This is a genomic window from Stenotrophomonas sp. 86428_Sma (assembly GCF_056481585.1).
In genome coordinates this window covers 1,676,250-1,730,596 of the sequence record NZ_CM151156.1, presented here as the reverse complement: position 1 = coordinate 1,730,596, position 54,347 = coordinate 1,676,250, and the positions used below count along the sequence as shown (strand labels likewise).

Annotated in this window: 54 protein-coding genes and 6 tRNA genes (1 of these 60 only partly in view); 13 read left to right on the top strand and 47 right to left on the bottom strand. The window is 65.8% G+C overall.

What is annotated here, in order from left to right; genetic code table 11:
• Window positions 1-130: 130 nt before the first annotated feature.
• Window positions 131-206: transfer RNA gene (locus ACZK3J_RS07895), tRNA-Gly, on the bottom strand.
• Between the two features lie 130 nt (window positions 207-336).
• Here ACZK3J_RS07895 and ACZK3J_RS07890 point away from each other — a divergent pair.
• The 3 genes from ACZK3J_RS07890 to ACZK3J_RS07880 all read left to right on the top strand — a co-directional run bounded on the left by ACZK3J_RS07890 (window position 337) and on the right by ACZK3J_RS07880 (window position 1,721).
• Window positions 337-738 carry a hypothetical protein gene (locus tag ACZK3J_RS07890; RefSeq protein ID WP_049463679.1) on the top strand — a complete coding sequence of 134 codons (402 nt, stop codon included), beginning with the start codon at window positions 337-339 and terminating at the stop codon, window positions 736-738.
• Entirely contained in the window at window positions 731-1,174 is a 444-nt protein-coding gene (locus ACZK3J_RS07885) for a hypothetical protein (RefSeq protein ID WP_049463680.1), read from the top strand. The genes ACZK3J_RS07890 and ACZK3J_RS07885 overlap by 8 nt, the downstream gene beginning before the upstream one ends.
• 64 nt (window positions 1,175-1,238) lie before the next feature.
• Window positions 1,239-1,721: a hypothetical protein gene (locus tag ACZK3J_RS07880; RefSeq protein WP_223224653.1), complete on the top strand. Its 483-nt coding sequence runs from the start codon at window positions 1,239-1,241 to the stop codon at window positions 1,719-1,721.
• A 9-nt stretch (window positions 1,722-1,730) separates the two neighbouring features.
• On the opposite strand, the gene ACZK3J_RS07875 is transcribed toward ACZK3J_RS07880, so the two are convergent.
• The 4 genes from ACZK3J_RS07875 to ACZK3J_RS07860 are packed head-to-tail and all read right to left on the bottom strand — an operon-like array spanning window position 1,731 to window position 5,980.
• Window positions 1,731-2,645 carry an RND family efflux transporter gene (locus tag ACZK3J_RS07875; protein ID WP_107433536.1) on the bottom strand — a complete coding sequence of 305 codons (915 nt, stop codon included), beginning with the start codon at window positions 2,643-2,645 and terminating at the stop codon, window positions 1,731-1,733.
• Window positions 2,642-3,370, bottom strand: coding sequence for an ABC transporter ATP-binding protein (locus ACZK3J_RS07870; RefSeq protein ID WP_032128913.1), 729 nt, complete (start codon window positions 3,368-3,370; stop codon window positions 2,642-2,644). The genes ACZK3J_RS07875 and ACZK3J_RS07870 overlap by 4 nt, the downstream gene beginning before the upstream one ends.
• Before the next feature lie 10 nt (window positions 3,371-3,380).
• Window positions 3,381-4,520, bottom strand: coding sequence for an ABC transporter permease (locus tag ACZK3J_RS07865; protein WP_197655528.1), 1,140 nt, complete (start codon window positions 4,518-4,520; stop codon window positions 3,381-3,383).
• A complete protein-coding gene (locus tag ACZK3J_RS07860) occupies window positions 4,517-5,980 on the bottom strand; it encodes an efflux transporter outer membrane subunit (RefSeq protein WP_134950606.1) in 1,464 nt (487 codons plus the stop codon). The genes ACZK3J_RS07865 and ACZK3J_RS07860 overlap by 4 nt, the downstream gene beginning before the upstream one ends.
• 190 nt (window positions 5,981-6,170) lie before the next feature.
• Here ACZK3J_RS07860 and ACZK3J_RS07855 point away from each other — a divergent pair, with 190 nt between their 5' ends.
• Window positions 6,171-6,518 carry a hypothetical protein gene (locus tag ACZK3J_RS07855; RefSeq protein WP_050509834.1) on the top strand — a complete coding sequence of 116 codons (348 nt, stop codon included), beginning with the start codon at window positions 6,171-6,173 and terminating at the stop codon, window positions 6,516-6,518.
• Between the two features lie 67 nt (window positions 6,519-6,585).
• On the opposite strand, the gene ACZK3J_RS07850 is transcribed toward ACZK3J_RS07855, so the two are convergent.
• From ACZK3J_RS07850 to ACZK3J_RS07770, 17 genes are all read right to left on the bottom strand, one after another.
• Window positions 6,586-6,661, bottom strand: a tRNA-Gly gene (locus tag ACZK3J_RS07850).
• Between the two features lie 114 nt (window positions 6,662-6,775).
• Window positions 6,776-8,059: a type II toxin-antitoxin system HipA family toxin gene (locus tag ACZK3J_RS07845; RefSeq protein WP_049399936.1), complete on the bottom strand. Its 1,284-nt coding sequence runs from the start codon at window positions 8,057-8,059 to the stop codon at window positions 6,776-6,778.
• Complete coding sequence (locus ACZK3J_RS07840; protein WP_134950605.1) at window positions 8,052-8,369, bottom strand: helix-turn-helix domain-containing protein; 318 nt, start codon at window positions 8,367-8,369, stop codon at window positions 8,052-8,054. Before ACZK3J_RS07840 ends, ACZK3J_RS07845 begins: the two co-directional genes overlap by 8 nt.
• Before the next feature lie 157 nt (window positions 8,370-8,526).
• A complete protein-coding gene (locus ACZK3J_RS07835) occupies window positions 8,527-9,633 on the bottom strand; it encodes an NAD(P)/FAD-dependent oxidoreductase (RefSeq protein ID WP_049463690.1) in 1,107 nt (368 codons plus the stop codon).
• Between the two features lie 137 nt (window positions 9,634-9,770).
• A tRNA-Gly gene (locus ACZK3J_RS07830) sits at window positions 9,771-9,846 on the bottom strand.
• A 291-nt stretch (window positions 9,847-10,137) separates the two neighbouring features.
• Window positions 10,138-10,764 (bottom strand): CDP-diacylglycerol--glycerol-3-phosphate 3-phosphatidyltransferase, encoded by a 627-nt coding sequence (gene pgsA / locus ACZK3J_RS07825; protein ID WP_012510614.1) that lies wholly within the window; start codon window positions 10,762-10,764, stop codon window positions 10,138-10,140.
• 18 nt (window positions 10,765-10,782) lie between these two features.
• Window positions 10,783-12,627 (bottom strand): excinuclease ABC subunit UvrC, encoded by a 1,845-nt coding sequence (uvrC, locus tag ACZK3J_RS07820; protein WP_049462671.1) that lies wholly within the window; start codon window positions 12,625-12,627, stop codon window positions 10,783-10,785.
• Window positions 12,624-14,036 (bottom strand): hypothetical protein, encoded by a 1,413-nt coding sequence (locus ACZK3J_RS07815; protein ID WP_164079901.1) that lies wholly within the window; start codon window positions 14,034-14,036, stop codon window positions 12,624-12,626. The genes uvrC and ACZK3J_RS07815 overlap by 4 nt, the downstream gene beginning before the upstream one ends.
• On the bottom strand, window positions 14,033-14,521 hold the full coding sequence (locus ACZK3J_RS07810) for a low molecular weight protein-tyrosine-phosphatase (RefSeq protein WP_032128907.1): 489 nt from the start codon (window positions 14,519-14,521) through the stop codon (window positions 14,033-14,035). The genes ACZK3J_RS07815 and ACZK3J_RS07810 overlap by 4 nt, the downstream gene beginning before the upstream one ends.
• The gene (kdsB, locus tag ACZK3J_RS07805) at window positions 14,518-15,291 is read right to left on the bottom strand and encodes a 3-deoxy-manno-octulosonate cytidylyltransferase (RefSeq protein WP_478476726.1); all 774 of its coding nucleotides are present in this window, start codon (window positions 15,289-15,291) and stop codon (window positions 14,518-14,520) included. The genes ACZK3J_RS07810 and kdsB overlap by 4 nt, the downstream gene beginning before the upstream one ends.
• Before the next feature lie 74 nt (window positions 15,292-15,365).
• The gene (gene lpxK / locus ACZK3J_RS07800; RefSeq protein WP_478476724.1) at window positions 15,366-16,385 is read right to left on the bottom strand and encodes a tetraacyldisaccharide 4'-kinase; all 1,020 of its coding nucleotides are present in this window, start codon (window positions 16,383-16,385) and stop codon (window positions 15,366-15,368) included.
• Entirely contained in the window at window positions 16,385-18,133 is a 1,749-nt protein-coding gene (msbA, locus tag ACZK3J_RS07795; RefSeq protein WP_032128904.1) for a lipid A export permease/ATP-binding protein MsbA, read from the bottom strand. Before msbA ends, lpxK begins: the two co-directional genes overlap by 1 nt.
• Window positions 18,130-18,552, bottom strand: a complete 423-nt coding sequence (locus tag ACZK3J_RS07790; RefSeq protein ID WP_032128903.1) for an ExbD/TolR family protein — start codon at window positions 18,550-18,552, stop codon at window positions 18,130-18,132. Before ACZK3J_RS07790 ends, msbA begins: the two co-directional genes overlap by 4 nt.
• Before the next feature lie 3 nt (window positions 18,553-18,555).
• A complete protein-coding gene (locus ACZK3J_RS07785; RefSeq protein ID WP_277779025.1) occupies window positions 18,556-19,218 on the bottom strand; it encodes a MotA/TolQ/ExbB proton channel family protein in 663 nt (220 codons plus the stop codon).
• A gap of 3 nt (window positions 19,219-19,221) precedes the next feature.
• Window positions 19,222-21,621 (bottom strand): DNA internalization-related competence protein ComEC/Rec2, encoded by a 2,400-nt coding sequence (locus ACZK3J_RS07780; RefSeq protein WP_414578350.1) that lies wholly within the window; start codon window positions 21,619-21,621, stop codon window positions 19,222-19,224.
• A 59-nt stretch (window positions 21,622-21,680) separates the two neighbouring features.
• Window positions 21,681-23,033, bottom strand: a complete 1,353-nt coding sequence (locus tag ACZK3J_RS07775; protein ID WP_049399928.1) for a sensor histidine kinase — start codon at window positions 23,031-23,033, stop codon at window positions 21,681-21,683.
• A gap of 1 nt (window position 23,034) precedes the next feature.
• Window positions 23,035-23,706, bottom strand: a complete 672-nt coding sequence (locus ACZK3J_RS07770) for a response regulator transcription factor (protein ID WP_478476723.1) — start codon at window positions 23,704-23,706, stop codon at window positions 23,035-23,037.
• Window positions 23,707-23,851: 145 nt separating this feature from the next.
• On the opposite strand from ACZK3J_RS07770, the gene ACZK3J_RS07765 reads away from it, so the two are divergent.
• Window positions 23,852-24,619, top strand: a complete 768-nt coding sequence (locus tag ACZK3J_RS07765; protein WP_049399926.1) for a MipA/OmpV family protein — start codon at window positions 23,852-23,854, stop codon at window positions 24,617-24,619.
• Between the two features lie 30 nt (window positions 24,620-24,649).
• Window positions 24,650-24,934, top strand: coding sequence for a hypothetical protein (locus ACZK3J_RS07760; RefSeq protein WP_032128898.1), 285 nt, complete (start codon window positions 24,650-24,652; stop codon window positions 24,932-24,934).
• Between the two features lie 44 nt (window positions 24,935-24,978).
• On the opposite strand, the gene ACZK3J_RS07755 is transcribed toward ACZK3J_RS07760, so the two are convergent.
• Window positions 24,979-25,119: a hypothetical protein gene (locus ACZK3J_RS07755; protein ID WP_165929929.1), complete on the bottom strand. Its 141-nt coding sequence runs from the start codon at window positions 25,117-25,119 to the stop codon at window positions 24,979-24,981.
• 182 nt (window positions 25,120-25,301) lie between these two features.
• Between ACZK3J_RS07755 and ACZK3J_RS07750 the strand changes: the two genes are divergently transcribed.
• Entirely contained in the window at window positions 25,302-25,634 is a 333-nt protein-coding gene (locus tag ACZK3J_RS07750; RefSeq protein WP_197655536.1) for a hypothetical protein, read from the top strand.
• A 98-nt stretch (window positions 25,635-25,732) separates the two neighbouring features.
• On the opposite strand, the gene ACZK3J_RS07745 is transcribed toward ACZK3J_RS07750, so the two are convergent.
• The 3 genes from ACZK3J_RS07745 to uvrB all read right to left on the bottom strand — a co-directional run bounded on the left by ACZK3J_RS07745 (window position 25,733) and on the right by uvrB (window position 28,112).
• A tRNA-Val gene (locus tag ACZK3J_RS07745) sits at window positions 25,733-25,807 on the bottom strand.
• A 98-nt stretch (window positions 25,808-25,905) separates the two neighbouring features.
• A tRNA-Val gene (locus tag ACZK3J_RS07740) sits at window positions 25,906-25,980 on the bottom strand.
• A 107-nt stretch (window positions 25,981-26,087) separates the two neighbouring features.
• Window positions 26,088-28,112: an excinuclease ABC subunit UvrB gene (gene uvrB / locus ACZK3J_RS07735; protein WP_121503792.1), complete on the bottom strand. Its 2,025-nt coding sequence runs from the start codon at window positions 28,110-28,112 to the stop codon at window positions 26,088-26,090.
• A gap of 128 nt (window positions 28,113-28,240) precedes the next feature.
• On the opposite strand from uvrB, the gene ACZK3J_RS07730 reads away from it, so the two are divergent.
• Window positions 28,241-28,765 (top strand): GspH/FimT family pseudopilin, encoded by a 525-nt coding sequence (locus ACZK3J_RS07730; RefSeq protein WP_478476720.1) that lies wholly within the window; start codon window positions 28,241-28,243, stop codon window positions 28,763-28,765.
• 60 nt (window positions 28,766-28,825) lie between these two features.
• Here the strand turns inward: ACZK3J_RS07730 and ACZK3J_RS07725 are convergent.
• The 11 genes from ACZK3J_RS07725 to grxD all read right to left on the bottom strand — a co-directional run bounded on the left by ACZK3J_RS07725 (window position 28,826) and on the right by grxD (window position 43,025).
• Window positions 28,826-28,902: transfer RNA gene (locus ACZK3J_RS07725), tRNA-Asn, on the bottom strand.
• A 68-nt stretch (window positions 28,903-28,970) separates the two neighbouring features.
• Window positions 28,971-29,384 carry a type IV pilin protein gene (locus tag ACZK3J_RS07720; protein WP_049423243.1) on the bottom strand — a complete coding sequence of 138 codons (414 nt, stop codon included), beginning with the start codon at window positions 29,382-29,384 and terminating at the stop codon, window positions 28,971-28,973.
• Window positions 29,385-29,407: 23 nt separating this feature from the next.
• Window positions 29,408-33,562, bottom strand: a complete 4,155-nt coding sequence (locus tag ACZK3J_RS07715; protein ID WP_478476718.1) for a pilus assembly protein — start codon at window positions 33,560-33,562, stop codon at window positions 29,408-29,410.
• Between the two features lie 416 nt (window positions 33,563-33,978).
• Window positions 33,979-34,470 carry a pilus assembly PilX family protein gene (locus ACZK3J_RS07710; RefSeq protein ID WP_029380064.1) on the bottom strand — a complete coding sequence of 164 codons (492 nt, stop codon included), beginning with the start codon at window positions 34,468-34,470 and terminating at the stop codon, window positions 33,979-33,981.
• Between the two features lie 7 nt (window positions 34,471-34,477).
• Window positions 34,478-35,611, bottom strand: coding sequence for a PilW family protein (locus ACZK3J_RS07705; RefSeq protein ID WP_049412604.1), 1,134 nt, complete (start codon window positions 35,609-35,611; stop codon window positions 34,478-34,480).
• Between the two features lie 56 nt (window positions 35,612-35,667).
• Window positions 35,668-36,135 carry a type IV pilus modification protein PilV gene (gene pilV / locus ACZK3J_RS07700; protein ID WP_010486096.1) on the bottom strand — a complete coding sequence of 156 codons (468 nt, stop codon included), beginning with the start codon at window positions 36,133-36,135 and terminating at the stop codon, window positions 35,668-35,670.
• Window positions 36,132-36,650 (bottom strand): GspH/FimT family pseudopilin, encoded by a 519-nt coding sequence (locus ACZK3J_RS07695; RefSeq protein ID WP_049412580.1) that lies wholly within the window; start codon window positions 36,648-36,650, stop codon window positions 36,132-36,134. Before ACZK3J_RS07695 ends, pilV begins: the two co-directional genes overlap by 4 nt.
• Window positions 36,651-36,809: 159 nt before the next feature.
• Window positions 36,810-38,198 (bottom strand): nucleotide 5'-monophosphate nucleosidase PpnN, encoded by a 1,389-nt coding sequence (gene ppnN, locus ACZK3J_RS07690; protein ID WP_010486098.1) that lies wholly within the window; start codon window positions 38,196-38,198, stop codon window positions 36,810-36,812.
• Window positions 38,199-38,450: 252 nt separating this feature from the next.
• Window positions 38,451-41,699, bottom strand: coding sequence for a TonB-dependent receptor (locus tag ACZK3J_RS07685; protein ID WP_080355163.1), 3,249 nt, complete (start codon window positions 41,697-41,699; stop codon window positions 38,451-38,453).
• A gap of 232 nt (window positions 41,700-41,931) precedes the next feature.
• A complete protein-coding gene (locus ACZK3J_RS07680) occupies window positions 41,932-42,708 on the bottom strand; it encodes an SDR family NAD(P)-dependent oxidoreductase (RefSeq protein WP_049399918.1) in 777 nt (258 codons plus the stop codon).
• On the bottom strand, window positions 42,705-43,025 hold the full coding sequence (gene grxD, locus ACZK3J_RS07675) for a Grx4 family monothiol glutaredoxin (protein ID WP_049463564.1): 321 nt from the start codon (window positions 43,023-43,025) through the stop codon (window positions 42,705-42,707). Before grxD ends, ACZK3J_RS07680 begins: the two co-directional genes overlap by 4 nt.
• Window positions 43,026-43,145: 120 nt before the next feature.
• Here grxD and ACZK3J_RS07670 point away from each other — a divergent pair, with 120 nt between their 5' ends.
• Window positions 43,146-43,724: a superoxide dismutase gene (locus ACZK3J_RS07670; protein WP_032128886.1), complete on the top strand. Its 579-nt coding sequence runs from the start codon at window positions 43,146-43,148 to the stop codon at window positions 43,722-43,724.
• Window positions 43,725-43,838: 114 nt separating this feature from the next.
• Here the strand turns inward: ACZK3J_RS07670 and ACZK3J_RS07665 are convergent, their stop codons facing one another.
• The 3 genes from ACZK3J_RS07665 to purE all read right to left on the bottom strand — a co-directional run bounded on the left by ACZK3J_RS07665 (window position 43,839) and on the right by purE (window position 45,941).
• Entirely contained in the window at window positions 43,839-44,180 is a 342-nt protein-coding gene (locus ACZK3J_RS07665) for a carboxymuconolactone decarboxylase family protein (RefSeq protein WP_004152082.1), read from the bottom strand.
• 112 nt (window positions 44,181-44,292) lie between these two features.
• Complete coding sequence (locus ACZK3J_RS07660) at window positions 44,293-45,441, bottom strand: 5-(carboxyamino)imidazole ribonucleotide synthase (protein WP_032128885.1); 1,149 nt, start codon at window positions 45,439-45,441, stop codon at window positions 44,293-44,295.
• Window positions 45,438-45,941 carry a 5-(carboxyamino)imidazole ribonucleotide mutase gene (gene purE / locus ACZK3J_RS07655; RefSeq protein ID WP_005412808.1) on the bottom strand — a complete coding sequence of 168 codons (504 nt, stop codon included), beginning with the start codon at window positions 45,939-45,941 and terminating at the stop codon, window positions 45,438-45,440. The genes ACZK3J_RS07660 and purE overlap by 4 nt, the downstream gene beginning before the upstream one ends.
• 58 nt (window positions 45,942-45,999) lie before the next feature.
• Between purE and ACZK3J_RS07650 the strand changes: the two genes are divergently transcribed.
• From ACZK3J_RS07650 to ACZK3J_RS07635, 4 genes are all read left to right on the top strand, one after another.
• The gene (locus ACZK3J_RS07650; protein ID WP_005408847.1) at window positions 46,000-46,269 is read left to right on the top strand and encodes a Trm112 family protein; all 270 of its coding nucleotides are present in this window, start codon (window positions 46,000-46,002) and stop codon (window positions 46,267-46,269) included.
• Window positions 46,266-47,117, top strand: coding sequence for a carboxylating nicotinate-nucleotide diphosphorylase (gene nadC, locus ACZK3J_RS07645; RefSeq protein WP_049463565.1), 852 nt, complete (start codon window positions 46,266-46,268; stop codon window positions 47,115-47,117). Before ACZK3J_RS07650 ends, nadC begins: the two co-directional genes overlap by 4 nt.
• Window positions 47,118-47,192: 75 nt before the next feature.
• On the top strand, window positions 47,193-48,194 hold the full coding sequence (locus tag ACZK3J_RS07640; protein WP_134951966.1) for a DUF2272 domain-containing protein: 1,002 nt from the start codon (window positions 47,193-47,195) through the stop codon (window positions 48,192-48,194).
• A 67-nt stretch (window positions 48,195-48,261) separates the two neighbouring features.
• Window positions 48,262-48,612, top strand: coding sequence for a DUF3301 domain-containing protein (locus tag ACZK3J_RS07635; RefSeq protein ID WP_049423257.1), 351 nt, complete (start codon window positions 48,262-48,264; stop codon window positions 48,610-48,612).
• 85 nt (window positions 48,613-48,697) lie between these two features.
• Here the strand turns inward: ACZK3J_RS07635 and ACZK3J_RS07630 are convergent, their stop codons facing one another.
• The 7 genes from ACZK3J_RS07630 to ACZK3J_RS07600 all read right to left on the bottom strand — a co-directional run.
• Window positions 48,698-49,150 carry a ClpXP protease specificity-enhancing factor gene (locus tag ACZK3J_RS07630; protein WP_019659028.1) on the bottom strand — a complete coding sequence of 151 codons (453 nt, stop codon included), beginning with the start codon at window positions 49,148-49,150 and terminating at the stop codon, window positions 48,698-48,700.
• Between the two features lie 84 nt (window positions 49,151-49,234).
• The gene (locus tag ACZK3J_RS07625) at window positions 49,235-49,870 is read right to left on the bottom strand and encodes a glutathione S-transferase N-terminal domain-containing protein (protein WP_005408842.1); all 636 of its coding nucleotides are present in this window, start codon (window positions 49,868-49,870) and stop codon (window positions 49,235-49,237) included.
• 134 nt (window positions 49,871-50,004) lie between these two features.
• A complete protein-coding gene (locus ACZK3J_RS07620) occupies window positions 50,005-50,754 on the bottom strand; it encodes a cytochrome c1 (protein ID WP_478476716.1) in 750 nt (249 codons plus the stop codon).
• Window positions 50,747-52,006, bottom strand: a complete 1,260-nt coding sequence (locus ACZK3J_RS07615; protein ID WP_032128877.1) for a cytochrome b — start codon at window positions 52,004-52,006, stop codon at window positions 50,747-50,749. The genes ACZK3J_RS07620 and ACZK3J_RS07615 overlap by 8 nt, the downstream gene beginning before the upstream one ends.
• A complete protein-coding gene (gene petA, locus ACZK3J_RS07610; RefSeq protein WP_010486121.1) occupies window positions 52,006-52,626 on the bottom strand; it encodes a ubiquinol-cytochrome c reductase iron-sulfur subunit in 621 nt (206 codons plus the stop codon). Before petA ends, ACZK3J_RS07615 begins: the two co-directional genes overlap by 1 nt.
• A 200-nt stretch (window positions 52,627-52,826) precedes the next feature.
• A complete protein-coding gene (locus ACZK3J_RS07605; protein ID WP_180847477.1) occupies window positions 52,827-53,753 on the bottom strand; it encodes a lytic transglycosylase domain-containing protein in 927 nt (308 codons plus the stop codon).
• A gap of 46 nt (window positions 53,754-53,799) precedes the next feature.
• On the bottom strand, window positions 53,800-54,347 hold the 3' portion of the coding sequence (locus ACZK3J_RS07600; protein ID WP_478476715.1) for a helix-turn-helix transcriptional regulator. It continues 421 nt past the right edge of the window; 548 of the gene's 969 nt are visible here — the last part of the coding sequence; its start codon lies off the right edge, out of view; its stop codon occupies window positions 53,800-53,802.

Below are 54,347 nucleotides of genomic sequence, written 5' to 3'. Positions count from 1 at the left end.
GGTACCGGAAATCCGGAACACACACCAGCGATTTCACTTTTCTGACTGCGCGTAAAGCCTTGTGGCCCAACGTGCCCCGCCTTGCCGTGGCGGGAGAAAAACAAGGCCCCTACCGGGGCCCTGTAGAATCTGGAGCGGGAAACGAGACTCGAACTCGCGACCTCAACCTTGGCAAGGTTGCGCTCTACCAACTGAGCTATTCCCGCAGATTCCGTTCGACCTGCGTCGAAGGAGCGCTATTGTGTCCAAATTCCTTCACGCCGTCAACAGTCTTCACACGATGCGGTCATGGGCGTCCGCACTGGGGTACGCTGCCCCGCCCAGCCCTGTGCGCCCATGTTCCTTCGCGGCAAGCCCCTGTTGATCGCCCTGCTGCTGCATCTGGTAGTAGCGCTGCTGTACTGGGCACTGATTCCGCTGGGAATGAACTGGTATCGCGACAATTTCGGCTTCACCTCGCATCGCGACATCGGCCTTGGCATCGCCCAGTTCTATCTGTTCCATATGTTCCTCGGCGCCCAGCCACTGATTGCGGTGCTGCGGCCGCTGTTCGCCAAACTGTTGGTGCTGGCGGTTCCGCTGACGTTCGCGACCTGGACGCTGATGCACAACCACCCGCTGCGCCTGCTGTACTTCACTGTCGGGCCTGGCCTGCTGGCGCTGGCCGCGATCGCCACATCGGTGTGCTATGCATCACGCAGCCGCCTGCCCGCTACCATGGACACCGCCGATGCCTAGACGTTACATCCGCCTGTTCTGGTTGCTGGTCGCGCTGACCTGGCTGGCGCTGATCGTCGCGCTGGTCAATGCCGGCTTCACCCCGGACTACTGGTTGCTGCACCGCCTGGAAGGCGCCGAGCTGCCCTACCCGACCAGCACTGTCATCGTGTTCGCGTTGCTGGGCACGGTTGAACTGGTCGTGGCCGCCTTGATCGTGCGACCGTGGAAATTGAAGCGGCTGTGGCTGCGCCTGTTGATTGCCTTCGTTCTGCTGTTGGCGTGGTCGGTACCGTGGATGCTGTCGGCCATGCATCAGCCGCCGGTGCACGGCATGCATCTGCTGTGGTTGCTGCTGCTGGACGTGGGACTGCTGCTGGCGCTGTGCGTGGTGTCGCTGGTCAGCGTCCTGGGACGCATTTCCGGCAGGAAGAAGACCCCGACTGCGGTTCCTTAAGGCGCTGGATCCGAGGGCTTCACCGCTTCATTTTCGGATCTCTTGCATGGATTGCGGCAGGCCGATGCAGGAAGTTGAGGATCCGCCAGCGACGAACGCCTGCATCGTGCCCCTGCCCATCGCATTCCGTGCTCCCCCTTCCTTCTGGCTGCTGGCATCACTCATCTGGCTGCTGCTGGTTGCCGCACTCATCCATGCCGGCTTCAAGCCAGACTACTGGCAACTGCGTCACACCGAGTCCGGGACACTGCCCTATCCCATCGGCTCGGTGATCACGTTCGCGCTGATCGTCCTCGTGGAAATGACAGCGCTGGGCCTGGCTGTGCAGCCATGGCGGTTCCGCCGCCTGTGGCTGCGGATCCTGATCAGCCTCATTCCATGGCTGGGGTGGAACGTCCTATGGGGCTTGGCTGCCATGCATCAATCCCCCGTGCGCGACGTCCATTCGAACTGGCTGCTCGGCATGAGCGCCATCCTGCTGCTGGCACTGCTCGTGGTTGTGCCGGCCTCGCTCTGGCCTCGCCTGCGACGCTGGCTCGGGAACTGAGGCCAGCGCCTACTTCCGGAACTCCACCCGCACATGCTGGCCGAAGCGCGCCTTGGCCTCGCCGTCGAACTCCAGCACACACTCCACCACCTTGGCCACGCCACGCCCCGCATCTTCGGGCAAGCGTGCCTGCGCGAACACCGGACTGATGCGCACCACGCGCGCGGGTGGCAGTGAGCCGGTGTTCTCGGCGCCATCGCTGTCCGGCACGACGGTGGCCTTCATGCCCACCTGCACGGCATCGGCATAGGCGGCGCTCAGTTCTGCACGCACCTGCAGCGGGCGGGCCGGCAGCAGCGAGATCGCAGGCTTGCCAGCTTGTACGAAGGCGCCGAGGCCCGGCACTTGGCCGACCACGGTGCCGGCCTCCGGTGCGCTCAGCGACATCTGCTGCAATTTCAGTCTGGCGTGCTCCAGCTTGTGCTGGGCCATGTCGACCTGCGCACCGGCCACATCGACATCGGCGCGCACACCGGCCAGCTGCTGCTTGGCCGCATCGGCCTGCTGGTTGGACGACACGCCTTCGCTGGCGCCGGTGGACAGGCGAGTCGCATTGCGCTCCAGTTCGCGCAGCTGCGCCTGGCTGCCCTTCAGACGGTCGTTGGCCAGGGCCAGATCGGCGGTGGCCATCGCCACTTCCTGCTGCAGCAGGGCGCCATCCAGCGACAGCAGCAACTGTCCCTTCTTCACCGTGGCACCCTCCTTCACCGGCGCGGCGGTGATCGAGCCATCCACTGGCGGCGCCAGCGCGATCAGGCCACCCTCGACGTCGATGATGCCGCGCGCCACCGCGACCTTGCCGGCGGTGGCAGTGCCGGCTTTACCTGCAGGTGCTTGGGCAGGCGCGTCCTTGGAACAGGCGCCGAGCAGCAGCGCCGCGGACAGTACCAGGCTGAAGGGAAGCAGGTGCAACGTCTTGGTCATGGGGCGGACTCTACAGTTTCGTTCTGGCGGCGGTCATCACGGACCATGCCGTCTTCCATGGCGATCACCCGATCGGCATGCCGGATCAGGCGCGGATCGTGGCTCACGCACAACACGGTGGCGCCGTGCGCACGTGCGTAGCGATGCAGGATGTCGATCACGCGCTGGCCGTTCTCGGCGTCCAGCGCGCTGGTGGGTTCGTCGGCGAAGATCAGCGTCGGCGACTTGGCGAAGGCGCGCGCAACGGCCACGCGCTGCTTCTCACCACCGGACAGCTGCGCCGGTCGCATGTGGCTGCGGTGGCTGAGACCCACCTCGTCCAATGCCTTGCGGGCCAGCGGTTCGCTTTCGCGATTGCTCATGCCGCGATAGCCCAGCGGCAGCTGCACCTGTTCCAGTGCGGTCAGTGCCGGGAACAGATTGAAGCCCTGGAACACGAAGCCGACATGGTGCAGGCGGAAGCGCTCCACTTCGCTGCGCGTCATGTGGCCCACATCCTGCCCGAGCGCGTGCACGCGGCCGCCATCGGGCGCAGACAACCCAGACAGCAACGACAGCAGCGTGCTCTTGCCGCAACCGGATGGGCCCGATACCAGGGTCAGTTCACCGGGATAGATGTCCAGTGACAGGCCACGCAGCACCGGCACCTGCACGTCGCCGGACATGAAACCCTTTTCCAGTGCGTCGGCCTGCAGGGTCGGGGCGACGGCGCGTATGGAAGTCATCGGCCGGTCCTCAACGCAGCAGCAACGATGGATCGGAGCGGACGACACTGCGTACCGCCATGATGCTCGACAGCATGGCCATCACCGCGACCAGCGCCACGCAACCGATGATCACCATCGGTGTCAGCTGCACCGGCACGCGCTGGGTCTGTGCGATCAACAACACCACGGTGCTGAACGCCGCCGCCAGCAACATGCCCACGCCGCCGATCAGCAGCGCCTGCTCGAACACCACCCGCGCCAGCGCATAGCGACCGGCACCAAGTGCATTGAGCGTGGCGTACTCGCGTACCGAACCGGCCACCACCGAAGCAAACGACTGGTTGGTGATCACCGCGCCGACGAAGCAGACGATGACCGCCATGAACAACACTGCGATGCCGGCACCGGTATCGAACAGCCAGTATTGCTGCGAGCGGCTGGCGAACTCCGGTGCCGTCCAGAACTCGACCGGCGTGGCCTGCCCCATCGACGTGGCCAGGCGGTCGCGCACACGGTCGGCCAGGTCCGGCGAACGCAGGCCCGCCACGAAATAGGTACTGCCCTCGTGCGGATCGGTACCCGCGATGGCGCGCGCGGTATCCAGCGAGGCCAGCACGTTGACGCCACCAAGGCCACGCAGGCCCGGTTGTGCCGCGACCACGCGCACCGCCTTGCCATTGATCCACGCACGGTTGTTCTGCAGGCCCACGCCCAGCGTATCCAGATCGGCGCTATCGACGATCACCGCACCGGGTTCGCGCAGCTGCGCGCGCAGGTCGGCGGGCAGGATACGCGCGAACATCATCGCGTCGCCTTGGGTGGAGATGCCGGACAGATACACAGACACGTTACCGGTACCCTGCGCGCTGGAGCGCCATTCGCCATCGACCCACTCGTAGGGTTCGACGCGGGTGACATCCGGGTCCATGCGCAGGTGGCTTTCCACATCCGCACTGATTGCATGGCCGTAGTTCACGCTCTGGGTGCCGGGGAAACCGGCCCAGATATCAGCCGACGATGCCTTCACGTAGATCGCGGCGGTACCGAAGATACCCAGCACCAGCGCCGCCTGCACGATCAGCAGCACGCCAGCGAAGCACATCGCCAGCACTACCGGCAGGAACCGGCGCCACTCATAGGCCAGGGTCTTGCGGGCCAGCGCGATCATTGCTGTTCGCCCTCACCCTCAGCCGGCAGCGGTGCACCGCCAAGCGCGCGGTACAGCGAAGCAAAAGCGAGCACGCGTGCGCCCTGCGCACCGATCAGATCAGCCTGCGAGGCAAGCGCGGCACGCTGCGTGTCCAGTCCATCGAACTCGCTGGACAAACCCAGCTGCACCTGCCGTGCCTGGCGCTTGAGCTGCTGGCCGGCGGCATCATTGGACGCACGCAGCGACTGGATGCTGCTGTCCTGGCGTGCAAGGCTGCCGAGTGCGCCTTCCACCTCACTCACGCCTTCCAGTACCGCTTTGCGATAACCGAGCAACGCGGCATCCAACTGCTTTTCATCGGCATTGAAGCGCGCACGACGCTGGCCCCAATCCCACAGCGGGATATCGACGTACGGGCCGATCGACGGACTGGAATCGGAGTTGGAGCGGGCGTTCTGGGTGAGGTTGTACGCGTACAGGATGGAGCCACCAAGACTGACCCGCGGATACATCGCGGCACGTGCGGAGCCCTTGCTGGCCGCGGCCTGCATCACTTCAGATTCGGCCAACAGAATCTGCGGACGGTGGCGCAGCAGATCGGCCGGTACCTGCTGCAGGGAGAACGTGCCCAGCTTCGGCGGCGCGCGATAGGTGCGCCAAGCTGGATCCGGGCCATCGCGGCCCAGCAGCAATGCCAGCGCGCGGGCCGCGTTGTCAGCGTTTTCCCGGGCCTGTGCGATGGCGGCGCGGGTCGCGGCCTGGCGTGCACGCAGGCGATCCAGTTCGCCGGGCTCATCCAGGCGCAGGCGCTGACGGACCAGGGCCAGTTGTTCGCCGCGGTCATCCACGGCCTGCTGCCGGGCCAGCAGGTCCTGCTGGGCCTGTGCCACGGTCAGGTCCAGATAGCTGCGCACCACGTCGGCAATCACCGCCACCTGCGCGGCATTGCGCAGCGCCTCGGCATTGCCGGCCGAAGCCTGCGCGCTCAACTGCGCGCTCTCGGCGGCACCGAACAGGCCCAGGTCCCAGATCGCTTCGATGCCGGCATGGAAGTAGGTATCGACGGCGGCGGCGTCCTGCACCTGCTTGGCGCTGGCCGAGATCTCCGGCAGGAAACGCGAGTCGGAAGTGCCGGCGACGATCCGAACGGCCTGCAGGCGCAGCGTAGCCTGCTGCAGGTCCAGATTGCCGGCGATGGCCTGGTCGACCAGGCCATCCAGTGCCGGGTCGGACAGCACTTTCCACCACTGTCTGGCATCCACTGCCACGCCCTGGCCCTGCGGCACCTGGGTCCAGGTGCTGGGCGTGCGGTCAGGCAGGTCCGGAACAGGCACCGACATGCAACCGGCCAGGGCCAGGGTTGCCAACAACGCACCAGGGCGCAGCACTGCATGCAGGGTGAGTCCGCGCCCGGTCCTGGGCACTGCCACTGAAGTGATACGCCTGACCACCAGCCCGCCAACGTGTAGAAGGAGCATGAAGGCTACCGTGCGATTGTGGAGCGAACATGGAGAAATCGTCCGAAAAAGGTCACAGCACGCGTGCGGTTCAGGCAACGCCGACCCAGTCTTTCACTACGCTTTCAATGCGTTCCCGGCACGGAACACTGGACGACTTTCACAGCGTATTGCACATTGCGGCATTGTCTTGCTTCGATGCTGCCCGACCGTGAAACGCCCCCGCCGCTGGCTGCTGATTGGCTCGATCACGACAGCAACTGTCGGCGTGATCGTGCTCGTCCTGACCACCCCACTGGTCTCGAACGCCACGCTGCTACTGATGGAGCGCAGCAACTTCATTCCCGCCGAATCCTCGATCTTCACGTTCGAGCCGTATGCCATCAACCAGGGCTCGTCGAACTACTGGTTGTACGGGAAGGACCGGACCTATTACTACCACTTCACCTACGAAGATGACGCTCCCTACGTCTACATCCCTCAGGACAACCGCTGCCCCGGTTTCCACCGGCAGGATGCCCGGACCTGGTGCAGCGCCCTGCCCGGCAAGGCACGCTAGCGCGGCGGTGGTGCAACCGGTGTGACAAACGAAAAACGCCCCCTTGCGGGAGCGTTTTTCTTGAATCTGGAGCGGGAAACGAGACTCGAACTCGCGACCTCAACCTTGGCAAGGTTGCGCTCTACCAACTGAGCTATTCCCGCAGATTCCGTTCGACCTGCGTCGAAGGAGCGCTATTGTGTCGATATTGCTGCACGGCGTCAACAGGAATTTTCGCGTGCATTGTGGGGCGGCGTTCAGGCCCCTGCGCCCGGGCCTCAGGTCCGCAGGCCAGGCCGGACTTGCCGCAGCAGAGCCACGTTCTCGTTGATACGCCCTTGGATCATGCTCAGGGTGTCTTGAGCAATAACGCTTGAATACATGCCGTTGGCGATTTCGGTGAATTGGCTGGCCACCTCGCAGATGCTGTCAATCGCCAGACTGGCGTCACCCTGCTGCACTTCTGCTTCCTCGGCAAGCCGAAGCATGTCAGCACGGGAAATCGCCAGTGCCTCCCCCATGACGTCCATCTGGTGATATCCGTTGGGTCCTTCGCAGAAGGTCACGTCGTAGGCCGGGGCCAAGCGCCATTGCCCATCCGGCGACATGATGTAGGCAAAATTCTTCGGATGGTCGTCCCGGTTGTTGAAGGCGACGTTGAAGACCGCACGCTCGAAGGCCACGGCCATTTGCCGCACGTCATTGGTACACAGCTGGGTCGCGCGCAGGAAGTTGACATAGTCCAAGGACCCCGCCGTCTGGTAGTTGGCGCCCGTGAATGCGGCAAGACTCTGCATGGGTACACGCAACCCATCGTGGCGATCAAAGCGCTTGCTGGCGAACGCGGCCAGCCCATTGGGCAGGCTGAAGTACTGCGTGTCCGGGGTCTCGATGCCGCACCTGCGCAAGCACTCGGCGTAGACCATTTCGATGGCGCACACCTCGGCATGCTCTTCTCTGGCCGGGAACTTGACCAGCCAGGCTTCGAACCCTGGCTCGGCGGCCGTGGTGAACCCACCGAACTGCGGATCGCGATAGACAAGTGCCTTGGGCCTTGCACCTTGGGGTGAGCCGCCCACCAGCAGCAAGGTCTGCAGAAATTCGCCACCTTCTCCCCGGAGCACCTCCTGCACTTCGGCGGCAAGCTGCTCCAGCGGGACGTGGACCTGCGGCGCCTCGCCCTCGGGTGCCACAGGTTCAAACGTCATGGCCCCCATCGCGTTGCCACCGATGCAGGCCAAACGCTGGAGCGGGCCGATGCGTGCTGTGCTGATCCTTCGGCGCCTGAACATGCGGTCCATCAGCAGCATGCCCCAGCCGTCTGGCAAGGCGTCATACACGGGCCCGGGCAGTTGCAGTTGATGGTCCGGAAAATCCCGCCGCAACGGAGGGCCGGCCAGCGGCAGCTTGTACGAAGACAGCTCCAGCCCCCTTTGCCTGGCCTCGTTGCTGTACTCGAACGCGATCAGCGGGCGACCGGTCAGGGCGGTGGTGGAGACCAGCGTTCCCCAGAGCCATCGCTCTCCCCACCCCTCGTAGAAGACATTCACTTGCTCAGGCATTGCGGGGCTTCCTCTTCGTCCGGAGGCGATTCGCGGCCTCTTCGTAGCGCCGAATGTCTTCGATGCTGTCCAGCTTTGGCTGGAACAGGCCTTCGAGCTCGTTGATCCGACCAAGGACCATCGCCACGCGGACCACCGCCTCGAAGCCAACATTGCGCCCGGCCTCCAGGTTGGACACGGTGTTGGTCCCAATGCCGGCACGCCCGGCCAGATCCGACTGTGTCATGCCCAACGCCATGCGCTGTGTGCGCAAGCGCTCGCAGAGTCGCTTGACGACCTCGCCGGGCTTGCTGAAGCCCAAATCCAACATAGCGCTCACCACCCTCTTCCCATGCCAGTTGTCACCCAAATTATAGGATCGGCACCACCCCTGTTCAATGAATTTAATTCCCTAATTTTGTGGCTTATATGCGTATTTACTTAAATAAATACAGAATCATGGAATTAGATAGCCATCGAATTGCGCATCACGTGCGTAGGCCACGGCGATGGAAGTAGACCTGCTCAGCGATGCGCCGCGTGGCCGCCGTATGCAGCAGCGCATCGAACGGCCAGTCGGCCTGCAGATGATCCATCGCCCAGCGCAGCAGGCGCTTGCCATGGAATGCCGGCGCCACCTGCCGCGCCACCCGTTCCGTTTCCGGCCCTTGCCCACGCAGATGGCGGGCAATCGCCTCGCCGACCGCCCAGCCGTGCCGCCACGAGGAGTGGACGCCCCCGGCGGAGAGCGGCGAGACGATGCCCGCCGCGTCGCCGGTCAGGATCACGCGTTGGCCGGTGAACGGCCCATCCGGCCGGCCGCAGGGCACCAGCCCTGCGCGGGTGGCCGAGGGACGCGCCGAAGGCGGAATGCCGACCACATCGCGCACGTGCTCAAGGAAGCCATCAATATCAGGCGGGCGTACCTGATTCGGGTCATGGCGCAGCGCCAATCCCACCTGCAGGCCGGTTGGATTCTGCGCGACCCAGCCGATGTAGCCCGGTGCAAAGCGCTTGCTGACGAAGCAATGGAGTGCGTCACCCTGCGGCAATTGCAGGCCGGCGAACTCACGTTCGACGCCGTAGAGATTGTCGCGCACCTGGCCTAGGCCAGTGCGCCGGGCCACGCGCGAACGTGCGCCATCGGCACCGACCAGGTAGGCGCAGCACCCTGCCCCTTCCACCTGCCAGCCGTCACCACTGCGATGGGCGTCGGTGAAGGACTGCTGCAGGCGAAGGTCGACGCCATTCGCGCGCAGCTCGCTGGCCAGCCAGCGCATCAGGTTCGGCGTATCGGTGGTGAGGAAGTAATAGCCCGGCGCGGCCAACAACACGCTGCGCAGGTTCGGTGCATACAGGCGCACATTGGCAACGCGTTGCACCAGATGTTCGGGCATGCGCCCCAGCCAGGTCTGCTCCATCGCTTCCTTCACCACGATGCCGGTGGTGTGCAGGCGTTCGCCGGGGTCGGCCTTGCGTTCGAGCACGCAGACGCGCAAGCCATACTGGGCGGCAGCCAACGCGCAGGCGGTACCGGCGAAACTGGCGCCGACGATGACCACGTCGTGGTCGTAGGCGGAGGATTGATGAGGCATCGCGGCGTCACCCTTGGAACGAAGGATGCAGCATCCAACCTTCATGTGGCGGGGCGATGGGGCGACGGTGAAGTGGCAATGAAGCGCGTTGGACGCAAACGAAAAACGCCCCCTTTCGGGAGCGTTTTTCTTGAATCTGGAGCGGGAAACGAGACTCGAACTCGCGACCTCAACCTTGGCAAGGTTGCGCTCTACCAACTGAGCTATTCCCGCTTGGGAGGCGAAATTTTACCTATTCCAAGGATGGCGTCAAGCGCTTTTTCAGGGTCTGCGAGGCACCTTGCATTGCGTATCCACGCATGGCGTGGATCTACTATGGCATCCCCGCAAACCGATGGATCCGCATCATCCGTGGATGCGGCATTTCCAGTAGATCCACGCCATGCGTGTATGGGGCATCACCGTAGATCCGTCCAGCGCGTCGAGTAGATCCACGCCATGCGTGGATAGGCGCATCGATGGGGTCAGAGCCCTTTCCTGCGGAAAGGGATCCGACCCCGGGGCTCAGTTGCCCAGCTTCTTCTGCCGTGCACGCTCGCGCGCAGCGCGCTCGTCATCGCGCAGGCTCGGCCAGGCGGCGTGCAGGTACTGCAGGCCCGACCACAGGGTCAGCACCGCGGCGATCGCCAGGGTCCAGTCGCCGATGTGGAACACCGGCCAGCCCATCCAGATGTCTTCCACCGGCACGTTCGGTGCCACCGAATACAGCAGGCAGAGCAGCGCGACCATCTGCGCGGTGGTCTTGACCTTGCCGATCATCGCCACGCGCACCTTGGCGCGCTGGCCCAGCTCGGCCATCCATTCGCGCAGCGCCGATACCGCAATTTCACGGCCGACGATGACTGCCGCCCAGAACGCCATCCACGGCGTCGGGTGACCCTGCACGATCAGGAACAGCGCCACCGCCACCATCAGCTTGTCCGCGACCGGGTCGAGGAAGGCGCCGAAGGCCGATTCCAGCTGGTAGCGGCGTGCGATCCAGCCATCGAGCCAGTCGGTGATCGCGGCCAGGCCGAAGATCGCCGCCGAAGCGAAGTTGGTCCAGGTGTAGGGCAGGTAGAACACCAGCACCAGCACCGGGATCATCACGATCCGCAACAACGTCAGCCAGGTGGGCAGGGTCAACTTCATGCTTGCGTGCTTCTCTCTCTACTCGGCCGCATCAGGCGTGGCCAACCCGTGCAGGTTAGCGTAGATACGTGCCGCGAGGGCGTCACTGATGCCTTCCACCTTGGCGATTTCCGCTTCACCAGCGGCTTTCAGGCCCACCAGGCCGCCGAAATGCTTGAGCAGGCTGGCGCGGCGGCGCGGCCCGATACCAGGGATGTCCTCCAGCTTGCTGGTCATCCGCGCCTTCTGGCGGCGGCCGCGGTGGCCGGTGATGGCGAAGCGGTGCGCCTCATCGCGCACCTGCTGGATGAACTGCAGCGCCGGATTGGCCGCGCCCGGGCGCAGCTCGCGGCCATCGGGCATCACCAGCGCTTCGTGGCCGGCGCGGCGTTCCACGCCCTTGGCCACGCCCACCAGCAACACGCCTTCCACGCCCAGGTCGGCCAGCGCGGCCTGGGCCTGGGCCAACTGGCCGGCGCCGCCGTCGATCAGCAGCACGTCCGGCAGCACGCCCTGCTCTTCCACTGCACGGCGGAAGCGGCGGTCGATGGCCTGGCGCATGGCGGCGTAGTCGTCGCCCGGCTCGATGCCGCTGATGTTGAAGCGGCGGTACTGCGCGCGCACCGGACCGGCGGCGTCGAACACCACGCATGAGGCCACGGTGGCCTCACCCATGGTATGGCTGATATCGAAACATTCAACACGCTTGACCGGCTCGGCCAGGCCCAGCATGTCGCGCAGCGCGTCGCTGCGCGCGTGCTGCGCGTTGCGGCTGTTGAGTTCGGTCGCCAGGGTCAGCTGCGCGTTGCGGCTGGCCAGTTCCACATAGCCGGCGCGCTCGCCGCGCACGTTCCACTTCAGCTGTACCTTGCGCTCGGCCGAGGCCGACAGCGCGGCGACCAGCAGGTCGGCATCGGGAATCTCGCGGTCCAACAGGATCTCGCGCGGCGGCTCGAATTCGATGTAGTACTGCGAGACGAACGCGGCCAGCACTTCCTCCGGGCTCTCCTCGCCATTGGTCCGCGGGAAGAACGGGCGGGTGCCGAGGTTGCGGCCATCGCGGAAAGCCAGCAGCAGCACGCAGGCCTGCGAACCCTGCATGGCCACCGCCAGCACGTCCAGATCCGCGGCACGGCCATCCACGTACTGGCGGGTCTGCATGCTGCGCAGCGAGGAGATCAGGTCGCGCAGGCGCGCGGCCTGCTCGAACTCCAGTGCCTCGCTGGCGGCCTGCATCTGCTCGCCCAGTTCGCGGGTCAGCTCGTCGCTCTTGCCTTCCAGAAATAGTGCGGCGCGACGCACCGATTCGGCGTAGTCCGGCGCCGGCACCAGCTCCACGCAGGGCGCGCTGCAGCGACCGATCTGGTACTGCAGGCACGGCCGCGAGCGGTTGCGGAACACGCTGTCCTCGCAGCTGCGCAGCTTGAACAGCTTGTGCATCAGGTTCAGCGTTTCGCGCACTGCGGTGACGCCTGGATACGGCCCGAAGTAGCGGCCGGGAATGGCGCGCGGACCGCGATGCAGCGCGATGCGCGGCCAGTCCTCTCGGGTCAGCAGCACGTGCGGATAGGTCTTGTCGTCGCGCAACGAGACGTTGTAACGCGGCGACAGTGATTTGATCAGCTGGTTTTCCAGCAGCAACGCCTCGGCTTCCGAGCGCGTCACGGTCACGTCCATGCGCGTGATCTGCGAGATCATCGACATGATCCGCGCGTTCTTCGGGCTGCCGTTGAAATAGCTGCCGACACGGTTGCGCAGCGCGCGCGCCTTGCCCACGTACAGCAACGTGTCGTCGGCGGCGTACATGCGGTACACGCCAGGGGCGGTACTGAGCTGGGCCGCGAAGGCCTTGCCGTCGAAGGCCGGGGCGGGAACGTCTGTCATTCGCTGATCGGGACTTCGCTGAGCACGCCGCTGTCCGGGTCGAATCGCAGCACGGCATGGGCGTCGGTCTCGGCGATCCACACCGCACCGGCGCCTACCGCCAACCCCGCCGGGCCATGCAGGCGTCGTGGCAACGGCTGGGTGGTCAGTTCGCCACCGCCCAGGCGCAGCGTGCGCAGGCGGCCGTTGCCGGTATCGGCAATCCACAACAGCGGCGCATCCGGGCTGAGCGCGATCGCCTGTGGGAACTGCAGGCTGGCGTCCGAACGCGGACCGTCTTCGCTGCCGAAGCGCCACGGCCCCTGCCCGACCAGGGTCTGCACCAGGTCGCCACGCAGCTGCAGTGCACGCACTGAAGATCCCAAGGCATCAGCCACGTACAGCACCTGCTGCACCACGGCCAGCGCAGTGGGTTGGGCGAAGGCGGCCAGATGCCCGCTGCCATCACGCTCGTCGATGGAACCACTGCCCGCGCGCCATTGCAGGCTGCGCTGGCCCAGGTGGTAGCTCCAGATGCGGTTGTCGCCGGCCATGGCGATGTGCAGCTGGTTGTCGGCAATGGCCAGGCCGACAGGATGGTCCAGCGCAACCTGCCGCGCCTGCGCGACCGGGCCTTCCATCGGTGCACCGGGACGGCCGTTGCCGCACAGGGTATCGACGATCCCGGTCAGCAGGTTGATGCGGCGCACCGCGTGGTTGCCGGTGTCGGCGACGTACAGCGAATCGCGCTCCAGCACCAGCGCCTGCGGGCGGTGGAACGCGGCTTCGGCGAGGTTGCCGTCCATGAAATCGGCGGTGCCCAGCCCGAACTGGCGCAGGATGCGGCCACCGTGGCTGCATTCGAGGATGCGGTGATGGCCGCTGTCGGCGATGTACAGGCGTTCGGTGCTGACCGCCAGGCCCAGCGGGAAGCGCAGCGCGTGGCGCGGCTCCGGATGCAGCTCGCTGCCACCGCGCGGCGGCGCCGATGGCGCGCCCTCGCACAGCGCGTTCAAGGCTCGCTCCAGTTCGCCGGGGGCGCCCTGCCCGACCAACCGTTGTTGCTCGCGCCCCTGCGCATCCAGCAGCACCAGTGTCGGCCAGGCGGTGATGCCGAAGCGGCGCCAGCCATCCCAGTCGGCATCGAGCAGGACCGGCATCGTCAGCCCCTGGCGACGCAGCAGCTTCAGTGCGGCACCGGCGTCGCGTTCGAAATCGAAGCGCGGCACCTGCAGCACCAGCGGCTGCAGCTTGCCGGGGTGGCGCGACAGCCATTGGCCGAACTCGGCCAGGCGTTGCGCGCTCCAGGCGGAGGCGGCGTTGACAAACAACAGCGCCACCGGCCGACCGCGCAGTTCGGTCAGGGTGCAGGGGGTGGCGTTGAGCCAGGTGGCGAACTCGGGCAGGTCCGGGACGGGCTGGACGTTCATGGCCCGATTATGCCGGAGTCGGCGTCATGCAACAGTCGTGCCACGGCACGTTTTGCAGCATCGTCGACCAATGTCCAGACCTGTTCGAAATGCTCACTGCCGCCGGTGTACGGGTCCGGGATCGCACCCCTGCCCTGCCCGCCGGACCACGGCAGGTACAGCGCCAGGCGTTCGCGCTGGGCGGGTGTGGCCAGGCGACCCGCATCGCGCAGATTGGCCTCATCGGCACACAGGATCCAGTCAAAACGGTCGAAATCCGCGACCTGCAGCTGGCGCGCGCGCAGGCCGCCGATGTCCACGCCATGCCCGGCCGCGCAGGCGATCGCTCGCCGGTCCGGTGGCTCGCCCACATGCCAGTCGCCGGTGCCGGCCGAATCGACCTGCACCCGACCAGCCAGCGGCGAGGCGTCCAGGCGGGCGCGCAGCGCACCTTCGGCCATCGGCGAACGGCAGATATTGCCGAGGCAGACGACCAGCAGCTTCATCGTGCAGCCATTGCCTGCAGCAGCGCTTCGGCGCGCTCCAGGTCCTCAGGGGTGTCGATGCCGGGCGGGAACGGTTCCGGCGAGATCGCCACGCTGATCGGATAGCCGGCTTCCAGCACGCGCAGCTGCTCCAGCGACTCGACCTGCTCCAGCTGGCCCGGCGGCATCGCCGCGAACTGCTGCAGGAAACCGGCGCGATAGCCGTAGATGCCGATGTGGCGCAGCCAATTGTGACCGGCCGGCAGCGCGTCACGGCTGCGTGCAAAGCCATCGCGGTGCCAGGCGATCGGGGCGCGGCTGAAGTACATCGCCTCGTTGCGCACGTTGCGCACCAGCTTCACCACGTTCGGGTCGAACAGGGTATGCGCGTCTTCGACGGTCGTGGCGAGGGTCGACATCGGCGCATTGCCTTCAACCAGTGCCTGGGCCACCGCGCGGATACCCGCCGCCGGCGCGAACGGCTCGTCGCCCTGCAGGTTGACCACGACAGTGTCATCGGCCCAGCCGGCGATGCGCGCGCACTCGGCCAGGCGGTCGGTACCGGAGGCATGCGAGGTGGCGGTCATCGCCACCTTCACTTCGGCCAGGCCGGACAGTGAGTCGGCAATGCGTTGATCGTCGGTGGCGACCCAGACCTCGCCGGCACCGGCCTGCAGCGCGCGACGCGCCACGTGCAGCACCAGCGGCTCACCGCCCAGCGGGCGCAGCGGCTTGCCCGGCAGCCGCGAGGCGGCATAGCGGGCCGGGATGGCGACGACGAATTCGGTCATGGGGCGGTACTCGGCAGGCTCGTTACAACGGGAATGCGGCCGGCGGCGCATGAATGCAAGCGCCGCCGCGCCACTCAGTTCGGTCGCAGCTTGTCCAGGCGGTCGGTCAGCGCCACCCAGAATGCGGCAGGCAGCTCGGCGCGCAGCGGAACCGCGTAGTGCCAGTCATTGCCGAACGCGCGGCATTTCACCGCGTCCTTTTCAGTCATCAGCACCGGCAGCTGGCTGCCAAAGGACAGGTCCTGCGGCTGATAGGCCTGATGGTCAGCGAAGGCGTGCGGCACGACACCGATGCCACGCGCGCGCAGCATGTCGAAGAAGCGCTGCGGATGCGCGATACCGGCCACGGCGTGCACGCGCTGGCCCTTGAAGTACGCCAGCGGGCGCGCACGGCCACCGGCCAGTGGCTGCGCGCTGTCGATGTGCAGGGCCATCGGCCATTGGCCGAAGCCACAGGCCTGCGTCGCGGTCTCTTCGTCGGCCTGACCCAGATTCACTACACGGAAGTCGCATTCGCTGGCACGGCTGACCGGTTCGCGCAGTGGCCCGGCCGGAATCATCCGGCCATTGCCGTAGCGGCGCTGCGCATCGACCACCTCGATCTCGATGTCGCGTGCCAGCCGGTAGTGCTGCAGGCCGTCGTCGCAGACGATCACGTCGCAGCCGGCCTCGATCAGCGCCTTGCCAGCTGCAACACGATCACTGTCCACGCGCACCGGCACGCCGGTCTTCCAGGCAATCAGCACCGGCTCGTCGCCACCCTTGGCGGTCGGCGTATCGGCCTTGACCCACAGCGGCTTGTCGGCATCTTCGCGGCCGTAGCCACGACTGGCCACGCCCGGCTTCCAACCGGCGGCACGCAGGCGCTCCACCAGCGCGATGGTCAGCGGCGTCTTGCCAGTTCCACCGGCGGTGATGTTGCCAACCACGATGACCGGCACCGGCAGCGTGTAGCGCTTGCGCCAGCCACGCCGATAGGCGCGCCGGCGCAGCGCGGTGACGCCGGCATACAGCGGCGCCAGCAGGCGCATCGCCCACGGAACCGGGGTGCCGTCGTACCAGTACGGCGGGGTCTGGGTACCCTTGCCGGCCATCAGTCCTGCCTTTCGCGGAACTGCATGCTGTGCAGATGCTGGTACAGGCCACCCATGGTGAGCAGCTCTTTGTGGGTACCGCGCTCGACGATGCGACCGTGGTCCATCACCAGCACCTGGTCTGCATGCTCGATGGTCGACAGGCGATGCGCGATGACCAGCGTGGTGCGCTCGGGCATCAATCGCTGCAGCGCGTCCTGCACCAGGCGCTCCGATTCGTTGTCCAGCGCTGCGGTGGCTTCATCGAGGATCAGGATCGGCGCGTCGCGCAGGATCGCACGGGCGATCGCCAGGCGCTGGCGCTGGCCACCGGACAGCAGCGCGCCGTTCTCGCCCACCGGGGTCTGCAGCTGCTGCGGCATGCGTGCGATGAACTCCCAGGCATTCGCGGCTTCAGCTGCCGCTCGGATCTGTTCATCCGTCGCGTCCATGCCATAGGCGATGTTGGCGCCGATGGTGTCGTCGAACAACATGACCTTCTGCCCGACCATCGCCACCTGGCGACGCAGGTCGGCCAGCGGATAGTCGTCCAGTGCCACCCCGTCGAGGGTGATACGCCCGCCGCTGGGTTCGTAGAAGCGCGGCACCAGCCGGATCAGGCTGGTCTTGCCGCTGCCGGATCGACCAACGATGGCGGTGACCGTACCCGGCTTGGCCACGAAGCTGATGTCGTCCAGGGCGATGCCACTGTCTTCGCGGTAACGCAGCATGACGTGCTCGAAGGCCAGTTCGCCACGCACGCGCTGCACCGTGTTGCGGCCTTCGTCGCGCTCGACCGGCATGTCGAGGATGTCGAACAGGCGCTCGGCGGCGGACACACCGCGGGAGATCGAGGACTGCACGCTGGTCAGGCGGCGCAGCGACGGGATGATCGCCGTCATCGAGATCATCAGGCCCATGAACTGGCCGGCATTGAGGCGCCCTGCCAGTGCTTCACGGGTCGACACCCAGACGATCACCGCCAGCGCCAGCGCGGCCAGGAACTGGACCACGCTGGAGGCACCGGCACGGGTGATTTCCACCTTCATGTTCAGCGCCAGCATGCGGTTGGCCAGGCGCGAGTAGCGCGACATCTCATGCTGCTGGGTGCCGTGCACCTTCACTTCCTGCTGGGCCGCCAGTGACTGCTCGGCGGTCTGCGCCATCGTGCCCATGCCGTCCTGGATACCGCGGCTGATGCGCCGGTAGCGCTTGCCCACGTAAGACACGATCACGCCGATCATCGGCACCACCACCAGCATGGCCACGGTCACCTTGACGCTCATCTGCAGCATCACCGCCAGCATGGCGATGATGGTCAGGGTGTCGGCAACCACGGTCTTGAGCGCATCGGCGCTGGCCTGGGTGACCTGCTCGGTATCGAAGTTGAGGCGGCTGACCATCACCGGCGTCGATTCGGTATCGAAATGCGAGGACGGCAGGTGCAGGTACTTGGCCAGCACCTGTTCACGCAGGTCGCGCACCACGCTGCGACCGGTCTTGGCCAGCGCGTAGTCGCTCACCCAGGTGGCGGCGCTGCGCATCAGGAACAGGCCAAGGATGGTCAGCGGCAGGATCACCGCCATTTTCGGTTCGGGATTGACGAAGCCACGGTTGACCAGCGGCTCCATCAGCTTGGTGAAGTGGTAGCCGGCTACCGACTCCACCGCCATGGCGATGACGGCGGCGACCATCATGCCCCAGTAGGCACGGGTGTATCCCAGCAGACGTTTGTAGATCGGCCACACCGGCGCGTGTTTGGAACTCATGGACGCACCTCGGGTGCTGTTGCAATGGCAATACGGCGGAAACCGAGCTGACCCAGCGCATCCTGCGCGGTCACCACGGCCTGATAGGGCGTGCGGGCATCGGCACGCAACAGCACCGGCTGGGTACGGTCGCTGCCGGCAACGGCCGCGATGGTCTGCTTGACCGACTCGACGTCGCTGCGCAGCACTTCCTGGTCATTGATGAAGTAGCGGCCCTCGGCGTTGATCAGCACGCTCAACGAGCGCGGCGGCTCATTGCTGGGCTGCTGGCTGGCCGTAGGCAGCTCCACCTGGAGTGTCGAGCGCGCATCGAAGGTGGTGGTGACCACGAAGAAGATGATCAGCACCAGGATGACGTCGATCAGTGGCACCAGGTCGATATGCGGCTCATCCTGGGATCGGTCGTTGCCGATACGCATCGATCAGGCCTTCGCCGTGGCCGCGCCGGCCGGGCGCGTGGCAACGGCAGGGTTCATCACGCCGGGGCGGCCATCCAGCGTATCCAGCAGCGCGCTGGCTTCCTGCTCCATCTCTACCACATAACCGTGGATGCGGCCCTTGAAGTAGCGGTGGAACATCAGTGCTGGAATGGCGACGATCATGCCGGTGGCGGTGCACACCAGCGCCTTGCCGATACCACCGGCCAGCTGGTTCACATCACCCACGCCATGGTCGAGGATGCCCAGGAACATCTGGATCATGCCGATCACCGTGCCCAGCAGGCCCAGCAGCGGCCCGGCCGATGCGATGGTGCCCAGCGCGTTGAGGAAACGCTCCATGCGGTGCACCAGGTGGCGGCCGGTGTCTTCGATGCGCTCGCGGATCTGGTCGCGCGGGCGGTTGCGTGCTTCCAGCGCGGCGGCCAGCAGCGCGCCCAGCGGCGAGTTCGCCCGCAGGGTCTGCAGGTGGGCCGGGTCGAGCTTGCCGCGTGCCGCCCAGTTGCGCACTTCCTGGCCGAGGCCGGGCGGCAGCACTTCAGTACGTCGCAGGGACCAGAAACGCTCCAGGATGATCGCCAAAGCCAGTACGCCCAACAGCAGCAGCGGCACCATCGGCCAGCCACCGGCCTTGACCAGTTCCCACACGTTTCAACCCTCCGGCCCAACGGCCGCTTGTTCGATCGGCGATAGGATAGCAGCCGACCGCGCCCGCCCAGCGGCATCCCACCACCGGGATGCGTGGATGCGCTGTTCACGCAGCTGCAGCCCTTGTGCGCCAAGCCATATGCGGATCGCCCCGGAATCGGCCGTGGCCAGCACCTCGGCCCCTTGCGCCTGCCAGCGCTGGACCACGTCCTGGCGGGGGTGCCCGAAGCGGTTGCGGTGCCCGGCCGAGACCACCGCCAGCCGTGGCGCCACGGCCTCGACCCACGGCGCGCTGGAACTGCCACCGCTGCCATGGTGCGGCACCAGCACCACATCCGCCTTCAGCGCTGCCGGGTATGCCTTCAGCAGCGCCTGCTCGGCCGGGCGGCCGATATCGCCAGGCAGCAGGACCACGCCGTGACGGCTGGCGACGCGCAGCACGCAGCTGTCCTCGTTCTCGGCCTGGCGGCTGCCCGGTGCCGGGTGCAGGACCTGGAAATCAACTCCGTCCCACTGCCACTGCATCCCTTGCTGGCAGGGCGCAGCGCCGGCGATGGTACTGCCCGGTGGCGCCAGCAGCTGCAGCCCGGGCAGCTGCCTTCGCAGGCTCGGCAGGCTGCCGGTGTGATCAAGATGGTCATGGCTGAGCATCGCCTGCTGGGGCGGCCCCTGTCCGAGCGCGCGCAGGGCCGGGACCAGAATGCGTTCGTTGCCGTCGCCGCCTGTCGGCGGCCCCACGTCGTACCAGAGCGCGTGCCGCGCCGTACGCACCAGCACCGCGGTGCCCTGCCCTACGTCGTGCACCAGCAGCTCCAGTTCGCCTTCAGCCGGTGCATGCCGGGCGGGCCACAGAAGCGGCAGGCACAGCAGCAGGCCTGCCAAGGTACCGCCAGCGCCGCGTGGCAGCAGCCACCAGAACACCCCCGCCACTGCCGCCGGCACCGCCCAGCGCGGCGCCTCAGCCAACCACCACATCGCCTGCGGGTGCAGCGCCAACGGCTGCAGGGCCTGCCAGCTGAGCTCGAACAGCCAGGCGGCGGCGCGCCATGCCCAGCGCCCGGCGCCATCATGCAACGCGTGCAGGCCGGTACCCAGCAGCGACAACGGCACCACCAGCAGGGTCCACCACGGAATGATCGGCAGATTGACCAGCGGCCCCAAGCGCGCGGTGCCGCCGAACAGGGCCACGCACAGCGGCAACAGGCCGAGGCTGGCCACGCCCTGGGCGGCCAGAAAGCCGCGCAGGCCCCCACCGACGCCGTCCGGCCCGGTTCGTGGCAGGCACCACAGCAGCCACAGCACGCCCCCGAAACTGAGCCAGAAGCCGGCCGACAGCACCGACAGCGGCGCCGGCAGCAGCATCACCATCGCGGCCAGGGCCAGTCCCTGCCCCGCACCCACCGGGCGACGCCCGGCACGGGCCAGTGCCACCAGCCCGATCATCAGCGCCGCACGCACTGTTGGAAGCGCGCCGCCGGCGGCCACGGCATAGACGGCTGCGGCCAGCGCCGCGCCCCATGCCGCCGCCTGCGGCCGAGGCCAGAACCGTCCCAGCACCGGGCACAGCCACCACGACACGCGGCACAGCAGTACGCCAAAGCCAGCCACCACGCCCACGTGGAAACCGGAGATGGCGACCAGATGGGTCAGGCCCAGCGCGCGCAGGTGCTCCCAGTCGGCATCGGACAGGCCGCGCGTGTCGCCCAGTGCCAGGGCCTGCACGAACCGCGCGGCAGGATGTGCCACCTGCGTTGCGATGGCGTCACTGCTGCGCTCGCGCCAGGCCGGCAGGCCCTGCGCAGGCGCGCGCTCACGCGCAGCGCCGGGGTCGCGCACCGTGCCATTGCCGGAAATACCGCGCAGCAATGCATGGCGTTCGCCGTCGAAGCCGCCAGGATTGATCCGCGAGCGTGGCGCGCGCACGCGCAACGACAACTGCCAATGTGATCCCGCACGAACCGCGTGGCGCCCGCCCTCCGCCTGATGCGCTGGCGATCCGCGCCACGGGTCGTTCCAGGTGACCTGCAGGCGCTTGCCACGCAGCACTGGCAGCGCATCGGTCTCATCCACGTGCAGTACGAAACGTGTGTAGCCGGCCCCTCTCTGTGGAAGATCGGCCACCCGCCCCCGCACCTGCACATCCTGCGGCGGCGCACCGGGTGGAAGCTGGCCGTGCAGGGCCCACTGCCCGTGCACTGTTGCCCATGCCAGGCCGAGCAGGACTGCAGCCCACGCGCGGCCGCGCCAGCGCAGCAGCCAGCCCGCGACGCCGGCAACGGCCATCGGCGCACTCAGCGACAACGGCAGCAGCGCCGGCATCTGCACGCAGACCAGCGCGCCCAGCACCAGGCCGGCGGCGCAGCCGGGGCCAAACAGTGCCGGAGCGGAACGTTCGGGGACCATTCCGGCAGCCTGCCGAGGGACGTGGCAGGTTGCCTATCGGGGATTTCCCCGCGTGGCTGTCAGCGCCGGACGGTGCCGCGATGGAAGTTGACCCGGAAGCTGGCACCACCGCCGGCAGCTTCGCCGACACTGACCGAACCGCCGTGATGCTGCACGATTTCCTTCACCAGATGCAGGCCCAGGCCACTGCCGCTACCCGCTGCGCGCAGACGATGGAACGGCTCGAAGATCGCTTCACGGTCGCCCACCGGAATGCCGGCGCCCTGGTCGCTGACCTCCAGCAGGCCACGTGCATCCAGGCGCACGCAGATGGTGCCGCGTCCGCCGCCGTGGACGATGGCGTTGTGCACCAGATTGGCGATCACCCGCCCCAGCGCCAGGCTGTCGCCATGGATCCACACTGGCATCTCGGGCGCATCCACTTCGAAGCCGTAACCGGCCCCCACCACCAGCGGCGCCAGATCGGCGGCCGCTTCGCGCACCAGCAACGCCAGATCCAGCCGCTGCAGTGCGCCGACATTACGATCAAGTCGCTGCAGGTCAAGCAGGTGCTCGGCAACGTTACCGAGCCGCGCCACGTCGGTCAGCAGCTGCGACTTCAGCTCGCCCTGCGGCAACTGCGACAGGCGCGCCTGCACCACTGCAATCGGCACCCGCAGTTCGTGCGCGGCATCGGCAAGGAACTTGTCACGCGCGGCATACCCCTGCTGCACCTTGTCGATCGCGTCGTTGAAGGCTTCCACCAGCGGTGCGACCTCGGTCGACACCAGCTGCGCATCCAGACGCGCCCCCGGCTGGCCGATATCCAGCTCCTTGGCCTGTTGTGCGGAGCGGCGCACGCCGCGCATCGCGCGGTGGATCACGGTCGGCATGACCAGCAGCGTGATCACGATCAGCGGCAGGAAAAACCACAGCCCGATCAGGCGCAGCACCATCAGCGCACCGTCCAGCAACCCGCCCTTCGGCGCCCCACCCACCATCACCGTGATGCGCCGCCCGTCCTCCTTGCGGATCATGACCCGCGCCACGTCCAGGTACGGCGGCACCAGCGAGCCGAGTTCGGTGGCACCCAGCGTCGGCAGGCGCGCGAGCAGCGGGGCGTGGATCGCCGGAATCGTACCGCGTTCCAGCCAGACACCCTTGTCGTCGACCGCCGCGAACCAGAGGTTGCCCCCGGCCTCGGCGTCGAGCTTGTTCCAACGCGCCTGGTCCAGCACCAACCGCCCGCCTTCACTGTGCACGGCCTTGGCCACGGCTTCGGCCATGAACATGTCCATGCCCCAGGTGTCCTTGTCGCCCCAGGTCAGGATCAGCGCAACAACGGCGAACAGCACGGTGAAGGCCTGCGCCAGGAACAACCGCCAGGCCAACCCCAGCGTGATGGAACGGATCGGACGTGTCGGACGCGCCATCTCAGGCCTCCGCCAGCAGGTAGCCGACGCCCCGGATCACATGGATTTCAACGCCCGCCCCGGCCTGCTGCAGCGCCTTGCGCAGCTTGGAAATGTGCGCATCGAGCGCATTGGACTGGATCTCATCGTCGAAGCCGTACACCGCGGCCTCCAGTGCCGTGCGGGTGACCGTGCGCCCCTGGCGCATCGCCAGTGCCTGCAGTACCAGCACCTGGCGCCGCGGCAGCGCCAGCGGTTGGCCCTCCACCTGTGCCTGCAGCGATTCGAAGTCGAATTCCAGCCGGCCCAGATGCAGGCTCGGTGTCACCATGGCAAAGGGCCGCCGCGAGACAGCACGGATCCGCGCCATCAGCTCCTCGATCGCCACCGGCTTCACCAGGTAGTCGTCGGCACCGACATCCAGGCCCTCGACCTTGTCTGACAACCTGCCCTTGGCCGTCAGCATGATCACCGCCAGGTTCGGGCGCAGCGCGCGTACGGTGGCGACGAAAGCCACGCCATCGCCATCGGGCAGCTGACGGTCCAGCAGCATCAGCTGATGCACCGGCTCGCGCAGCGCAACCGCGGCTTCGGCCAGGCTGCCGACCACGTCGGCGACCACGCCCTGCCGCTCCAGGCCCGACTGCAGGGCTCGGGACAGATCGGGATCGTCTTCGACCAGGAGAATGCGCATCAGGGGCTCGGCTACCGGAAACGGTGCCGATCATAGTGCCTGGCGCCAGGTTTGGGCGTCTTCGTGTGCCAGTTGCGAAGGCGCAATGTTCTGACAATGTTGTGCCCGCACCATGCACAGCCATCCCCCGCAAAGTGGTTGATCGATGCCGTCGCTGTCCCCGACCCTGCTGCGCCCGTTGCTGTTCTCCGCTGCCATCGGCCTGCCGTTGATCACCCACGCCGCCGACCGGAACCCGGGCGTGCAGACCGGTATCAGTGCCGGCGCAACCTCGGGGGCGTACGCCCACTACGACGTCAAGCCGCTGGTCGTACCGTCCATTGCCTGGCAGGGCGAGCGCTTCTTCGCCAGCCCGGGCTCGCTGGGCATGTACCTGTACAAGCGCGAGGGCCTGCGCCTGTCGGCGGCCGTCACGCCCTACACGCTGCGCTTCAAGACCGACGACGTGAACGATCCTCAACTACGTCGCCTGCACAGCCGGCAGATGTCGGCCATGGCCGGCATCAACGGTGAGTACAGCGCCGACTGGGGCATCGTCGAGGCCAGCGTGATGCGCGAGGTCACCGGGCACGGAGGTGGCATGGAGTCGCGCCTGCACTACAGCTATCCGATCCAGGCCGGTCGCTTCACCTGGGTGCCCAAGGTCGGCGTGGTGCACTCCAGTGCGCGCCTGCTCGACTACTACTACGGCATCACCGACGAAGAAGCGCTGCGCTCGGGACTTGCCGCCTACAACCCGGGCAGCGCGACATCACCGAGCCTGCAGATCGCAGTCAGCACGCCCTTGGGCACGAAGTGGCGCGCGACCGGCGTCGTCGCCAACCAGTGGTTCGGCGATGCAGTAAAGGACAGCCCGATGGCCCGTCGCGGTACGCAGACGTCGGCCTTCGTTTCCCTGATGCGCTCGTTCTGATCGAGCGCCCGCAACGGACAAGGACCCCCCATGGCCTCCGTCTCCCCTGCTGCTGAAGCGCACGCGATCCTGCGTGCCCCCGACCTGGACAGCGCCGAGCGCGTCTACCTGGGGCTGCTGCCCGACCTGGAACACGTGAACGCGCTGACGCGCCGCGCACTGGGCCTTTCGCGTGCTGCCGATGCGGCACGCGGCTACGCGTTGTCGATGACGCTGGTGGGATTGCGCCTGCAGGAGCTGGAGATGGGCGAAGCGACCGCAAAGGAACATCGCCAGGCCACGCTGCGCAGCCTGCGCCAGGCCTTCAGCGCCTGAGCGCAGGCCTGCGACGCCGCCGCTGCCGCAGGCAGCGGGAAGACTCAGCGGAACGTGGTCCACGCCAGCACTGCCGCCAGCAGGGCCACCCAGATCACCGCCTTGAAGGTACCCTCCAGCATGTTGCCGCCGAACAGCAGTTCGATGATGGGATTGGGCCGGGAAACCGGAACGTGATCACTCATGCGGCAGCTCCTTGCAGTGACGGCGCGATTGCGCGGTAGACCGGAGTCTACGCCTGCACGGCCCGGATTCATCGCCCCCCGGCCGTCTTTGGCGGTTCAATTCCGGCCTTCGTCGCAGGCCGGCTGCAGCACCCCACATGTCATGCCAGCCTGCGTGCACTTTCCCGCTGGAGCACCGTGCCATGCCGATGCTTGCCCTGATGCTGCTGCTCTCCAGCCTGTTCGGCGCTGGCAACGGGCCCACTGAAGAGGCCCTTCGCAGCCAGATCCTGCGTGCCGAAACCCAGCAGCCGGACGTCGTACGACAGGATTGCGGTTCGCCCTCCCTGCTGCTTTACCGGCTGCGCCAGGACCGGGTCCTGAGGCTGGCCAAGCAGCCCCTGCAACACGAACCCGGCGTTGCCCAGCCCACGCGTGGTGCGACGGTTCGCGTCGCCCAGCTCTGGGAGCGCGTGGACGGTCACTGGAAGCTGCAGCGGATGATCAGCGTCGAAGACCTGGTCGTGCAACGCTGACCATGTGGAACCGTGATCGATGCCTGAAACGAGAAAAACCGGCACAAGGCCGGCTTCCGTCGTGATCCACCGCTGCACCGGCAATGCCGGGAGCCAGGTGGTGGGCGGTACAGGGTTCGAACCTGTGACCCCTACCATGTCAAGGTAGTGCTCTACCGCTGAGCTAACCGCCCATCTTGTTCTTGCCGCCCGAAAGCTGGCCTTGCTACGTAAAAACCCGGCGCCAGGGCCGGGCTTTGCAGTTCACGACAGCCCCCTTCCAGGGACTTCGTGGTGGGCGGTACAGGGTTCGAACCTGTGACCCCTACCATGTCAAGGTAGTGCTCTACCGCTGAGCTAACCGCCCGATTATGCTTCTGAACGTCCGCGATTGCGTCGGTGCAGGCCGCGTATATTACGGATGCCGGCCGTGAAGCGCAACACTTTTGTGAAGAAGATGCTGCACTGCCGCGTTCAGCCCAGACTCGCTTCCTTCAGCTGCCGGATCTGGTCACGCACGCGGGCGGCATCCTCGAATTCCAGGTTCTTGGCGTGCTGGTACATCTGCTGCTCCAGCGCCTTGAGACGGGACGCCAGCTGGGCCGGGCTGAGGGATCGATAGTCACTCCCCTCCTCGGCAACGCCGGGCCTGCCCTTGCCCTTGCCCTTCTTTGCTTCCTTCTCGGCCGCATCGGAGCGCGCGCCTTCCAGCACGTCGGTGATCGGACGCGCCACCGAGCGCGGCACGATGCCGTGCTGCTCGTTGTACTCGACCTGCTTGGCGCGACGGCGGTCGGTCTCGTCGATCGCCGCCTGCATCGAACGGGTGATCTTGTCCGCATACAGGATCGCCTTGCCACGCACGTTGCGGGCGGCACGGCCGATGGTCTGGATCAGCGAGCCGGTCGAGCGCAGGAAGCCCTCCTTGTCGGCATCCAGGATCGCCACCAGAGACACCTCGGGCATGTCCAGGCCCTCGCGCAGCAGGTTGATGCCCACCAGCACATCGAACTTGCCCAGGCGCAGGTCGCGGATGATCTCCACGCGCTCGACCGTGTCCACGTCCGAGTGCAGGTAGCGCACGCGGATGCCGTGCTCGGTTAGGTATTCGGTGAGATTTTCGGCCATGCGCTTGGTCAGCGTCGTGACCAGCACACGGTCACCGGCCTTGATGCGCGCGTTGGCCTCGCTCATCAGGTCGTCAACCTGGGTGCCCACCGGGCGGATCTCCACCACCGGGTCGATCAGCCCGGTGGGGCGTACGACCAGTTCAGTGATCTCGTCACCGGCCTCGCGGTACTCATAGGGGCCTGGCGTGGCCGACACATAGATGCTGCGCGGGCAGCGCTCTTCCCACTCCTCGAAGCGCAGCGGCCGGTTGTCCAGCGCCGAGGGCAGCCGGAACCCGAACTCGACCAGCGTCTCCTTGCGCGAACGGTCGCCCTTGAACATGGCACCGATCTGCGGAATGGTCACGTGCGATTCGTCGATCACCAGCAGCGCGTCGGCTGGCAGGTAGTCGAACAACGTCGGTGGCGGTTCGCCGGCGTTCTTGCCGGTCAGGTGCCGGGAGTAGTTCTCGATGCCGTTGCAGTAGCCGACCTCGGCCATCATTTCCAGATCGAACTGGGTGCGCTGCGCCAGGCGCTGCGCCTCCACCAGCTTGTTCTGCGCGTACAGCTGCTCCAGGCGCTCCTTCAGCTCGACCTTGATCGTCTCGATCGCCGCCAGCACACGCTCGCGCGTGGTGGCGTAATGGGTCTTCGGGTAGACCGTGAAGCGCTGCATGTTGCGCAGCGTCTCGCCGGTGAGCGGATCGAACAACGTGATCTTCTCGACCTCGCCATCAAACAGCTCCAGGCGCAGCGCCTCGCTGTCCGACTCGGCCGGGAACACGTCGATGACTTCACCACGCACGCGGAACGTACCGCGCTGCAGCTCGTACTCGTTGCGCGTGTACTGCAGCTGGGTCAGGTGGTTGATCAGGTCGCGCTGGTCGATGCGCTCGCCCTTGGACAGGATCAGGCGCAGCGACAGGTAGTCTTCCGGCGCGCCCAGGCCGTAGATCGCCGACACTGTCGCCACCACGATCGCGTCCGGGCGCGACAGCAGGGTCTTGGTCGCCGCCAGCCGCATCTGCTCGATGTGCTCGTTGATCGAACTGTCCTTCTCGATGAAGGTGTCCGACGACGGCACGTAGGCTTCCGGCTGGTAGTAGTCGTAGTAGCTGACGAAGTACTCCACCGCGTTGTGCGGGAAGAACGCCTTGAACTCACCATACAGCTGCGCCGCCAGCGTCTTGTTCGGCGCCATGATCAGCGTCGGCTTCTGCACGTTCTGGATGACGTTGGCGATGGTGTAGGTCTTGCCCGAGCCGGTGACGCCCAGCAGGGTCTGCTTGGCGATGCCCGCTTCGAAGTTGCTGGTCAGCTTCGCGATGGCATCAGGCTGGTCGCCCGCCGGCGAGTACGGCGAGACGAGTTCAAAACGGTCGCTCATGGTGGTGCCAGTTCCCGGGAGTAGTGAGTATACGGGGCATGGAGTGACGGCCCGCTGAGGGGTTTCCGGGCAGGTGAGCGCGGCGTTGGCTGATGGTGAATGCCGCGGCGTACGTCGAGGCTGGAGGCATGTCCCATCGTCTTCGCCCTGCCCGGCTCCACCGCGGGCTCCATCTGATCGAGCTGCTGGTCGCCGTCATGGTGCTGTCGGTCCTGCTGGCGTTGGCCTGGGGCCCTTGGCAACGCACGCTGCGGCACTTCCAGGCGGAAGCGCTGCGCGCCGAACTGGTCGCCAGCCTGTCGATGGCGCGCAGCGCCGCCATCACCGAACGCCGCCGCGTGACGGTCTGCGGATCGTCGGACGGCATGATGTGTGACCAGGCATGGAGCCAGGGCTGGCGGGTGCAGGTCGAACCGGCCAACAGCGCGACCGCCGCCGCAAGGAAACTGCGCGTGCACGGGACACGCCAGCGTCATGTCGACCTGCGCACCAGCGATCATCGGCCCGACGTGCGGTTCCGGCCCGACGGCCGCAATGCCGGTACCAACCAGTCCATCGTGTTGTGCGTGGATGGACAGGAGCACAGCCGCGTCATCATCAGCGTCCCCGGACGGGTCAGGAGCCAGCGCCCGCGCAGGTCCACCCCCTGCTGAAACCTGCAATGCCATCGTGGAAACGAAAAAAGCCGCGGTTTCTCGCGGCTTTTTCGAATCTGGCGCCCGAAGTTGGACTCGAACCAACGACCCCCTGATTAACAGTCAAGTGCTCTAACCGGCTGAGCTATTCGGGCGGGGTGCGCATTTTAGCCAGCGTTTGCAGGGGAGTGCAAGCCCTTTTTCCACGTGCGATGCCCAACCGTTACCAGCACTCCGCATTGGTCTTCTTGTCCGGCGTCTTGCGTCCGGCCTGATCCAGTGTCAGCGTGCCGCACGCATCCTTGTCCTGGCCGGTTTCCGGCACCGCCTGCAGCGTGTAGGTGCTGGCCGTGGCCTTGCCGTTCAGGGACAGCGTGTAGCGCTTGTTGCCCTGTCGCGGTGACTGGTTGAACGGCAGCGAGAAACCGTCATAGCTGTTCTGCACCGTATGGTAGCGCTCGAGCAACTGTGCGATCTCGACCAGATCGGCCTTGGCCAGGGCCCGGTTCGTCTTCAGCACGTGCCGCTGATAGGACGGCAGGGCCACGGCCGCCAGGACGGCGATCACCGCCACGGTGATCATCAGCTCGATCAGGGTGAAACCAGCTGCAAAACGATGGGTTGAGGATGCGTGCATGGGCGATCTCATGTTCATGGTCATCAGCGGATCTGCCGCCAGGACTGGCGACCGCAGGCACGCTGGCCGTATGCAGTATCCGCGCCCGGAGTGTTCAGCGTCACGATGCACCGGTCAATTGAACCATCGACCGAGCACTTCGGATCGCTGGGGTCGCAGCCCTTGCGCATCGATGTACTGACTTGTGTATCCAGCACAGGAGCCCCCGTCGCGACGTCGCCGCCGCGAGTCAACGCCCCGGCGCCACAATTCGCGCCACACAGCGGATCCCCCCCCACTTCGTCGGTGAGGCCGCCCATCGCGGGCTGGCCGGTGGCCATGTTCAGCCGATAGCGCCAGTTGACGCCACCACCTGTACCGCAGACGGACTGTCCAGGCACATACGTGGTGAACATCACGGTGCCACCCTGCAACGTCGGATATCCAAAGAAGCGCTCACCCTCCACCGTGGTATCCACGATCAGATCAACGTACCAGCCACGCTTTGTTGAATAGTCCACCGCGTTGCTGGATATGTCGCGGAATGCTGCACCATTGGCACTGATCGACTGCCCCACCAGCACGTCGCGGCTGGAGATCGCGTCGCTGAGGTTGTCCCATATTCCGTACAGCGTCTGCACAGGTGAATTGCGGGTAACGGCGTTGTCATCGGCGGTGAAATAACGACCGGTACCGAAGAACAGGCTGACGCCCCCACCCGGCCCCGCAGACGTCTGGATCGCTCCGGTGATCGGTTGCGCCACCGCGCTGCGCATGGCGGTGAACAGTGGTGTACCGCTGAGCGACACATTCCATGCCGTGGGGTCGCCCCCCCGCAGATCGAAGCGCCAAATGTTGCCCTGCATGTCACCACCGTACACGGTATCGGCCAGGCTGCTGCTGTTGTGCAGTGCCACCGCTGTGACGTGGTTGAGGCCATTGGCGATCGCGTACTTGCCCCCGCTCGGATACAGGCGCTTGAGTACCTCACCGCTCTGGATGTCGACCACATACAACACAGGACGGCCCGTACTCGAATTGACGCCGTTACCGAACAGTGCAACAAATCGCGGCGCGCCGTTCGGATCAGTGCCAGCGACAGGCACCACCACCGGCTTGCCGAACGCGAAGCCCATGTCCGATTCGGTCTTGCCGGAAATCTCCCACAGCACGTTGCCGCTGTTGAACGCCGTTGGATTGCTGATATCCAGCGCAAACACCGAGCCGTTACCGACTGCCGTGGCGGACGGGCCGCGCGTGGCACCGCCACCGCCGGTGGTCCCTACCAGTACCGTATGCCACGCCTCGCCGTAGTGGACGTCGGATGCCGTCAGTCCGCCGTCAACGTAGTAGCGATGGCCATAGGCAGGGTTGGCCAGTTCGGCCATGTGCTGCAGCGACGTGGAGGGAATGTAGGCGAACTGTTCAGTGCCGGCCGCGGTTCCGGTGCCGGCATTGAATCCGTGCAGCATGCCGTCGTTGGCCCCGACATAGACCATTGAGGGCGGGCCGCCAGACGCAGTCTTCGATGTCAGATAGGCCTTGTAGCGGGTACCGAGTGTGGTCTTCCAGACTATCCCGCCCTGCTCCTTCCAGGATGTATAGCCGTAGTCATCCCGGGTGGAAACAATCTCGACGCTGGAATTGACGATGTCGCCGAGCAGTACACTGCGCGGACGGAACCCGCTGACCGGTGAACCACGCAGATAGCTGACGAGATCGGCAACCGTATGCGAACCGAACCAGTTGGGAACGGTATTGAGCCCAAGGTTGCCCAGTTTCTCGGCGCGGTCGCGGCCGGGAATGTTGTCCGCAGTGAAATCTGCCGCTGCTACAGGAATCAACTGATTGGACTTGTTCACAAAAGTCGGCGCAGTCGACACCACGATATTGCGGCCCGAAGCGCTCATCCTGGTCGACGCCCGCCACAGCTCAGGGCCGACTTCGCCATTGGAGAGGGTCTGACGGGCGATGAGATCGCCAGTCCAGTCATTGGATCCCGACGGTACCGTGTAGTGCGCCGAGACGGTGAAGGAACCTGCGTTGACCCGGGCGCCAGTCGCGCTGCCCCCCACCGGCGCCTCGCCCGCGGCAGCACTGTCGAAGATCGACTCCAGCGCAGACTTCAGCTTGGCCGGATTGCGCGCCAGGAAATAGTTGTCCGGCACGCCAGGCACCTTGCTGTCCCATTTCTTGCCAGCCGGCACGCCATACTTGGCGGCGTACCACAGCGGGCTCTCCAACTGATTGGCCTGGCCGCTTCCCAGGCGGTAGCGCAGGACAATGGCACCTGTCCATTCTGCCGGAGGAGCCGAGGTGGTCGTCAGCACCGAACCGTTCTTGTCGCCGGGCCGCAGTACCAGTCGCTGCACGTTGTCGGCCGCGTTCGAACCCACGATCGTGTAGCCGGTGAGCATCGCGTTGCCGGCATAGGCAGAAAGATTCTCAATGCGGACCAGCACCTCATCGCTGCCCACGGTATTGCGTACAGCATTGTTGCTGCACTCCGCACTGCTGGAGCGCCAGCAGATGTTGCGGAAATTCGTGTTGTCGCCGTCGTTGCAGGTAGCGCCCACGCAGTAGCTGAGCATGGAGACCACGTCGTTGTCGTGGTCATTGCCCCACAACGAGTCTTCCCATACCAGCGAGAAACTGCCAGCCTTGCCGTCTGCGCGATAAGTTCGTCCATAGACGAAATTCGGCGAGACCGTAGACTGTTTGGTGCCGATACCAACAGAACCGAGGAAGCAACTGCGCCAGCCATTGCTGGTGATTTTTGCCGTACCGGTATTGTTGGCCTGGCACAGTGGGGCCAGGGTGATCTTGCCGTTGCCCACCGGAATCTCGAACTTGGGCAGGCTCTCAGCCATGGCCACGGTATAGGTGGTCGCAGTGAGCTTGTAGGTATCCGGCTTGTTCTGCACGCCCGGACGAAGGTCGGTCTCGGCCGCGGCCTTTGACAAGCCCGCCATCAGGTAGCTGCCTTCCGTGGAAGGCACATCCGGGCAGATGCCACGCACCAGCGACAGGCCAGTAACCTTGGCCGCGCGACAGATGTCCTCATGGGTATTGATCGAGGCATAGCGCTCGGTCAGGCCGACGCGGCCAGCCATGTAACTGCCACCAGTAATGCCTTCAAGATTGCCGATCGCATCCGTTGCCGACGCCGCAGGTGTCAGGCCATTGATCGACCCGATGTTGTCGCTATCGAACGACGGCAGGCCTGAGGACATCACCAGGATGTTGCAGGTGGCGCAGTAGGAGTTGCCGCCATCGTTCGGGGAGCGGTAGGGATCCTTCCAGGCAACCGCATTGGGCAGCCCGCTCAGGTCTCCGGACGCACTGTAGATGCCCTTGGTTTCACCCTTGATGTAGCGCACAGCTTCGGCATACATCTCGGCCAGGGGATTGCCCCAGGCACTGCACTTCTTCGAGGCATTGCCCGGATCGGTCAGATTACCTCTGTCACCGAAGCCCTGTCGGTTGAGGATGCTGTAGTCGTTGCAGTCATTCCAGTTATTGCTCCAGTTCCACTGGTCGATACGGAAGTTGGAGATGGTATTGATGATGCCTTCCGCACCACCGGACAAGCTGTTACAGAACTGACCGTTGGACAGGTTGATTTCGTCGCCGGCCGCACAGAATCCGGTGCCGTTGCCTGCGATCTTTCCGATGTTCCGCCGCACCACGCCACCATCGCGCGGATTGACATAGGTACCCGTGACCAGACCGAAGCGAAGACGGCCGCTTTCGCCATACGACTGCAGCAGCCCAGCCGGTTTCAGATAGTCCCTTGTGCCATCGTTGTACTTGCGGCAGAACGCCTCCGGGAAAGCTCCGCTGCCACTGGCGCAGACCTCAACCCGGACGTTGAAGTTGGTGGCAGAGCCAGGTGAATCAGCCTTGCCTTCATCGCTTCGGCCGGTGATGCACTGGCGGCTGGCGGTGGCCGCCCACTCGCCCCAGTTGCCCGACGCAGCGCGCATCAGCGGTGCACCACCGGATTCGATGGTGGCGTTGCAGAAGGACATGGTGGTCTTGTACGGGGTGAAACTGTTGATATCACTGCCGCTGTATACCTTTACCCACGCGTGCAGATCGTTGGGGATCTGCGCGCGCTCCAGCACGGTGCTGGCGGCGCTGTCGGTGATGCGATGGCCGCCGTACAGCACGTAGCGCATCACGTCCAGGCGACTCATCGTTGCCCAGTTCAGGAAATTGCCGGACCAGCTTCCACCGCAGCTGTGCTTCCAGGTGCCGCCGGCCTGTGCACTGGCCTTGAACTGGCCGCTGGCGTAGGAATAGCAGAGGTTGGAATCGAAGTAACCGGAGTAATCGAACTTGTCCTGGTATGTGGTGTCGAGGGTGCCATCCTCATCCAGGTCGCTGTAATCGCTGTAGGCCTTGTTGAACAGCTGCTCGTCGCGCGACATCACCATCATCATCAGCGGCGGCTGGGTCTTCTTGCTGTACAACGGCTCCTGCGCGATGTCGTAGTCGCCAAGCGCAGCGAACAGCGGGTAGACCAACGCCCCCACCCCAGCCAGCACGGCAACGGCAGCGCCCGCGCGCAGCCAGGGAGTCGAGACGATGCGGGAGAAGCGGCGCGAAGTGTTCATGGAATGAAGATCGTATCGATGACAGCGCTGGAAGATGGATTGGCCGGATCGTCACTGGCCAGGACGGTGATCTGGTAGATGTTTTCGGTCTCTTCGTTCTTCCGGCCCCCGAGGCCGGTCCCTCCGCCGCCCATCACGCACTTATCAAGGCGCCGGGTATGGATTGCCGCAGCCGCAGTCTTGCCATCGGCCCAGGTTGCCGGGTCGAATACCGGACTGCATTCTTCCTGGTTGGCCTCGAAAACGCCGCCGCTTTCGATGGCTGTCTTGATGGCCGCCTCCTGGGTACGCACGTCGGCTTCGGCGTTCTGGAAGGCCTGATTGGAACGCAGGTAGTTGGCCGCCATGCGCTCCTGCATACCGGTAACCTGCATGCCGGCGATGCCGATAAGAGCCAGCAGGATCAACATGATCAGGGCGACATACAGCACAGCGCCTCGCTGCTGCCGGCGTGCTGTGAAGGAAGGAAGACGCGGGCGTGTGTACATGCGAGCCTCAGTTGCCAAAGAGGCGGTTGCGAAGGGCGATGGTGGTTTGATAGACAGCGCGCATGCGACCGTCTGCCGGCGCCGTGAACGTCACGCCCAGCGAAGTGAGCGCAGCGTTCTGGTCGGCCTGCGGCGCCGCCGATGGATCCGGACTGGACATCACCATCCCCAGCTGCACGGCGCCGACACGACGCCAACCATTCGCGGCCGGATTGGTAGACCCCTGCACCGTTTCGGCAGTGCCCTGGCGATCAATGAAACCGGTTGGATAAACGTCGGTAAGCCCGCGGTCCTGGCCATACAACAACTGCATGTTTTCTACGCCCTCCACCAGTGCCTCCGGCGCATTGGCCACCAGCGCGCCATTGGGGATGGCGGTGAAGCGCACGCGATACAACGAAGAACGGGCAATGGCGGCGTCATAGCCGATGTAGTACAGCGCGCTTTCTGCACGGTGCAGCATCGCCTGACCGGTGGTGACCGGACGGGTGAAGTTCCCTGCATTGTTCGGCGCATCCCCAAAGGTGACGGTGCCGGCGCCCTTGTCCACCGCGCGCGCCTGGAAGATCGTGACGCTGGCGCAGTCGGCCGCACCATACAGCCCCGGGTTGGAGACACCACTCTGCAGTACCGCAAGGCGCGCTTTGTCAAAACTGAAAATCGGCTTGCCTGGAACGCCGCCAATGGCGGTGATCGGCACACCATCCGGCATCAGGTAACGCAGCACCACGATGTCGCTGCCATTGACTCGGTTGGGCATGGCCGCAGCAAACTCGGCAGGCAGCGCGGGCTTGTAGTCGGTTCCGCCGGTTGCGGGTGTGGCTGTCAGGGTAACCGCCGCTCCCGGCGCGGTTCCGGTAGCTTCAAAGCCCTGGATCGACGTCTGGAAGTCCAGCGCCGGATGCGGAGCCGTTGCGAAGGTACTGAACAGCGAGGCATTGTCCGGTGTATTTCGCCCCTGGTCATTGACACAGCCGAAATGCCCGGCCATGCGAAGTTCGCGTTGCAGGGCATCCATCGCGAAGCGACTGTTTTCCTGCACCCGCGCCAGGCCATCGGACAGCTGGTAGGCCGCCCTCGATGCTGCAAACACCTGCACCACGCCGAGCATGACGATCACACCAATGGCCAGTGCGATCATCAGCTCAACCATGGAAAGACCCGACATGTGTCGGGATGAAGAGCATGAGGCGCGCATCACAAGCCGCTCCTGGCAGTGAACGTGGTGTCACCGGCATCGGCATTCCAGCGCTCATCCCCCCAGCTCACGCTGACCGAGTACTGGTCACCGTTCCGGGTTACTTTCCCCGTAGCGCCGTCGCCCAGCGCCTTGCCCAGGCGGCACCTCCAATCCAGGGTGAAGGCGTCTTTGCTGATGTCCTTGCCGGTGGGAGGTAAGCAGTTCTTGCTGGACGTGGTGGCGGTATAGTCGCCGACATAGACCGGCGCCATCTTCCGATTCACCCGCAGCTGGTCCAGCATCTCGTAGGTCAGATTGGTCGCCTGGGTGCGGTAGTTGGCACTTTGGACGAAGCGTACGTTCATGGTCTGCATCAGCGCGAAACCGAGCAGGCCAACGCCAAGCACGAGAATGGCGATCAGCACTTCGATCAGACTGAAGCCCCCTTGCACGCCGCGCGGGGAACGGGATCGGGACGGCCTCACTTGCAATCCTCCTTCAACAGCCGGACCTGTCCGGTCGGCGAAATGCGCAACGTTCGTTGCAGCGGTTGCTTGCCGCAGGTGTCCGGGCGCAGGGTCAGGTCCAGCGATGCATTCGCGCGGTTGCGACCACGTGGGTCAAAACCCACGGACAGATCCGGCGTACCCGCCGTAGTCAGACCCGGCCGACCGGCGCTGTAGCGGAGCACGGTCTCCCCAGCGCTCAGCGCACCATCTCCATTGGTGTCCGCCCAGACCAGCCAGCCGTCAGCCCAGCTTTTGCCATCACATGTACTGCCCGCAGACGACGCACAGACACCCGCACCACGACGATTCTTTACCGCCTCGCTGCGGGCCAATGCGAGTGAAGCGATCAACTCGTTGCTCGCGGTAGCGATGCGATTGGATCGCAGGGTGCCCTGGAAACTGGGAAAGGCGATCGTGGCGAGCACGGCCAGGACCATGATCGTGACCATCAACTCAACCAGCGTGAAGCCGTTTTGCCGGCGCAAAGACATTGGACGCTCCCCAGTGTTGATGGCCACCATGGGCCATCGCCCTGCCACCGGCAAGCGGCGGCAGGATGAACGGTCATTCCGGGGCGACGGGCGTCAAAGCCTTGACGACCCGCACCTTCCCACACCGGCCGGCGCGATCCCCATCGCACCGGCCCGGGCTCAGGCCAGCACTTGGTAGCAGGGCTGGTATTCGCCGGAGATCTTCATCCGGCGCTGCTCGACGAAAGCGCGCAGCAACGCGTCCAGCGCCTGCATCATGTCCGGGTCGCCATGGATCTGGAACGGTCCGAACTGTTCGATGCGACGCATGCCGTCTTCCTTCACGTTGCCGGCGACGATGCCCGAGAACGCGCGGCGCAGGTCGGCCGCCAAGGCGTGCGGGGCACGTCCGTGGTGCAGGTCCAGCGCGGCCATTGCCTCGTGGGTCGGCACGAACGGCTGCTGGTACTCCCACGGAATCTCGATCGACCAGTTGAAGAAGAACGAGTCCTTCTGTGCCAGGCGGTGCTCACGCACGCGCTTGATGCCGTTGGCCATCTTCTTTGCCACCGCCACCGGGTCGCCGATGACGATCTCGTAGCGCTCGGCGGCCGCATCGCCCAGGGTCAGGCGGATGAAGCGGTCGATCTGCTCGAAGTACGGCGCCGCCACCGTCGGGCCGGTCAGGATCAGCGGGAACGGCAGGTCCTTGTTTTCCTCGCGCAGCAGGATGCCGAGCAGGTACAGGATTTCCTCGGCAGTGCCGACGCCACCGGCGAACACGATGATGCCGTGGCCAATGCGGACGAAGGCCTCAAGGCGCTTCTCGATGTCCGGCATGATCACCAGGTGGTTGACGATCGGGTTCGGCGACTCGGCGGCGATGATGCCCGGCTCGGTCAGGCCGATGTAACGCGTCACGGTACGGCGCTGCTTGGCGTGGGCAATGGTGGCGCCCTTCATCGGGCCCTTCATCGCGCCTGGACCGCAGCCGGTGCAGATGTCCAGGCCGCGCAGGCCCAGCTCGTAGCCCACCTGCTTGGTATACAGGTATTCGTCGCGCGAGATCGAATGGCCACCCCAGCACACGACCAGGTTCGGGTCGCCCGGGTTGAGGATGCGCGCATTGCGCAGCAGGCCGAACACCGCGTTGGTGATGCCCTCGGACGACTCCAGCTCGGCCGCGTAGGCCGGGCCCATCTCGATGGCCATGTAGGCCAGGTCACGCACCACGGCGAACAGCAGTTCGGCGACACCGCGGATGATCTCGCCGTCGACAAAGGCCATTGCCGGCGCATTGACCAGATCGATGCGCACGCCGCGATCCTGCTGCGCCACCTGGATGTCGAAATCGGGATACAGATCGCGCGCCGCGCGCGGATCGTCAGAGGCACTGCCGCTGGTCAGCACGGCCAGCGCGCATCGGCGCAGCAGCTCGTGCATGCCGCCCGCAGATGCATCGCGCAGGCGAGCCACTTCGGCCCGCGACAGCACATCCAGCCCACCGCGGGGGTAGATCCGCGCGTCCTGCACCGGCAATGCACGGGCTGATTTTTCGTTCGTGGTCATGTCCAATTTTTCGCTTCCTTCAAGGTTTCCGACTGTACTGCCGCCCCCTTAAAAAGCAAAACGGCCGGGAAGCCCGACCGTTGGATGTGTGCTTCCCGCGTTCGCCTTTCCGGGACCGCATCGGCGGCGTTGGCACCGCGCACATTTCCGGATGCTACGCCGATGCCAGGTGACCTGCAAGGACTTTCGCATGAACGGAAAACGGCCGGGTTTCCCCGGCCGTTTCCACTTACTGCTTCAGGCTCTGACGGATCAGAACTTGTACTTCACGGTCAGCTGCATCGACCAGCGCGACACGGCAGTGTTGCCCTTGTCGTTGTTGTTTTCCTGGATCGACGAGTTGTCGGTACGGCCGGTGAAGTTGTACAGGTACTTGCCGGTAGCCGGGTCGATACCCGAGTAGTTGGCAACGCGACGGGTGGCGTAGAAGCCGTAATCGTCGATCAGACCCCACTTCTTGTTGAGCAGGTTGCCGACATTCATGATGTCCAGCGCGATCTCGCCCTTGTGGGTCTTCGCAAAGCCCGGGAACTCCTGGCTGATGCGGACATCGAAGCTGTTGACCCACTTGGCGCGGTGCGCGTTGGCCGGGACCACGCTGCCACGGTAGGCATCAAGCTCCGGATTCTGCGCCAGCCATTCGAAGAACTTCTTCTCCATGTCGGCGCCGCCGGTGAAGATCACGTCACCCGGGCCCTTCGGCACGTAGAACAGATCGTTGGTGCCTGCGCCGTCGCCGTTCACGTCGTTATAGAACACGTAGCTGTACGGACGACCCGAACGGCCTTCATAGAACAGGCCGACGCGGGTGGCATTGTCACCGAAGAAGTTGTGCTTCCACTCCAGGGTACCGGTGATGCGGTCCTTGATCGCATAGCGCGAGTTGTACGCAACGTTGTCGTTGGCGTTCAGGCTCAGCGTGTTGTTCCAGTTCGAGGTGTTCTGCGAGCTGGACAGCGGGCTCACTTCCTTCGCCTGAGTGTAGGTATAACCCAGCGACCAGCCCCAGTTCTCGGTCAGCGGCTTGGCCAGCGAGAACGTAGCCTGGGAACCGCGACCCTTGTCGGTGTTGCGCAGCAGGATCACGTCGCCGATATCGCTCGGACGGTTGACACGGTCACTCGGGCAGGTCTGATCGGTGGCCGAGCAGGCACGACCGTTCTTCTGGCCAGCCTGCATGCCGTTCGAGCCAGCATTGGCACCGTTCATGCCGTAGTCGTTCCAGTACAGCGCACGACCGTCCTGACCAACCGAGCGGTTGGCATTCGGGGTCATGACGTCCAGACGATCAAAGTACAGACCATCCTTGACCTTGGTGACCAGCAGCTCGGCCGACGCCACGATGCCGTACCACGGCAGTTCGTGATCGAAGGCCAGGTTGGCCTTCCAGACCGACGGCAGGCGGGTACCGGGAGCGATCAGGTCGACGTTCTGACGTGCCGAAGCAAGCGACGGGTCCGGGATGAACGGATTGTCAGCATCGAAGCTGAAACCACCCGGATTGCGGGTCAGGTTGTACTCGGCGTAGTTCAGGCCGGTGTTCTGGTAGGCACCCGCCAGCCACACGTTCGGGGCAGCACCGCCGAACAGGCCCACGCCACCGCGCAGCTGGGTCGGACGGTCGCTATCGAAGGTGTAGTTGAAGCCGACGCGCGGCTGGAACAGCTTCTTGTCGACCAGCTTGGTGTTGTTGAAGCCGTACAGCTGCTCGATGCGCGGGTTGTACAGGCGCTGGGTGCTGAAGTCCGGCATGTCAACGCGGACACCGAACATCAGGCTCAGGTTGTAGTTGATCGCCCAGGTATCCTGGATGAACAGACCCGTGTTCTTCAGGTGGAACTTCGCCGGAATGTCATCCAGGCTGCCACCAGCACGCGGCACGCGCACCTGGTACGCGGACGGGGTGCCGGCTTCAAACGCAGCCAGGTTGGCGAACTCATACGCGCCGTACAGGTTGCGACCGTAGAAGTTCATCAGGTCGTTGTCGGTGTAGTCAAAGCCGAACTTGACGGTGTGGTCACCGACATACCAGGTACCGGCACCGAAGGCGCTCAGTTCCTTCGACTCCACCAGGTTGGTGTGGGTGTTCTGCTCGGTACCCAGGTACAGCGAATTATTGTTGTCGAAGCGGACGCGGATCTGCGGCAGGTGCGAAGCGGCAACGCGGTTGGACGAGTAGTCCTTGTGCGAGACCTTGAACTCGGTCGAGAAGTTCTCGGACCAGTCACTGAACAGTTCACCCATCCAGGTCTCATACTCGGTCGGCTGGGTGTACCAGAAGTCACTCAGCGAAATTTCGCTGTTGCTGACCTTCGGGAAACGCACCACGTCCTGCTTCATCTTGTTGTAGCGCAGGGCCGCACGGTGGTTCTCGTTGATGTTCCAGTCCAGCTTGACCGCGTACTCTTCGATCTCGGTCTTGTTGTTCAGCGCACCGACGCCGCCGACCTGATAGCCAAGATCGGACATGCGCTTCTGGACGCGGGCGATATCAGCATCGCTGATGCCGCCAGCCTTGTTGTAGGGGCTTTCGCCAAGGCTGACGCCGCCACCGCTACGCTCGTACTTTTCGTAGTTGGTGAAGAAGAACAGCTTGTCCTTGACGATCGGGCCGCCGAAGGTCATGCCGTAGGTCTTCTCGTCCTTGAAGCCGTTAAAGTCCTGCTTGTCACCTTCCAGGCGCGAACGGACCATGTCCTTGTCGCGGTACGAACCGTACACGGTGCCGTGGAATTCATTGGTACCCGACTTGGTCACGGCGTTGATCACCGCACCGGTACCACCAGCGATGGTGGTGTCGTAGTTGGCCAGGTCGATGTTGATTTCCTGGATGGCGTCCATCGACACCGGCTGACGCTCGGTCGGCAGGTTGTTGGAGCCCAGGCCGAACGGATCGGAGGCGCTGATGCCGTCGATGCGGATGGCGTTGTAACGGGTGTTCTGGCCACCGGCCGAGATCGCGCCGTCAGCCTTGCTGACCTGCGAGATACGCGGATCCAGGCGGATGTAGTCCTGGATGTTGCGGTTGGCCGACGGCAGCGCGTCCATCGTTTCGCGCGTCACGTTGGTGCCGCTGCCCATCTTGGTGGCGCTGAACAGGTCCAGGCCGCCGGCGGTGGCGACAACGTTCACGGCGTCCAGGTTGGTGGCGGCCAGGTCGCCGCCGAGACTGGCGTTGACCGTGTTGACCTGGTTCAGGTTCAGGTAGACACCTTCTTCGGTCTTGGTGCCTTCACCGGACTTGGTGATGGTGATGGTGTACGGGCCACCCACGCGCAGGCCGCGCGCGTTGTAACGACCCGACGCGTCGGTGGTGGCACGCGAAACGGTGCCCGACTCGGTGTGGGTGATGGTGACTTCAGCGCCAGCGACAGGCTGGCCTGCAGAGGACATCACCTGGCCGCCGACACCGGCAGAGGTGCTCTGGGCGAAGGCGGGAGCGGCGGCGAGCGCAGCCACGAGACCAAGGGTGAGCTTGGACATCCGGAGTGGGTGGGTCATTTTTCGGTAGCCTCGATGCGAGTTGGCGATGGCGGAAAAAAAGCGCATCCAAACAGCCCTGCGGGTGGCTGGTCGGACATTTATCTGGGGTTCCCTACCGCTTGGCTGAAGGAAGCCACAACGGTTAACACTAGATTAACACGCTACGCCATCAATGTGACGGTTGTGCGACAAACGGCACCGGATCGCAACGCAATCGTGACGGGTTCTTCACTCCGCCTTTCCCCGGCGCTCACTCGGCCGGGGACGCCCCGCTGGCATCGAGAATCCGGCCGCGCCAGGTGGCGCCAGCACCGGACAACAGGGTCACGGCCGCAGCGGCGGCGGCCTCCGGGCCTTGGGCGGCCGGGTCCTGGTCGACGGAATACGCCCGGGCCCGCAGGGCTGTGCGCAGTGGGCCGGGGTACAGGCCACTGACCCGTACCGGGCTGCGGCCGAGTTCGTCGTGCAGGCTGGCGATCAGGCCACGCAGGCCATGCTGGGCCACACCGTAACCGCCCCAGTAAGCCTGCCCGACCCGGTCAGGGGCATCGACCGCAAACACCAGCGCCGCATCTTCGCGCTGCCGCAGCAGTGGCAGGCAGGCCTGGGCCAGCCAGGCCGGCGCGGTCAGGGTAACGTGCACCGCGCGGGCGAAACTGGCCGGGTCGGCCAGCTCGAACGGGGTCAGGCCCGGGAAGTGGGCGGCACAGACCAGCAGGCCGTCCAGCCGCCCCAGCTCGCGCTGCAGGGCCTGGGCCAGCTCGGCATAGTCATCGGGGCCGGCGCCTTCCAGGTCCAGCGGGTACAGCAGGGGTTCCGGGCCGACCGCCTGGACCTGGGCATAGACACGGTCCAGGCGGCGCGGCTTGCGGCCCAACAGGACCACGGTGGCACCGGCCGCTGCGGCCGCAACGGCCGCCGCACTGCCCAAGCCACCGCCGGCGCCTGCAACCAGCACCACACGATCCTGCAACGGGCGGCCATCGAGCGCCCCGTCGGTCGGTGACGTCGATGGCCAGGCACTCATCCCTGGGTCGCCTCTTCGACGATGCGCTTGAGCTCGCCGGCTTCGAACAGCTCCAGCACGATGTCGCAGCCACCGATCAACTCACCGTTGATGAACAGCTGCGGGAAGGTCGGCAGGTTGGAAAAGCGCGGCAGGTTGGCGCGGATCTCGGGCTCTTCCAGCACGTTGACGGTGCGCAGGGTGACCGCGCCGGCCGCCATCAATGCCTGTATGGCGCGGCTGGAGAAGCCGCACATCGGGTATTGCGGGGTGCCCTTCATGAACAGCACGAGCGGGTAACGATCGACCTCGGCCTGGATTTGCTGCATTACCGCCACAACCACACTCCTTGCTTCGCCGGACAAACCGACCGTGATGGTCGGCTAGACTGCCCACGGTAGCCGCCATTGTAAGCGGATGGAACCGGCTGCCGCCGCCCCCTGGCCACGAACCTGTCCATGCCTGTCGAATTGCCTGCCCTGCCCTACCTTTCCGGCTCCCTGCAGCCGCATCTGTCCGCACAGACCGTGGAACTGCATCACGGCCGCCACCATCGCGCCTACGTGGATGCCGTCAACGCCGGCATCCTCGGCACCGAGTGGGAGGAAGCGTCACTGGAAGAGATCGTCCGCCACGCCCAGGGCACGCTGTTCGATGCCGCCGCACAGGCCTGGAACCATGGCTTCTACTGGCAGTGCCTGCGCCCGCGCGGCGGCGGTGAGCCGCAGGGGCGGCTGGGCGAGCTGGTCAAGCGCCAGTTCGGCGACGTGCAGCGCCTGCGCGAGGAATTCAACCGCACCGCACTGGGCCTGTTCGGCTCGGGCTGGGTGTGGCTGGTGCAGCATCCGGGCGGGCAGCTGGGCCTGCAGGCCACCCGCAACGCCGGCACGCCATTGACCGGCGAAAGCACCCCGCTCCTGTGCTGCGACGTCTGGGAGCACGCTTACTACACCGACTACCAGAATGATCGCGCGCGCTATCTGGACGCGTTCTGGCAGATGGTCAACTGGGAATTCGCCGAAAGCCAGCTGCGCTGAGGCAGCGGCTCCGCCACGGGGTAGTGCCGGCCGCTGGCCGGCATCCCCATACGCGCACGAACATACCCGATCTGCCGGCCAGCGGCCGACACTACCGGGAAACAGTACGGAGCTTCACGCGCTCTCGTGCGCGGCCACCGCGTCCATCACCCGTGCCGAGTACACCAGCGCGGCGCCTGCATTGAGCGACACTGCCACGCCCAGCGCCTCGGCGATTTCCTCGCGGCTGGCGCCGTGCTTCAGCGCTGCATCCACATGCACGGTGATGCAGCCGTCGCAGCGGGTGGTCACTGCCACGGCCAGCGCGATCAGCTCGCGGGTCTTGGCATCCAGGTGGTTGGTCTGCGCGCCGGCATTGGCCAGGGTGGCATAGCCCTTGACCGTATCCGGCGAGAGCTTGCCGATCTCGCCGATGCGGCCCTTCAGTTCCTTGCGGTAGGCATTCCAGTCGAGCATGGTCGTGACTCCTGTGAAAGGAGCTCCACGCTACCACCGGGAATGTTGCGCCGATGCCTGCACCGGCGCGCCACATCGTTGCATTGCCGGCCAGCGGCCGGCGCTACCGGGTTCAGCGGTTGCGCAGCGCGTGTACCGCCGGCGCCACCTGGGCCTGGCGACCCAGCTCCAGACCCACCTGGTCCAGTGCATCGGCCAGTGCATCAGCAGCATCATCGCGCAGCGTGGCATGACCGACCTTGCGGCCCTCACGCGGCTCCTTGCCGTAGTCGTGCCAGTGGCCGCTGGCCTGGGCCAGCACCGGCGCCGGGTCCGGCATCGCGCCCAGCCAGTTCAGCATGCAGGCATGGCCGAGCATGCGGGTGCTGCCCAGCGGCAGGCCCAGCACAGCGCGCAGGTGATTCTCGAACTGCGAGGTCTCGCTGCCTTCGATGGTCCAGTGGCCGGAGTTGTGCACGCGCGGCGCCATCTCGTTGGCCAACAGCTCGCCATCGCGGCAGAACAGCTCCAGCGCGAACACGCCGACATACTGCAGGTGCTCGGCGACGCGACGGGCATAGCCGATCGCGGCCTCGTGCTCGGCGGCCGACAACACGGCCGGCGCCACGCTGGCCGACAGCACGCCGTCGACGTGCCAGTTGCCGGTGACCGGCCAGGCCTCGAAGCTGCCATCGCGGCCACGCACGGCAACCACGCTGACCTCCCGCTGGAAGGCCACGAAGCCTTCCAGGATCAGACCAGTACGCTCGACCTGCGCACCCAGCGCATCCCATGCGGCATCGATGTCGGCCTCGCTGCGCAGGCGGAACTGCCCCTTGCCGTCGTAACCGAGGCGGCGGGTCTTGAGGATGCACGGCAGACCGAACTCGGCAGCCTTCGCGGCCAACTCGTCACGGCTGCGGATGTCAGCGAAGGCCGGCAGCGGAATGCCCAGCTGCTGGAACAGGGTCTTCTCGCTCAACCGGTCCTGGGCCACGGCCAGTGCGGCCGGCGGCGGGTAGACCGGCACGCGGTCGGCCAGGAACTGCGCGCTGTCGGCCGGCACGTTCTCGAAATCGAACGTGACCACGTCGACCTTGGCCGCGAAATCCGCCAGCGCCTGGCGGTCATCGAAGGCACCGACGGTGAGCGGCGCCAGCGGGCCGCTGCAGGCGTCGGCTGCGGGGTCGTACAGTTCGAAGCGCAATCCCAGCGGCGCACCGGCCAGTACCATCATGCGGGCGAGCTGGCCGCCACCCAGGATGCCTACGGTCAGGCTCATTGGCGCGGATCGTCGTGGGCCATCACGTCTTCGGTCTGGCGTGCGCGGAACGCGTCGAGCGCCTGGCCGATCGCCGGCTGGTCACTGGCCAGCATTGCGGCGGCGAACAGCGCGGCGTTGGAGGCGCCGGCATTGCCGATGGCGAAGGTGGCGACCGGGATGCCGGCTGGCATCTGCACGATCGACAGCAGCGAATCCATGCCGTTGAGGGCCTTGGACTGCACCGGCACGCCCAGCACCGGAACGGCGGTCTTGGCGGCGATCATGCCCGGCAGGTGCGCGGCCCCGCCGGCACCGGCGATGATCGCGCGCAGGCCACGCGGGCCCGCCTGCTCGGCGTAACTGAACAACACATCCGGCGTCCGATGCGCGGACACTACCTTCACTTCGAACGGAACACCCAGAGCTTCAAGCTTCTGGGCGGCGTGCTGCATGGTTTCCCAGTCGGAACGGGAACCCATGACGATGCCGACAAGCGGCGCGATCGGGTTGGGGGTCATTGGCCGTCACCTGCCTTAAAGACGTATTCTAGCCATCTTCCACGCAAGACGAAGAACCATGGATCGCAAGCTGCTCGACCTGCTGGTGTCACCGGACACCCGCCAGCCCCTGTCCCTGCTGGATGGCAAGGGCCTGGAAGCCCTCAACAAGGCCATTTCCGCCGGCGCGGTGAACAAGGCCGATGGCAACCCGCTGGCGCAGCCGCTGCGCGAAGCGCTGGTCACCCGCGACCGCAAGCAGGTGTTCCGCGTTGACGACGGCATCCCGGTGCTGCTGGCCGAGGAAGCCATCCCGACCGCCCAGATCGCCGACTTCCCGGCCGCATGAGCGCGCTGCCGACGCCGGATGCGGCCGTTGTCGCCGCCGATGTCGCGCGTGCGCTGGCCGAGGACCTGGGCAGCGGCGACGTCACCGCCGCCCTGCTGCCCGACCAGGCCGACAGCGCCTACCTGCTGTGCAAGCAGGACGGGGTGATCGCCGGCCGCCCCTGGTTCGACGCCACCCACCGCGCACTCGATCCGGACGTGCGCATCGAATGGCATGTCTCCGAGGGCGACACGGTCACCGCCGGCACCGTACTGGCGCTGCTGCACGGGCGCAGCCGCAGCCTGGTGAGCGCCGAGCGCACTTCGCTGAACTTCCTGCAGACGCTGTCCGGCACCGCCACGACCACCGCGCGCTACGTGGCGGCCGTGGCCGGCACCGGCACGCGCATCCTCGACACCCGCAAGACCCTGCCCGGCCTGCGCCTGGCACAGAAGTACGCGGTGCGCTGCGGCGGTGGAGAGAACCATCGTTTCGGCCTGTACGACACGGTGATGCTGAAGGAAAACCACATCCGCGCTGCCGGTTCACTGGCCGCAGCCGTGGCTGCCGCACGCCGGCAATGGCCTGGGTTGCCGCTGGTGGTCGAGGTCGAGGATCTTGCGCAGCTGCGCCAGGCGCTGGAGGCTGGTTGCGAACGCATCCTGCTGGATGACTTCAGCCCCGACCTGCGCCGCGAGGCGGTGCGCATCACGGCGGGCCGCATCCCGCTGGAAGTCTCCGGCAGCGTCGGACTGGGTGGCCTGCGTTCGATCGCCGAGGACGGCGTGGACTGCATTTCCATTGGCGGCCTGACCAAGCACGTGCAGGCGATTGATCTGTCGCTGAAGCTGGGCCCGCCGCCGGGCTGAGGCCTGACCCGGTTCTCACACCCGGCGTTCACGACAGCGCTGCGACGCTGCGGTCATCCCCCACAGGAGCCGCGCATGCGCCGGATGCTCTTGCCTGCCTGCCTGCTGCTGGCCGCAGCCCCCTTGTCCGCAGCGGCCGCCGAAGCCTGCGATGTGCCGCCCCGCTTCGGCCTGAGCCCGTTGGCGGTGGCCATCCGCAATACCGCCTGCAACGAGCACCGGCTGTGGTTCCGGCCCTTCATTGATCGCGATGGCCGCGCCGCCAGCCTCAGTGTCACCGAGGCCGAAAGCGATCACTTGGCCGACAACGGCCTGATCGCCTGGCAGCGCGTGGCCGGCTACTGGCGCAACAGCGGCACGCTCAACGCAATGGGCAGCATCGCCGGCGCCAGCAGCTGCCTGGCACCGCTGGGCACGCGCTACACCGACAGCGACTGCCGCGCCTTCCTGGTCGACAACCCTTGGTCGGCCGCGTTCATTTCCTGGGTGATGGTGCAGTCCGGCGTTCCCGGCTTCAACACCTCGCCACGCCACATCGACTACATCCGTGCCGCGTACCAGGCCGGCCCCTCGGGCGTGCCGTACCGGTTGGTCGATCCCGCGACCGCAAAGCCCGCACCGGGCGACCTGCTGTGCTTCCTGCGCGACCGCAGCACCACGCTCAGCTACAGCGGGCTGGTGCAGGCACTGGGCAATGGCTCGGTGGGCCACTGGAAATCACATTGCGAAGTGGTGGTAGCGGCCAATCTTGGCGGCGACCAGACCCTGTACCTGGTCGGCGGCAACGTGATGAACACCGTGGCGATGCGGCTGCTGCAGCTGGACCGCACCGGGCTGATCAAGCTGCCGCCCGCGCGCGAACGCAACAGCACCGGCATCGACCCCAGCTGCACGCCGGGCCGCGAGGACGAATGCAGCTTCAACCGCCAGGACTGGGCAGCACTGCTGCAGTTGACCGCCACATCACCGCTGGTGATGCCCTCGCCCACTGCGACGCCGATGCAGCCCGCCCCGACACCGCAACCGGTCATCGTGCCCGCGCAACCGGTATCCAGCGAACCGCAGCCGCGGCGGTGAATCCAGCGCTTGATCCAGCGCACGTTCGCCGCCATCTTTGCGGAACCGACCTCTGACGGCTGACGCCATGCCCACCCTGCTGCTGTTGCTGATTGCCGGCGGAATCATCTACTTCTTCTGGAACGCTGCGCGTTCGGCCGCCGAGCGCGCGGTCGAGCTGGGACGCAATGCCTGCCGCGCAGCCGACGTGCAATGGCTGGACCAGGCAGTGCATGCCACCGGCCTGCGCCTGTCGCGCGGCGAGGATGGCCGGCTCGGTTTCGAGCGCACGTTCAAGTTCGAGTATTCCTACGATGGCATCGATCGCCACGTGGGCCGCATGGTGCTGCGCGGCGACCAGTTGATCTCGTTCACTGGCCCGGGCGCGGCGCGGATCAGCCAGATCCGGCCGGATGCGGAGGATGCCGAGGATGTCTAAGGGCTTTGAGCGCCGACCAACGGTCGGCACCCACCGGTAAATCCTGTAAAGGAAAACGCCGCCCATCGGGGCGGCGTCAGAGGGATTACTTGACCACGCGCAGGTTCGGGCGACCCTTGGGCGGCGGACTGGCCGGCGGGGTATCGTCCGGCGGCGTGCCTTCCTCGTGCAGCAGTTCGTCGCTGGTCGGCGCGGTTTCGCTGCCCGGAATGTCATCCGGCAGTGCCATGCCCTGCCCGGTCTCGCGGGCATAGACGGCCAGCACGGCACTGATCGGCACCTGCACCGGGTAGCTGGTGCCGGAGAAGCGCGCCGAGAAGCTCACCATCTCGTTGTCGATCATCAGCCGCACGACAGCGCGTTCGGCGATGTTGAGCACAACCCGGCCATCCTTGACCGCCGAAGGCGGGACCTGCACGCCGGGGACGCCGGCGTCGACCAGGATGTGCGGGGTCAGCTGGTTGTCGTTGATCCATTCCACCAGCGCCCGCAGCAGGTACGGGCGGTGGCTGGTCATGTGGAAGAAGTCTTCGGTCATGCGTGAAGTGTACGCGCCCGGCGCCCCGCCGGGGCGGATCGCCTGCACGCCGGTCGGCGTGCAGACGGGTAATGCGGGGCCGGATCAGACCGGCAGATCGCGCAGTTTCTTTTCCTGATCGGTCAGGCTGCGGACGAAACCGGGATGGCGGAAGATGCGGTTGCCGTAGTCTTCAATCGCCTTGCCGTCCTTCGGCAGCGGCACATCCAGCGACTGCAGGCGCCAGATGATCGGCGCCATCGCGCAGTCGGCCAGGCTCATTTCCGGGTTGAGGAAGAACTTGCTGGCCTTGAACAGCGGCAGCGAGGCCGTCAGCAGTTCTTTCAGGCGCTTGCGCCCGGCCTCGGCCTGGGTCTTGTTGCCCAGCTGGATGGCCTGCACCTGCGGCACCCAGTCGTGCTCGATGCGCAGCATGGCCAGGCGGATACGCGCACGCGAGAGCGGATCGACCGGCATCAGCGGCGGATGCGGGTAGCGTTCGTCCAGGTATTCGCTGACCACCGACGCGGCGTACAGCACCAGCTCGCGCTCGACCAGGGTCGGAACCGAGTGGTACGGATTGAGATCGATCAGGTCTTCAGGCGGGTTCTGCGGATCGACCGGAACGAAGTCGAAGGTGACCCCCTTGGCCGCCAGCACCAGGCGTACCCGGTGGCACAGTACGTCGTCGTTCGAGGAAAACAGCGTCAGTGTATTGCGCATGCGTACGCTCGCCGCCATCAAAGGCTCTCCCACGACAGGAGACCGCCTGCCGCATCGGCGCCGCCGGCACCGTGCCAGCGGTCGACTCCTCCCCGAGTGTGCAACCGACCATCACAAAAGCCAATAGGCCCGTGCGATGGCCGGCGGCAGAATCAGTGAACGTCCTTCCAGTATTCCTTCTTCAGCAGGTACAGCAGGAAGGTCAACAGGGCCAGGAACAGGATCACCCAGACGCCCAGCTGCTGGCGCTTGAGCGCGGACGGTTCGCCGGCGTATTCGAGGAAGTTGGTGATGTCCCGCACGGCCTGGTCGTACTGGCCGGCATCCACCGAACCGGGCGTTTCGATGCGCAGGCCGGTCACCGGCGGGTCCATGCCGGGGGCCTCGGGCTTGCCATGCACGGCATGCTGCAGGCCCTGCATCTCCCACAACGGGTTGGGCATGGAGGCATTGGCGAACAACGCGTTGTTCCAGCCCAGTGGCCGGCTGCTGTCCAGGTAGAACGACTTGAGGTAGGTGTAGACCCAGTCACTGCCGCGCACACGCGCGATCAGGCTGAGGTCCGGCGGCATCTTGCCGAACCACTTCTCGGCGTTCTCCTTGGGCATCGCCACCGGAATCGGGTCACCGATCGCCGAGCCGGTGAAGTTGAGGTTGTTCATCACCTCTTCCTCGGTCAGGCCCAGGTCCTGCGCCATCCGCGAATAGCGCAGGTACTTCAGCGCATGGCAGCCGGAGCAGTAGTTCATGTACAGCTGCGCGCCGCGCTGCAGCGAGGCGCGGTCACCGAGATCGTTGCCGGCCTGCAGCAGCTTGGTGCCGCCCTCGGCGGCGGAGGCCAGGAAACTGCCCAGCATCAGGGCGGCCGTCAGGGCCAGCCGGACCATCCAGCGTTCAGTCATGGGTGGTCACCCTCTCCGGTACCGGCTTGGTCCTGTCCAACCTTGTCCATAGCGGCATGGTGATGAAGAACGCGAAGTACAGGAAGGTCAGCACCCGCCCGATGTAGGTCTCGTGCACGTCGGTGCCGGGGCCGGAACCGATCACGCCCAGCCAGACGAAGCACACCGCCAGTACGCCCAGCATCACCTTCGAGATCCAGCCGCGGTAGCGCACCGATTTCACCTTCGCCTTGTCCAGCCACGGCACCAGGAACAGGATCGCGATGGCCGAGAACATCACCAGCACGCCGCCCAGCTTGTTCGGCACCACGCGCAACATCGCGTAGTACGGCGTGTAGTACCAGACCGGCTTGATGTGCTCCGGGGTCACCAGGCGGTTGGCCTCGGTGAAGTTGTCGTGCTCCAGGAACAGGCCGCCGAAACCGGGCGCGAAGAAGATGATGAAGGCGGCGATGATCAGCAGGAAGCCGGCGCCGACACCGTCCTTGAGCGTGTAGTACGGGTGGAACGGGATGCCGTCGGCCGGCGCGTTCGGCGACCAGCGGTTGCCCTTCGGCCCCTTCTTGATCTCCACGCCATCGGGATTGTTCGAACCCACTTCGTGCAGCGCGCCCAGATGCAGCACCACCAGCAGCAACAGCACCAGCGGCAATGCGATGACATGCAGCGCGAAGAAGCGGTTGAGCGTGGCGTCACTGGGCAGGTAGTCGCCCATGATCCACTCGGTCAGGCCGTTGCCGATCACCGGTATGGCGCCGAACAGCGAGATGATCACCTTGGCGCCCCAGAACGACATCTGGCCCCACGGCAGCACGTAGCCCATGAACGCTTCGGCCATCAGTACCAGGTAGATCAGCATGCCCAGGATCCACACCAGCTCGCGCGGCTTCTGGTAACTGCCGTACAGCAGGCCGCGGAACATGTGCAGGTAGACCACGATGAAGAACAGCGAGGCCCCGGTGGAGTGCATGTAGCGGATCAGCCAGCCCCACTCCACATCACGCATGATGTATTCGATGGAACCGAACGCCTCGGCGGCGTTGGTCTTGTAGTGCATCGTCAGGAAGATGCCGGTGACGATCTGGTTGACCAGCACCAGCAGCGCCAGCGAACCGAAGTAGTACCAGATGTTGAAGTTCTTCGGCGCGTAGTACTCGCTGACGTGCTTGCGGTACACCGGCATCAGGCCCGGTGCCCGGGCATTGACCCAGTCGGCCACGCCGCTGGCGGTACGGCTGAGGATATTGGCCATCAGGCAGCCCCCTGCGGATCGACACCGATGATGATGGTGTTGTCGTCCTGGTAGTGGTGCGCGGGCACCTTCAGGTTGATCGGCGCCGGCACGTCCTTGAAGACGCGGCCGGACATATCGAAGCGCGACTTGTGGCAGGGGCAGAAGTAGCCGCCCTTCCACTGCGGGTCGTAGGGTTCAGGCCGGATCTCGGCGACCATTTCCGGCGAGCAGCCCAGGTGCGTGCACAGCCCGACCAGCACGGAGATGTCCGGCTTGATCGAGCGCAGCTCGGGGTTCTGCTTCAGCACGTACTCCGGCTGCTGGTCCTTCTCGCCGGACTCGGGGTCCTTGAGACGGCCATCCAGCCCGTGCAGCGCATCGAGGATCGCCTTGGACCGCTTGACGATCCAGATCGGCTGGCCACGCCATTCCACGATCAGGCGTTGGCCTTCCTGCAGGGCGCTGATGTCGGCCACCACCGGTGCGCCGGCAAGCTTGGCGCGGGCACTGGGGTTCCAGGATTTGATGAAAGGAACTGCGGTGAATCCGACGCCGACGGCGCCCACCACGGCTGTGGTGGCAGAAAGAAAACGCCGACGTCCGGTGTTGACTGGATCGTGTACCCCATCGTTGGCCATCCGGCACTCCGATATTGATTAGGTAGCTTTAAGGCTGCCAGCGGATCCGGTGGGGGCCAGAGCCGCATTGAATCACGGTCGAGTGTAGCGGAACCGTCGCGCGCCACACAACGCATTGCAACAACATTGATTGCGGGGTTGCCGGCCAGCGGCCGGTCGGTACCGGCCATTGCCCAGGGGTTGCCGGCCAGCGGCCGGCACTACTGGTGCGTCAATGCGCTGCGGTAACGCTCGGCCAGCTGCCCGACCCGGCGCACGTAGTACTGGGTTTCGCTGTAGGGCGGTACGCCACCATGACGGTCGACCGCGCCTTCGCCGGCGTTGTAGCCCGCCGCCGCCAGAGTCAGATCGCCATTGAAGCGCTTCAACAACCACGCAAGATACTGCACGCCGCCACGGATGTTCTGCCCGGCATCGTAGGAATCACTGACCCCGAAGCGGGCAGCGGTCGGCGGCATCAGCTGCATCAGGCCCTGCGCACCGGCACGGCTGAGCGCGGTCGGGTTGTAGGCCGACTCGGCGTGGATGATCGCGCGCACCACAGCCTCTTCCACGCCGAACTCGCGCGCGGCCGAGGTGATCTCGGCCTGGAAGGCCGAGGTGTTCAGGCGCACGGTGCCGAAGTCCACGCGTGGATTGACCCCGCACGCGTAGCAGCGCTCCATGAAACTGTAGCGGATGGTCCGGACCGGGCCGAGGTTGGCCACCTGGGTCGGGCGCGCACTGGTGTAGTGGCGCACGCCGTCCTTCATGAAGGAATAGACCTGGCCGCTGACCATGCGTCCGGCGCGCGGGGCGACCGGCTGTGCTGGAGCAGCTGCGGGCGCGGATGCAGGTGTCGGCGCGGCCGCTGCCGGCGTTGCGGCGCTCGCGGCAACGGCCACCGGATTGCGTTCAATGCTGGCCACCGCGGTCGGCGTCGGCCTTGGCGCGGCCACCACCGGGCGCGGCGCCGGACGGGTGTCGCGGCTGTAGCTGATGGTGCTGCAGCGCGCACCGGCCACCCGCTTGCTCACATAACTGGTGACGCCGTCAGGGCCCTGGCACTTGTACAGGGTTCCGGCGCTGGCCGGCGCAGCGGTCAGCGCAGCGATGATGATCGCCGTTGTCCCCAGTATCCCCTTCATGGCGGCGAGTGTCCCAGCTTCGCCGGGGCTTGCCAAGCGATGTGGCTCAGCCTGTGACCGGCGGCACAGCCAGCACCCGGCCCAGCCCGGCCAAGCGCTGGGCCAGTTCGTCGCGCAGGCCCGGCGGCGTGGTCCACAGCGCCACCGGCACGCGGTCCAGGCTCAGGATCTGCGCCAGCATCATGCCCCGGCTCTCAGCGCCCATGCGCAGCAGGCAGTGCTCGGCGCCGTCCGCCTCCAGCACCCCGCACCAGGGCGGAATGCGACCTTCCAGCTCGGCGCGACTGCCGGCCAGACGGACGATGGCCTGCAGCGCGAACGGGGCCTGGCTGACCGCCTGCCGCACCATCACATCCGGCGGCGCCGGGGTGCGCCGGTGCATGCCCGGCTCGGAGCACTCACGCACCGCGCCCATCCGGTCCACGCGCAGGGTGCGCCAGTCCTGCCGGCCCAGATCCCAGGCCAGCAGGTACCAGCGCCGCCCGTAGTTGACCAGGTGCTGGGCCTCGACCTCGCGCTGGGTGACGGCCTCCTGTGCGCTGCGGTATTCGAAGGCCAGCCGTGACGCCTGCCGGCAGTACTGAGCCAGCCGCC

What these genes read in the sequence shown, in the direction of transcription:
- ACZK3J_RS07890 (WP_049463679.1), top strand. Translation starts at nt 337, where the DNA reads ATGTTCCTTCGCGGCAAGCCCCTGTTGATCGCCCTGCTGCTGCATCTG.
- ACZK3J_RS07885 (WP_049463680.1), top strand. Translation starts at nt 731, where the DNA reads ATGCCTAGACGTTACATCCGCCTGTTCTGGTTGCTGGTCGCGCTGACC.
- ACZK3J_RS07880 (WP_223224653.1), top strand. Translation starts at nt 1,239, where the DNA reads ATGCAGGAAGTTGAGGATCCGCCAGCGACGAACGCCTGCATCGTGCCC.
- ACZK3J_RS07875 (WP_107433536.1), bottom strand. Translation starts at nt 2,645, where the DNA reads ATGACCAAGACGTTGCACCTGCTTCCCTTCAGCCTGGTACTGTCCGCG.
- ACZK3J_RS07870 (WP_032128913.1), bottom strand. Translation starts at nt 3,370, where the DNA reads ATGACTTCCATACGCGCCGTCGCCCCGACCCTGCAGGCCGACGCACTG.
- ACZK3J_RS07865 (WP_197655528.1), bottom strand. Translation starts at nt 4,520, where the DNA reads ATGATCGCGCTGGCCCGCAAGACCCTGGCCTATGAGTGGCGCCGGTTC.
- ACZK3J_RS07860 (WP_134950606.1), bottom strand. Translation starts at nt 5,980, where the DNA reads ATGCTCCTTCTACACGTTGGCGGGCTGGTGGTCAGGCGTATCACTTCA.
- ACZK3J_RS07845 (WP_049399936.1), bottom strand. Translation starts at nt 8,059, where the DNA reads ATGCCTGAGCAAGTGAATGTCTTCTACGAGGGGTGGGGAGAGCGATGG.
- ACZK3J_RS07840 (WP_134950605.1), bottom strand. Translation starts at nt 8,369, where the DNA reads ATGTTGGATTTGGGCTTCAGCAAGCCCGGCGAGGTCGTCAAGCGACTC.
- ACZK3J_RS07835 (WP_049463690.1), bottom strand. Translation starts at nt 9,633, where the DNA reads ATGCCTCATCAATCCTCCGCCTACGACCACGACGTGGTCATCGTCGGC.
- pgsA (WP_012510614.1), bottom strand. Translation starts at nt 10,764, where the DNA reads ATGAAGTTGACCCTGCCCACCTGGCTGACGTTGTTGCGGATCGTGATG.
- uvrC (WP_049462671.1), bottom strand. Translation starts at nt 12,627, where the DNA reads ATGACAGACGTTCCCGCCCCGGCCTTCGACGGCAAGGCCTTCGCGGCC.
- ACZK3J_RS07815 (WP_164079901.1), bottom strand. Translation starts at nt 14,036, where the DNA reads ATGAACGTCCAGCCCGTCCCGGACCTGCCCGAGTTCGCCACCTGGCTC.
- ACZK3J_RS07810 (WP_032128907.1), bottom strand. Translation starts at nt 14,521, where the DNA reads ATGAAGCTGCTGGTCGTCTGCCTCGGCAATATCTGCCGTTCGCCGATG.
- kdsB (WP_478476726.1), bottom strand. Translation starts at nt 15,291, where the DNA reads ATGACCGAATTCGTCGTCGCCATCCCGGCCCGCTATGCCGCCTCGCGG.
- lpxK (WP_478476724.1), bottom strand. Translation starts at nt 16,385, where the DNA reads ATGGCCGGCAAGGGTACCCAGACCCCGCCGTACTGGTACGACGGCACC.
- msbA (WP_032128904.1), bottom strand. Translation starts at nt 18,133, where the DNA reads ATGAGTTCCAAACACGCGCCGGTGTGGCCGATCTACAAACGTCTGCTG.
- ACZK3J_RS07790 (WP_032128903.1), bottom strand. Translation starts at nt 18,552, where the DNA reads ATGCGTATCGGCAACGACCGATCCCAGGATGAGCCGCATATCGACCTG.
- ACZK3J_RS07780 (WP_414578350.1), bottom strand. Translation starts at nt 21,621, where the DNA reads ATGGTCCCCGAACGTTCCGCTCCGGCACTGTTTGGCCCCGGCTGCGCC.
- ACZK3J_RS07775 (WP_049399928.1), bottom strand. Translation starts at nt 23,033, where the DNA reads ATGGCGCGTCCGACACGTCCGATCCGTTCCATCACGCTGGGGTTGGCC.
- ACZK3J_RS07770 (WP_478476723.1), bottom strand. Translation starts at nt 23,706, where the DNA reads ATGCGCATTCTCCTGGTCGAAGACGATCCCGATCTGTCCCGAGCCCTG.
- ACZK3J_RS07765 (WP_049399926.1), top strand. Translation starts at nt 23,852, where the DNA reads ATGCCGTCGCTGTCCCCGACCCTGCTGCGCCCGTTGCTGTTCTCCGCT.
- ACZK3J_RS07760 (WP_032128898.1), top strand. Translation starts at nt 24,650, where the DNA reads ATGGCCTCCGTCTCCCCTGCTGCTGAAGCGCACGCGATCCTGCGTGCC.
- ACZK3J_RS07755 (WP_165929929.1), bottom strand. Translation starts at nt 25,119, where the DNA reads ATGAGTGATCACGTTCCGGTTTCCCGGCCCAATCCCATCATCGAACTG.
- ACZK3J_RS07750 (WP_197655536.1), top strand. Translation starts at nt 25,302, where the DNA reads ATGCCGATGCTTGCCCTGATGCTGCTGCTCTCCAGCCTGTTCGGCGCT.
- uvrB (WP_121503792.1), bottom strand. Translation starts at nt 28,112, where the DNA reads ATGAGCGACCGTTTTGAACTCGTCTCGCCGTACTCGCCGGCGGGCGAC.
- ACZK3J_RS07730 (WP_478476720.1), top strand. Translation starts at nt 28,241, where the DNA reads ATGTCCCATCGTCTTCGCCCTGCCCGGCTCCACCGCGGGCTCCATCTG.
- ACZK3J_RS07720 (WP_049423243.1), bottom strand. Translation starts at nt 29,384, where the DNA reads ATGCACGCATCCTCAACCCATCGTTTTGCAGCTGGTTTCACCCTGATC.
- ACZK3J_RS07715 (WP_478476718.1), bottom strand. Translation starts at nt 33,562, where the DNA reads ATGAGTCGCCTGGACGTGATGCGCTACGTGCTGTACGGCGGCCATCGC.
- ACZK3J_RS07710 (WP_029380064.1), bottom strand. Translation starts at nt 34,470, where the DNA reads ATGTACACACGCCCGCGTCTTCCTTCCTTCACAGCACGCCGGCAGCAG.
- ACZK3J_RS07705 (WP_049412604.1), bottom strand. Translation starts at nt 35,611, where the DNA reads ATGATCGCACTGGCCATTGGTGTGATCGTCATGCTCGGCGTGGTGCAG.
- ACZK3J_RS07695 (WP_049412580.1), bottom strand. Translation starts at nt 36,650, where the DNA reads ATGTCTTTGCGCCGGCAAAACGGCTTCACGCTGGTTGAGTTGATGGTC.
- ppnN (WP_010486098.1), bottom strand. Translation starts at nt 38,198, where the DNA reads ATGACCACGAACGAAAAATCAGCCCGTGCATTGCCGGTGCAGGACGCG.
- ACZK3J_RS07685 (WP_080355163.1), bottom strand. Translation starts at nt 41,699, where the DNA reads ATGACCCACCCACTCCGGATGTCCAAGCTCACCCTTGGTCTCGTGGCT.
- ACZK3J_RS07680 (WP_049399918.1), bottom strand. Translation starts at nt 42,708, where the DNA reads ATGAGTGCCTGGCCATCGACGTCACCGACCGACGGGGCGCTCGATGGC.
- ACZK3J_RS07670 (WP_032128886.1), top strand. Translation starts at nt 43,146, where the DNA reads ATGCCTGTCGAATTGCCTGCCCTGCCCTACCTTTCCGGCTCCCTGCAG.
- ACZK3J_RS07665 (WP_004152082.1), bottom strand. Translation starts at nt 44,180, where the DNA reads ATGCTCGACTGGAATGCCTACCGCAAGGAACTGAAGGGCCGCATCGGC.
- ACZK3J_RS07660 (WP_032128885.1), bottom strand. Translation starts at nt 45,441, where the DNA reads ATGAGCCTGACCGTAGGCATCCTGGGTGGCGGCCAGCTCGCCCGCATG.
- purE (WP_005412808.1), bottom strand. Translation starts at nt 45,941, where the DNA reads ATGACCCCCAACCCGATCGCGCCGCTTGTCGGCATCGTCATGGGTTCC.
- ACZK3J_RS07650 (WP_005408847.1), top strand. Translation starts at nt 46,000, where the DNA reads ATGGATCGCAAGCTGCTCGACCTGCTGGTGTCACCGGACACCCGCCAG.
- nadC (WP_049463565.1), top strand. Translation starts at nt 46,266, where the DNA reads ATGAGCGCGCTGCCGACGCCGGATGCGGCCGTTGTCGCCGCCGATGTC.
- ACZK3J_RS07640 (WP_134951966.1), top strand. Translation starts at nt 47,193, where the DNA reads ATGCGCCGGATGCTCTTGCCTGCCTGCCTGCTGCTGGCCGCAGCCCCC.
- ACZK3J_RS07635 (WP_049423257.1), top strand. Translation starts at nt 48,262, where the DNA reads ATGCCCACCCTGCTGCTGTTGCTGATTGCCGGCGGAATCATCTACTTC.
- ACZK3J_RS07630 (WP_019659028.1), bottom strand. Translation starts at nt 49,150, where the DNA reads ATGACCGAAGACTTCTTCCACATGACCAGCCACCGCCCGTACCTGCTG.
- ACZK3J_RS07625 (WP_005408842.1), bottom strand. Translation starts at nt 49,870, where the DNA reads ATGGCGGCGAGCGTACGCATGCGCAATACACTGACGCTGTTTTCCTCG.
- ACZK3J_RS07620 (WP_478476716.1), bottom strand. Translation starts at nt 50,754, where the DNA reads ATGACTGAACGCTGGATGGTCCGGCTGGCCCTGACGGCCGCCCTGATG.
- ACZK3J_RS07615 (WP_032128877.1), bottom strand. Translation starts at nt 52,006, where the DNA reads ATGGCCAATATCCTCAGCCGTACCGCCAGCGGCGTGGCCGACTGGGTC.
- petA (WP_010486121.1), bottom strand. Translation starts at nt 52,626, where the DNA reads ATGGCCAACGATGGGGTACACGATCCAGTCAACACCGGACGTCGGCGT.
- ACZK3J_RS07605 (WP_180847477.1), bottom strand. Translation starts at nt 53,753, where the DNA reads ATGAAGGGGATACTGGGGACAACGGCGATCATCATCGCTGCGCTGACC.